This is a genomic window from Lentzea tibetensis, assembly GCF_007845675.1.
Lineage (GTDB): Bacteria > Actinomycetota > Actinomycetes > Mycobacteriales > Pseudonocardiaceae > Lentzea > Lentzea tibetensis.
The window spans coordinates 1-42,929 of record NZ_VOBR01000025.1 but is presented as its reverse complement, the minus strand read 5'-3'; the positions used below and the strand labels follow the sequence as shown (position 1 = coordinate 42,929).

Annotated in this window: 41 protein-coding genes; 14 read left to right on the top strand and 27 right to left on the bottom strand. The window is 68.7% G+C overall.

All coding sequences use genetic code 11. The annotated features are described in order from the left end of the window. Positions 1–188: 188 nt before the first annotated feature. Entirely contained in the window at positions 189–1,322 is a 1,134-nt protein-coding gene (locus FKR81_RS31665; protein ID WP_146357570.1) for a glycosyltransferase, read from the bottom strand. A 414-nt stretch (positions 1,323–1,736) separates the two neighbouring features. Here FKR81_RS31665 and FKR81_RS31660 point away from each other — a divergent pair, with 414 nt between their 5' ends. Further along, the gene (locus FKR81_RS31660) at positions 1,737–2,117 is read left to right on the top strand and encodes a hypothetical protein (protein ID WP_146357569.1); all 381 of its coding nucleotides are present in this window, start codon (positions 1,737–1,739) and stop codon (positions 2,115–2,117) included. After that, a complete protein-coding gene (locus FKR81_RS31655) occupies positions 2,110–2,499 on the top strand; it encodes a hypothetical protein (RefSeq protein WP_146357567.1) in 390 nt (129 codons plus the stop codon). The genes FKR81_RS31660 and FKR81_RS31655 overlap by 8 nt, the downstream gene beginning before the upstream one ends. 20 nt (positions 2,500–2,519) lie before the next feature. Here the strand turns inward: FKR81_RS31655 and FKR81_RS31650 are convergent, their stop codons facing one another. After that, entirely contained in the window at positions 2,520–6,029 is a 3,510-nt protein-coding gene (locus tag FKR81_RS31650) for a WD40 repeat domain-containing protein (protein WP_186763283.1), read from the bottom strand. Positions 6,030–6,240: 211 nt separating this feature from the next. Here FKR81_RS31650 and FKR81_RS43885 point away from each other — a divergent pair, with 211 nt between their 5' ends. Then, a complete protein-coding gene (locus FKR81_RS43885; RefSeq protein ID WP_186763282.1) occupies positions 6,241–6,699 on the top strand; it encodes a hypothetical protein in 459 nt (152 codons plus the stop codon). Between the two features lie 44 nt (positions 6,700–6,743). Here FKR81_RS43885 and FKR81_RS43880 read toward each other — a convergent pair whose 3' ends face one another. From FKR81_RS43880 to FKR81_RS31635, 4 genes are all read right to left on the bottom strand, one after another. Beyond that, a complete protein-coding gene (locus FKR81_RS43880; protein WP_186763281.1) occupies positions 6,744–6,881 on the bottom strand; it encodes a hypothetical protein in 138 nt (45 codons plus the stop codon). 174 nt (positions 6,882–7,055) lie between these two features. Beyond that, complete coding sequence (locus tag FKR81_RS31645) at positions 7,056–7,538, bottom strand: hypothetical protein (protein ID WP_146357563.1); 483 nt, start codon at positions 7,536–7,538, stop codon at positions 7,056–7,058. A gap of 48 nt (positions 7,539–7,586) precedes the next feature. Beyond that, the gene (locus FKR81_RS31640; protein WP_146357561.1) at positions 7,587–10,472 is read right to left on the bottom strand and encodes an alpha-L-fucosidase; all 2,886 of its coding nucleotides are present in this window, start codon (positions 10,470–10,472) and stop codon (positions 7,587–7,589) included. A 133-nt stretch (positions 10,473–10,605) separates the two neighbouring features. Then, positions 10,606–11,163: a dihydrofolate reductase family protein gene (locus FKR81_RS31635; protein ID WP_146357559.1), complete on the bottom strand. Its 558-nt coding sequence runs from the start codon at positions 11,161–11,163 to the stop codon at positions 10,606–10,608. A gap of 278 nt (positions 11,164–11,441) precedes the next feature. On the opposite strand from FKR81_RS31635, the gene FKR81_RS31630 reads away from it, so the two are divergent. Then, on the top strand, positions 11,442–11,966 hold the full coding sequence (locus FKR81_RS31630; RefSeq protein WP_146357557.1) for a DoxX family membrane protein: 525 nt from the start codon (positions 11,442–11,444) through the stop codon (positions 11,964–11,966). Between the two features lie 49 nt (positions 11,967–12,015). Here the strand turns inward: FKR81_RS31630 and FKR81_RS31625 are convergent, their stop codons facing one another. Then, positions 12,016–13,194 (bottom strand): McrC family protein, encoded by a 1,179-nt coding sequence (locus tag FKR81_RS31625; protein WP_146357555.1) that lies wholly within the window; start codon positions 13,192–13,194, stop codon positions 12,016–12,018. Beyond that, positions 13,191–15,032 (bottom strand): McrB family protein, encoded by a 1,842-nt coding sequence (locus FKR81_RS31620; protein WP_186763280.1) that lies wholly within the window; start codon positions 15,030–15,032, stop codon positions 13,191–13,193. Before FKR81_RS31620 ends, FKR81_RS31625 begins: the two co-directional genes overlap by 4 nt. Before the next feature lie 462 nt (positions 15,033–15,494). Here FKR81_RS31620 and FKR81_RS31615 point away from each other — a divergent pair, with 462 nt between their 5' ends. Further along, a complete protein-coding gene (locus tag FKR81_RS31615) occupies positions 15,495–16,703 on the top strand; it encodes a glycoside hydrolase family 27 protein (RefSeq protein WP_146357551.1) in 1,209 nt (402 codons plus the stop codon). On the opposite strand, the gene FKR81_RS31610 is transcribed toward FKR81_RS31615, so the two are convergent. The 4 genes from FKR81_RS31610 to FKR81_RS31595 are packed head-to-tail and all read right to left on the bottom strand — an operon-like array spanning position 16,679 to position 20,100. Then, on the bottom strand, positions 16,679–17,560 hold the full coding sequence (locus FKR81_RS31610; protein WP_146357549.1) for an aminoglycoside phosphotransferase family protein: 882 nt from the start codon (positions 17,558–17,560) through the stop codon (positions 16,679–16,681). The two genes, FKR81_RS31615 and FKR81_RS31610, sit on opposite strands and share 25 nt — an antisense overlap. A 3-nt stretch (positions 17,561–17,563) precedes the next feature. Then, positions 17,564–18,349 (bottom strand): ABC transporter permease, encoded by a 786-nt coding sequence (locus FKR81_RS31605; RefSeq protein WP_146357547.1) that lies wholly within the window; start codon positions 18,347–18,349, stop codon positions 17,564–17,566. 9 nt (positions 18,350–18,358) lie between these two features. Then, the gene (locus FKR81_RS31600) at positions 18,359–19,126 is read right to left on the bottom strand and encodes an ABC transporter permease (protein ID WP_146357546.1); all 768 of its coding nucleotides are present in this window, start codon (positions 19,124–19,126) and stop codon (positions 18,359–18,361) included. Next, positions 19,123–20,100, bottom strand: a complete 978-nt coding sequence (locus FKR81_RS31595; RefSeq protein WP_222598468.1) for an ABC transporter ATP-binding protein — start codon at positions 20,098–20,100, stop codon at positions 19,123–19,125. Before FKR81_RS31595 ends, FKR81_RS31600 begins: the two co-directional genes overlap by 4 nt. A 153-nt stretch (positions 20,101–20,253) precedes the next feature. On the opposite strand from FKR81_RS31595, the gene FKR81_RS31590 reads away from it, so the two are divergent. Then, positions 20,254–21,135 (top strand): helix-turn-helix domain-containing protein, encoded by an 882-nt coding sequence (locus FKR81_RS31590; protein WP_146357544.1) that lies wholly within the window; start codon positions 20,254–20,256, stop codon positions 21,133–21,135. After that, positions 21,110–21,298: a DUF397 domain-containing protein gene (locus tag FKR81_RS31585; RefSeq protein WP_146357542.1), complete on the top strand. Its 189-nt coding sequence runs from the start codon at positions 21,110–21,112 to the stop codon at positions 21,296–21,298. The genes FKR81_RS31590 and FKR81_RS31585 overlap by 26 nt, the downstream gene beginning before the upstream one ends. On the opposite strand, the gene FKR81_RS31580 is transcribed toward FKR81_RS31585, so the two are convergent. Further along, positions 21,299–21,712: a VOC family protein gene (locus FKR81_RS31580; RefSeq protein WP_146357540.1), complete on the bottom strand. Its 414-nt coding sequence runs from the start codon at positions 21,710–21,712 to the stop codon at positions 21,299–21,301. Positions 21,713–21,952: 240 nt separating this feature from the next. Between FKR81_RS31580 and FKR81_RS31575 the strand changes: the two genes are divergently transcribed. Beyond that, on the top strand, positions 21,953–24,187 hold the full coding sequence (locus FKR81_RS31575) for an ATP-binding protein (protein WP_146357538.1): 2,235 nt from the start codon (positions 21,953–21,955) through the stop codon (positions 24,185–24,187). Next, positions 24,184–25,113 (top strand): MEDS domain-containing protein, encoded by a 930-nt coding sequence (locus FKR81_RS31570; protein WP_146357536.1) that lies wholly within the window; start codon positions 24,184–24,186, stop codon positions 25,111–25,113. The genes FKR81_RS31575 and FKR81_RS31570 overlap by 4 nt, the downstream gene beginning before the upstream one ends. Before the next feature lie 16 nt (positions 25,114–25,129). Here FKR81_RS31570 and FKR81_RS31565 read toward each other — a convergent pair whose 3' ends face one another. Next, positions 25,130–25,555: a hypothetical protein gene (locus tag FKR81_RS31565; RefSeq protein ID WP_146357534.1), complete on the bottom strand. Its 426-nt coding sequence runs from the start codon at positions 25,553–25,555 to the stop codon at positions 25,130–25,132. After that, positions 25,552–26,121 carry an RNA polymerase sigma factor gene (locus FKR81_RS31560; RefSeq protein ID WP_146357532.1) on the bottom strand — a complete coding sequence of 190 codons (570 nt, stop codon included), beginning with the start codon at positions 26,119–26,121 and terminating at the stop codon, positions 25,552–25,554. Before FKR81_RS31560 ends, FKR81_RS31565 begins: the two co-directional genes overlap by 4 nt. A 43-nt stretch (positions 26,122–26,164) precedes the next feature. Here FKR81_RS31560 and FKR81_RS31555 point away from each other — a divergent pair, with 43 nt between their 5' ends. Next, a complete protein-coding gene (locus FKR81_RS31555) occupies positions 26,165–28,732 on the top strand; it encodes a CHAT domain-containing protein (protein ID WP_146357530.1) in 2,568 nt (855 codons plus the stop codon). Here the strand turns inward: FKR81_RS31555 and FKR81_RS44475 are convergent. Beyond that, a complete protein-coding gene (locus FKR81_RS44475) occupies positions 28,721–30,028 on the bottom strand; it encodes a S8 family peptidase (protein WP_222598467.1) in 1,308 nt (435 codons plus the stop codon). The two genes, FKR81_RS31555 and FKR81_RS44475, sit on opposite strands and share 12 nt — an antisense overlap. A 72-nt stretch (positions 30,029–30,100) precedes the next feature. Next, positions 30,101–30,478: a PH domain-containing protein gene (locus FKR81_RS31545; RefSeq protein ID WP_146357528.1), complete on the bottom strand. Its 378-nt coding sequence runs from the start codon at positions 30,476–30,478 to the stop codon at positions 30,101–30,103. A gap of 34 nt (positions 30,479–30,512) precedes the next feature. Here FKR81_RS31545 and FKR81_RS31540 point away from each other — a divergent pair, with 34 nt between their 5' ends. Beyond that, entirely contained in the window at positions 30,513–31,868 is a 1,356-nt protein-coding gene (locus tag FKR81_RS31540; RefSeq protein ID WP_146357526.1) for a phenylacetate--CoA ligase family protein, read from the top strand. Here FKR81_RS31540 and FKR81_RS31535 read toward each other — a convergent pair. Genes FKR81_RS31535 through FKR81_RS31510 form a run of 7 tightly spaced genes read right to left on the bottom strand, consistent with a single transcriptional unit; the run spans position 31,854 to position 37,949 of the window. Beyond that, positions 31,854–33,047, bottom strand: coding sequence for an ABC transporter permease (locus FKR81_RS31535; protein ID WP_146357524.1), 1,194 nt, complete (start codon positions 33,045–33,047; stop codon positions 31,854–31,856). The two genes, FKR81_RS31540 and FKR81_RS31535, sit on opposite strands and share 15 nt — an antisense overlap. Next, positions 33,044–33,268 (bottom strand): hypothetical protein, encoded by a 225-nt coding sequence (locus FKR81_RS31530; protein WP_146357522.1) that lies wholly within the window; start codon positions 33,266–33,268, stop codon positions 33,044–33,046. The genes FKR81_RS31535 and FKR81_RS31530 overlap by 4 nt, the downstream gene beginning before the upstream one ends. 14 nt (positions 33,269–33,282) lie before the next feature. Then, the gene (locus FKR81_RS31525; protein ID WP_146357520.1) at positions 33,283–33,957 is read right to left on the bottom strand and encodes an ABC transporter ATP-binding protein; all 675 of its coding nucleotides are present in this window, start codon (positions 33,955–33,957) and stop codon (positions 33,283–33,285) included. Continuing rightward, on the bottom strand, positions 33,954–34,985 hold the full coding sequence (locus FKR81_RS43875) for a peptidoglycan-binding protein (protein WP_186763279.1): 1,032 nt from the start codon (positions 34,983–34,985) through the stop codon (positions 33,954–33,956). Before FKR81_RS43875 ends, FKR81_RS31525 begins: the two co-directional genes overlap by 4 nt. Beyond that, positions 34,982–35,506: a hypothetical protein gene (locus FKR81_RS43870; protein ID WP_186763278.1), complete on the bottom strand. Its 525-nt coding sequence runs from the start codon at positions 35,504–35,506 to the stop codon at positions 34,982–34,984. Before FKR81_RS43870 ends, FKR81_RS43875 begins: the two co-directional genes overlap by 4 nt. A 51-nt stretch (positions 35,507–35,557) precedes the next feature. Then, entirely contained in the window at positions 35,558–37,270 is a 1,713-nt protein-coding gene (locus FKR81_RS31515) for a sensor histidine kinase (RefSeq protein WP_222598466.1), read from the bottom strand. Continuing rightward, a complete protein-coding gene (locus FKR81_RS31510; RefSeq protein ID WP_146357518.1) occupies positions 37,260–37,949 on the bottom strand; it encodes a response regulator transcription factor in 690 nt (229 codons plus the stop codon). Before FKR81_RS31510 ends, FKR81_RS31515 begins: the two co-directional genes overlap by 11 nt. Positions 37,950–38,053: 104 nt before the next feature. On the opposite strand from FKR81_RS31510, the gene FKR81_RS31505 reads away from it, so the two are divergent. Both FKR81_RS31505 and FKR81_RS31500 read left to right on the top strand, forming a co-directional pair. Continuing rightward, a complete protein-coding gene (locus tag FKR81_RS31505) occupies positions 38,054–38,449 on the top strand; it encodes an ATP-binding protein (protein WP_146357516.1) in 396 nt (131 codons plus the stop codon). A gap of 24 nt (positions 38,450–38,473) precedes the next feature. Then, a complete protein-coding gene (locus FKR81_RS31500; protein ID WP_146357514.1) occupies positions 38,474–39,643 on the top strand; it encodes a glycoside hydrolase family 3 N-terminal domain-containing protein in 1,170 nt (389 codons plus the stop codon). A gap of 284 nt (positions 39,644–39,927) precedes the next feature. Here the strand turns inward: FKR81_RS31500 and FKR81_RS31495 are convergent, their stop codons facing one another. Further along, positions 39,928–40,434 (bottom strand): DinB family protein, encoded by a 507-nt coding sequence (locus FKR81_RS31495; protein WP_146357512.1) that lies wholly within the window; start codon positions 40,432–40,434, stop codon positions 39,928–39,930. Positions 40,435–40,465: 31 nt separating this feature from the next. On the opposite strand from FKR81_RS31495, the gene FKR81_RS31490 reads away from it, so the two are divergent. Continuing rightward, positions 40,466–40,840 (top strand): DUF4345 domain-containing protein, encoded by a 375-nt coding sequence (locus FKR81_RS31490; RefSeq protein ID WP_146357510.1) that lies wholly within the window; start codon positions 40,466–40,468, stop codon positions 40,838–40,840. Here FKR81_RS31490 and ligD read toward each other — a convergent pair. Together ligD and FKR81_RS31480 are read right to left on the bottom strand one after the other, a co-directional pair. After that, positions 40,802–41,770, bottom strand: coding sequence for a non-homologous end-joining DNA ligase (gene ligD, locus FKR81_RS31485; RefSeq protein WP_146357509.1), 969 nt, complete (start codon positions 41,768–41,770; stop codon positions 40,802–40,804). The two genes, FKR81_RS31490 and ligD, sit on opposite strands and share 39 nt — an antisense overlap. Continuing rightward, entirely contained in the window at positions 41,767–42,696 is a 930-nt protein-coding gene (locus FKR81_RS31480; protein WP_146357507.1) for a DNA polymerase domain-containing protein, read from the bottom strand. The genes ligD and FKR81_RS31480 overlap by 4 nt, the downstream gene beginning before the upstream one ends. Positions 42,697–42,929: the final 233 nt, after the last annotated feature.

Genomic DNA, 42,929 nt, shown 5'->3' with positions numbered 1-42,929 from the left:
TGCACCTCGCCGTCGAGGCCAAGCGTGTCCCGCTGCCCGACACCTTGGTCGCGCACCTCGTCGTTCGCGACCGAGCCGCAGGGGTGCGGCTCGGTCGCGATGCCGTGCAGGTGCCGGAACGCGCGCTCGGTGTCGAACCTGCTCATGGCCCGACTCTGCACTCCGTTGCTGGAGTCCGCCTCGGGGCGTTACCCGACCACTTGCGCCAGTCTTCTTGCCGCGATCTCCGTGCCGTCGGTCGTGATGGTGATGGACTTGTCGGTGTGGAGTGCCTGCTCGAGCGCTGTCTTCAGGTCCTCGTGCTGGGTGCCGATGCCGAGCCGCTGGACCTGTCGCGCCCAGTGGTGCTGGTCGTACATGTGCGGCACGACGACCTGCGGCGCTCCGGCCAGCGCCGCCGCGGTCGTGGTCCCCGCACCGCCGTGGTGGACGACCGCGGCGACCCGCTTGAACAGCTTCTGCTGGTTGACCTCGCCGATGAGGATGCAGTCCGGTGCTTCCGGTCCGTCCAGCTCGGCCCAGCCGCGCAGCACGACCGAGCGTCGTCCCAGCTCACGGGCCGTGCGGACCATCTCCTCGCCCAGTTCCCTCGGGTTGTTCATGCTGCCGAAGCCGAAGTAGACGGGCGCCGGTCCGTCGTCGAGGAACTCTTCCAGCTCGGGTGCCAGCGGTCGCTCGTCGGGCAGGATCCACGCACCCGTCTGCACCACGTCCGCGGGGCCCGGCCACGGGTCGAGCACCGGGTCGGTGGCCAGCCACGGCTGGTCGGTGAAGAGGTGGCCGCGCACGTCGTCGACCGGTGCCTGGCCGGACTTCGCGCGGTGCTCGTTGAGCACTGGCCCGAACATCGCGTTGAGATGCTCCGCGTCCTTCTCCCACTGGGTGCTCGGGTCCGCGTCCTTCGGTATCCACGGCAGCCCAGGTGGCGAGTGGTGCGGGGACGGCAGCGTGTTCGAGCTGTAGCTGACGTACACGTACGGGACGCCCTGTCGCTCAGCGATGGAACGTGCCGCGATCTGCAACGCGCCGGCGCCGACGATGACGTCGCACCCCGTCGCGGCCGTCGTGATGGTCTCGAACTGGGTGGCCACCGTCCCCTCGATCTGCCGCCGGATGTGCTCCGGCGTGGGCCGTTCGGTGTGCGGTTTGCGCACTTCCGGGCCCAGCGGGGTGAAGCGGACGCCCAGCGACGTCAGCCAGTCACCGAAGTCGGGCGGCGCGCACACGCGGGCCTCGTGGCCGTCGGCAATCAGCCGGGTCGCCAGCGCCGCCACCGGCTGGACCTCGCCGCGTGACCCGATCGTGGACAGCAGTGCTCGCATCTGTGGTTCCCCCGTTGGTTCGGCTGGTGTTTCTGCTGGTGAGAGACGAATTGTGGAGGTGGACCGGGGTCTTGCGGCAAGACCCCCTGTGCGCTATACGTTGAAGTGGGAGGAAGGCCGTGTCCCCTGTGGACGCTCGGTTTTGCCGTGAACGGGCCGTTGACGACGCCGGTCAGGGGATTCGCGGAACGAACCGGGTTCGCCGATCGTTGCGACAGAGGAAGCGCGCGGGGGAGCGGAGGTCCGCAGCGCCCTGTGCCGGCGAGCTGCACGATCCCGAGACGGTGATGTGATCATCGGGGCCGTGATCACCGGCGGTGCAGGTGCTGAGGCCGCGGTGCAGGTGCTGAGGCAGGGTGAGCGTGCTGAGGCAGGGGTGAGCCGGCGTCGGTGACCAGTGGTTACCATGCCCGCGTGATCTCCGTGCTGCCGACCGTGCTGACCATCGTGGCGCTCCTCGGCACCACCTGGGCGGTCATGCTGATGGTCAGGAAGACGCCGCTGCTCCCGCCGACCGCGCTTTCGTGGGGCCTCGTGGGCTTGCTGACGCTGCTCGAGCTCGGCCTGCTCGTGCAGGCGATCATCGGGATCGTGCAGCTCGCCGGCACCGACCGCCAGCTCAGCGGCGTGACGTTCGTCGGCTACCTCGTAGCCCCTGTGCTGATCTTGCCCGTCGCGTTCGTGTGGGGCGCCTCCGACCGCAGCCGCTGGAGCGGTGGCGTGGTGCTGGTGGCGTGCATGAGCGTGCCGGTGATGATCGTCCGCATGCAGCAGATCTGGGCCGGCCATGGGTGACGCGCGGACCCGCACCGGCCCCGGCCGGCTGCTGATCGCGGTCTACGGGATCTTCGCGCTGGCGGCGACCTCGCGGTCGGCCGTGCAGATCGCGACGCGCTTCGACGAAGCCCCGGTCGCGTACCTGTTGTCCGCGCTGGCGGCCGTGGTCTACGTGCTCGCGACCGTCGCGCTGGCGTTGAGCAGCCGCACGTCGCGCAAGGTCGCGTTGGTCGCGTGCACGGTCGAGCTGGTGGGCGTGGTGACGGTCGGCGCAGTCAGTTTGCTGGTGCCGCAAGCGTTTCCGGACGCCACCGTGTGGTCGACGTTCGGCATCGGGTACGGGTTCATCCCGCTCGTGCTGCCGGTGCTCGGCCTGTGGTGGATCAAGAAGACGTCCTAGCGGTTCGTACGCCAGCAGGATCACCTTCTGCCAAGCTCTGAGAGGGTCCGCAACGCGGCGTCGGTGTCCAGCCGCCAGAGAGTGGTGCCGTGGTCGGCACCCAATGTGATCAGTTCGTTGCTGCGGGGACTCCACGCCACGTGTTCGACGGGTCCCGAGCGGCCCGCCAGCGTCGCCCATTTCTCCCAACCCCCGGTGTCCCACAAGGTAGTCGTGGTGTCCGCGCTTCCGCTCGCGAGCTTGCTTCCGTCAGGGCTGAACGCCAGCGATGTGACGGCCCCCGTGTGTCCGCTCAACTCGGTGATCTTCTGGCGACTGGCAACGTCCCACAGGATGATCACGCCCTCTTCGTTGCCGGTGGCGATCCGTGTGCCATCGGGACTGAGTGCAAGCGCGATCACTTTTCCTGCGTCTCCGAGCAGGACTCCGGTGGTGCGTCCGGTCGCCACCTCGTGAAAGATCACGTTGCTGCTGCGGGACCCGAGAACGATGTGACGCTTGTCAGGAAGGAAAACCGCAGCGGTACGCACCTCGTGGCGCTCGCGGCCGACGACCGTGGGCCGGTCGGGATGCTCCAGCGACCACACGAGATCTGGGCCGTCGGAGCCGATCGCCAGCACCGAACGGGAGTCCGCGCTGAAAACCACCGAGGTCGGTGGCTGGTGTGCCGGCGTCTGGAGATCAGTCACATGCCGGCCGCTGGATGTCTCCCACACGGAGATGGGCGCGTTGGGTGTGGTCGTGGCCACGAGTGTGCGGTCGGCGCTGAACCACCCGACGACGCCGCTCTGGTTCGAGCCGAGAGAATGGCTTTGTGCGATGCGCTGTGGGCCGGTCCCCCATTTGGTCAGCGTCCCGCTGCCCCTCACTGCGAGCAAGTCGTTGCCCGAGCCGAACTCGACGGCACGTACCTCGGACCTGTCCGCGAGGAGGAACTGGTCGGCGTTCCAGCGCAGGGCCGTGGAGCCGGTCATCGCCACGAGCGAGTTGTCGACGAAGGTGAGGCCGAACAGGCCGAGATAATCTCCAGGGCCGAAGTCCGCAGGCCCCGGCGTGAAGCGCGCCATGTTCACTCGCTGCTCGACATCCCACAGGTTGATCGAGCCGTCTGCTCCGGCCGACGCGAGCACCTTTCCGTCCCGGCGGAAGGCGACAGCGGATGCGCCGCCCTCGTGTCGTGCGGCAGTCGTGATCAACTTTCCGGTCGTCGTGTCCCACAGCGTGACGTCGCCTGCAGCGTCGGCCGCAGCGAGAAGATCACCATTCGATGCGAACACCACGTCGTGGATCTCGACCGCATGCGATGCGAGGTCGACGTTGTGCGTCAGTGTCCGCACGTCCCACAGTTCCACTTTGCCGAGTTCACCCACGACAGCGAGTGTCTTGTTGTCAGGGGCGAAAGCCACCGTGCGGTGTCGGGCAGACACGACCAAGCTGGCTACTTTTTTCTGAGTTGTGGTGTCCCACACGGTGATGGTCGGGCCAATGGTCGCCAGCATCGTGCTGTCCGGACTGAACACCACGTACCAGAACTGGTCCCGACTGGACAGAAGCTTTCGTGATCTGCGCGATGTGTCCCACAGAAACGTTTGGTCCAAACGGTTCGACACGACGAGCAGCCGGCCGTCGGGGCTGAACGTGGGAACGGTGTGGAAAGCGCCCAACGGCACGGACAGTTCAGCGGTCTTCGCCAGCGTGGCGGTGCTCAATACTTGCAGACCGCTGTTCGAGGTGACTGCCATTCGTGTGCCGTCTGGGCTGATGGAGGCGTACGGTAACCACCTGCCGGCATGGGCGGCGGCACTGAGCAGCTGGCTTCGGGCCTCGACCGTCGGGTAGGTCTGGTATGCCTGGACCGCGCTGCGGATGCATTGCTCGTCATCGCGTCCGGAGTACGCGGCCGCCAACGCGGCGAGTTGGTGGGACTGGGTCATCAGGCTTGCGGCTGCCACCGCGTCACGTTGCTGGATTGCGACACTCATGCCTGCCACCGCATGAATCAGAAGGACAGCCAGTAGTGCCGCCACCCAGCGCAGTTGGCGGGCACGTCTGCGTGAGGCCTGGCGTTCGCGGCGGTCGGCGGCGATGCTTTCGTCGAGGAAGGCGCGTTCGCGGGCTGTGAGTGAAGGGCTGTCACGGGTCGCCCATTCGACCGTGAGGGTCAAGCGGGTGCCGCGGTACAGGGTGCCGGGGTCGCGGCCCAACTCGTCCCACCCCTTGGCGGCCTCGGTGAGCTGGCGATGGGTGCGCAGGCCGTCGCGATTCTCGGACAGCCAGCTCTGAAGTTTGGGCCATGCTCGGAACAGGGCCTCGTGCGTGATCTCGACCGTGTTCTCGCCGAGTGTGATGAGGCGGGCTCCTGCGAGCAGTTGGAGGACGGTGTCGGTGCCGTTGTCGGTGTCGAGCTCGTCCCTGGTGATGCGACGTTTGGTGTCCTCAGTACCTTCACCAAGTGCGGTGAGGCGCAGGAAGAGTTGGCGGGCAAGGGATTGTTGGTCGACGGTGAGGCCGTCGAACACAGCGTCGGCGGTCTGGGCCAGCGCGCTGCTGATGCCGCCGGCGGCGTGGTAACCGGACAGCGTGAGGGTGTTGCCGCGCCGACGCCGCCATGTCTCCAACAGGGCGTGTGACACGAAGGGGAGCGCACCTGTGCGGCCTCCCGCGTCGCCAACCACAGCGGCGACCAGCGCGGTCTCGACCGCGCAGTCAGCGGCGACCGCGGGACGGATGATCGCCTGGCGCAGATCTTCGGTGGTCATCGCGCCGAGCAGGAGTTGGGCGTCGGTCAGCGCGCGGACGAGTTCCGGGTGCCGCGCGCAGTGCGGATAGAAGTCAGCCCGCACGCCCAGCACGACTCGTGCCCGGCTGGTCTCCGTCTGCGCCGCTGTGAGCAGCATGGTGACGAACGCGGATCGTTCCTCTTTGTCTTGGCAGAGGGTGAAGATCTCCTCGAATTGGTCAACGATCATCAACAGCTCGCCGTGGTCGACGGTGTGGCGGATCAAGCGGTGCAGGTTGCGTGGATCCGTGCACAGGTCGGTGTACAGGCTGCCCGGTGTGCGCTGGGTCAACGCCGCGAGTCGGATCGCGCACTCCTCGATCGGACTCGGGCCGGGAGTGAACAACACTGCTGGCTTCGGCCGGATCGCGGGCAGCAGGCCAGCCCGCAACACCGAGGATTTTCCCTCACCGGATGCGCCGAACAACGCGACGAATCGCTGGCGTTCCAATCGCGCGAGCATCGCCTCGACCACAGTGTCCCGGCCGAAGAACAGCTTGGCGTCCTCGGGCTGGAAAGCGGACAGGCCGACGTAGGGAGCGGCTCCGGAACTGTCGGCGGGCGCTGGTCGCGACCGGACCACTTCGGCAGCGACCTCATGCCAGCGGCGTCGCCACTCCTCCTCGTCACCTCTGCAACCGCGCACATAGGCCAGCGTGACGTCGAGCGTGGGGAGCTTCCGCCCGCCCGCCGCGTCCGACAGCGTCGTCGTCGAGTAGTGGCTGCGGGCGGCCAGCTCCCGATAGCTCACCTGACCAGCGCCTGCGCGCAACCGCCGCAGGTCAGCGGCGAACCTCAGTAGTGCGCTGTCCCCATATTCCAATGGACGCTCGCCACGAGGCACCGTCCCCACCTCCGAGCAAACATTGTCCGGCATTCGTTGTCCGGCAGTCCAGCCATCGACACCGGACAACGCCGAAGACGTAGAACTTGGTTTCACGAACGTGAACGAGGGAGGGATTGTGCGAACGAAAACGAAAACGTTGAGCATGTGCGGGGTCGCCGGATTCTTGGCGATTGTGGCGAGCCTTGCGCTCTGGAACAGCCCCGCCGCGATCAGCTCGCCCGCGGAGGCCAAGACCGCGGCTGTTGTGGTGTCACCGCGGGTTGTAGCCGGTCAGACGTACCCTGGTGGCGGATGGCAGACCTATACGGGTACGGATGGGCCTGGCATCTGGATTCAGGTCGACACCACATCGGCCGGATTCACGAGAACACCGACGTATGTGACCTCCGTCGGCGGAAACTTCTGGCACTGGCGGATCACCGGAGCCAGTTCTGTCTATCCTCCGGACGCGACACTCGGGGGAGATCTTCGCAGGGGCTTCCGCATTTACCTGCGTTTCTCTGATGGTCGTGCGATCGATCCTGTTCAGGCGTTGAACAGCGGCTGGTACGTCAACTGGATCGGGGCCGAGTGAACTAGTCCTTGAGTTCAAGTGGTGACTGAAAGACCGCGGCTCACCTAAGGGCAGTTGACGCGCTTGGTCTTCATCTCGGCCCGGTACTCGTAATCGACGGTCACCGCCCTGCACCGCACGAGGTCCGGCTGCGAGGTCTTGGGCAGGTACCAGCTCTTGTACCCGAACCGCAGCCGGACCACCGCGTGTGAGGGTCGAGATCCGCTCGTCGATCGCGTTCATCACGTTGGCCTCCCCGAGCAGCTCCTCGTCGGGCAGGTACGTGATGCCGAAGCGGATCGGGTCGCGGAGCACGACGTAGCAGGTCACCACCAGAGCGACCACGACAGACGCGACGACGAGGTGCCAGCGAGCGATCACGAGTTGACCGGAGGGCAGTCGACGCGCTTGCTGCTCACGTCGATGCCGGAGTCGGCGACCACGGTCACCGCGCGGCAACGCACGAGGTTCGCGTCGGACCCGCTGGCGAGGAGCAGGGGCTGGCGCCCGAACTTCAGCCGCACGACCGCGTCGACCCGGCCGCGGTGGTTCGCGCCGGGGTGGACCTGCGAGGAGACGAGCTCGGACTGCCATCGCTCACCCATGGGGCCGTGCAGCGTCATGGTCAGCGCGGGCGGGACGTCGCTCATGTCGAAATTCGGGCCGTAGTAGGGACCCGCGGTGTTCTCGACCTGCTCCGCCACCTCGTCCATCGCGCGAGCTTCGCCGAGGTCGGCCTCGTCGAGCACGAACGGCAAGCCGAGGCCGTAGCGGATCGGGTCCTGCAGCAGGACGTAGCCGATCGCGACCACGACGGCCACGACCGAAGCCGTGACGGCGTACCGACGAGTGATCACCATGGTGTGATCGTCGCCGACGTGCCGCCGTCACGGCATCGGTGGTTCTACTCAGCCGAGGCCGAGCGAGATCCGGTCGAGGTCCGGCGCACCGTCCTTGTCGTTGAACAACTTGATGGTGTTGGCACCGGCGTTCAGCGTGACGGGCAAGGTGGTGGTGTACGGCGTGTTGTTGCCGACGCCGTCCGTCTTCACCTCGACCGGCGCCCCGCCGTTGACCGACACGAAGTACGACCGCGGCCCGTTGACGGTGAAGTCGACGTACAGCGTGTACTGCCGTGCCGCATCGACGGTCACGTTCTCGAACAGCACGAACGCGTCCGGGGAACCGCCGATGTTGCGCACCTTCTCGCCACCCGAGCACGGGCCGCAGCCGGTGAGACCGGCGTTGCCGATCTTGTTCACCGAGTCCTCGGCCTCGCGCACGAACACGCGGTCAGCCGGCCGGATGCGCACCGGCACGGAGCTCGACACCTGCTTCGCGCGGCCGAGCACCTGGAACGACGCGGTCACCGGTGCGGTGACCGTGCTGATGTCGGTGCCCGCCGGTGAGGTGAGCGTCCACGAGCCGGTCAGCTCCTGGCCGATCCTCATCAGCGCCGCCGTGGCCGGGTCGCCCTGAATCGTCCAGCCCGCCGGTGCGGTGGGCACCAGCTTCACCTGGTCGAGCTGGTCCTCGGCGTCGAGGCGCAGCTTCGCCGTCACCTTCACCGACTGCTGGCCGGGCCCGACCCATTGCAGGCCATGGGGTTCCACGGTCAGCGTCGTCTTCGGCACGTACGACTCGGCGGGCAGCGGCGACACCGCGATGCGGTCGACCGCGGGTCCGCGAGCCGCCTTGCTGTACAGCTTCACGGTGTTCTTGCCGGCTTTCAGAGACGCCACGACCGCGGTGCTGGACGGCGCGTCCGGCCGGTCAGCGGCCACCGCGAAGTCGGTCGGCGCGGCGCCGTTGACGCTGACGGACAACGACGTCGCCGCGGACGACGTGTGGTCGACCTGAAGGCGGTAGGTGCCGTCAGCTGCCACGGAGACATCGCGGTACTCGACCGAGTTCCGCGCGCCACCACCGAGTCCGGTCACCTGCGCACCGCCGGAGCAGCCCTCGCACCAGCCGGTGTGCGCGCGGCCGTCGCGGTCGTTGCGCCACGACTCGGCCTCGAGCGGCAGGTCGGTGCCCCACGAGCGCTGGTAGCCGTGCGCCACCTTGATCTCGTCGATCTGGAGCTCCTTGAAGAACCGCGGGGCCTGCGGGCCGCCCCACGTGTTCAGCACCTCGAGCTTGAGGTAGCGGGAGTTCTGCTCACCGATGTCGATGAACTGCGTGCCGCGCGCACTGGCCATCGCACCGCTGCGCACCAGGTCCCAACGCCGGTTGTCGTTCGACGCGTAGACCTTGTAGTCCTTGATGCGCGTCGAGTCCTCCGGCCGTCCGAACGACACGCGCGCGTGCGTCGGCGACGACTCGCGCTGGTTGATCGCGAGGTACGTGGACTCCTTGCGGCGGCCGAGGTCGAGCGTGATCGACACGGGCTGCTGGGCGTTGGAGTCCCAGTACTTCTCGAAGCTGCCGTCGGTGAGGTTGCTCGCCGGGAAGCCGTCGCGCGACGACGACGCGGTCGCCTTCACGCCGCTGTGGAAGAACTGCTGCCCCGAAGTGTCCACTTTGAACACCGTGTCGTAGGTGTCCCAGTTCTTGACGCCCAGGATCGTCAGGTAGCCACCGGACTGCGTGAACCTCATCCGCTCACCGGTCCGCAGGTCGCTGACCGAGTTGACGCGATAACCGTTGTCCCGCAAGCGAACGTAGTCCGTGCGCGGCCGCGTGACGACGTGCACGTACTGCTTCTTCGTCTTCGGGTTGATCGTGATCACGCCGTGCGCGCCGTCGTTCCAGAAGCCGGGCTGCATGCCGCCGTACAGGTAGCCGCCGCCTTCGGTGCCGGTCAGCGACTCCTTGATCGGCGGAACCCAGCTGGCCATCAGGTTGTTGAAGGCCTCCTGCTGCGGCGGCATCTTGCCGTTGAGCATGGGGGTTTCGGCCATCAACGACTTCATCGACGAGCCCGCGTTGGTGATGTACCGGCCGGTGTTGAGCCGGGTGTCGACCTCGTGGGTGCCGCCGGTGTACCACCAGTCGCCGGTGTTCGGCAGCTTGTAGCACGCCTCGGTCAGCCGCGGCATGGGCGTGAACGCGGCCTGCGGGTAGTCGTACGACGGGATCATGCCGGTCTTCTGCTCGTTGCTGACCGTGTCCATGATCGGCGTGTCCTCGTTGTTGTTGCTCAACAACCAGGTCGGCCGCTTCTCCCGGATCTGCTCGTACAGCCGGTTCTGCTCCCAGTAGGCGTTGTCGTTGTCGATCCAGAACCCGGACAGGTCGGCGTAGTTCTCCATGACCTCGAAGAAGAGGTCGTAGCTGTACCTGCCGAACCCGTCGCGCGTGGTCAGGTCGACCTGCTGACCCTTGTAGTCCGAGTAAGCCTTCGAGTTGAGCGTCTGCACGCCCTGCTCGCTGTGCCACTGCGGGTCGTCCGTCATGTACAGGATGATCTGGACGCCCTTGGCTTTGCCCGCCTTGACGAGCTCACCGAGCAGGTCGCGCTTCGTGGCGCAGCTGCCGGGGATCTTCGACGGCCACGGCCGGGCGTAGCCGAGCCTGCTGTGGAACGTGGCGAGCACGATGTACGAGGCACCGAGCTTGCGCGCCTCGTCGACCCAGTAGTCGGGGGTCCAGCCGCCCCCGGTGACGTCGCGCTCCCACTCCTCGCAGTTGAGGTGCTTCGGCGCGGTGAACATGCCCCAGTGCAGGAAGAGTCCGGCCGTGGACGCGCGCATCCACTCCTGACGCGGGTGCTGCACCTCCGCTCCGGCTGGAACGCTGATCAAACTCGCCATCAGTGCGATGACGATGGCAATGCAGAGTCGAAGTCGCATGACCGTCGCTCTCTGGTACGGGCTGGCTGGGCGGCGAAGCCAACGAGCGCGTGTAAGAGGTCCGATGATTACAACCGGACTGTCTGCGGTCAAGACTGCGTTACTTCTGCTCCTGCAGGATCCATCGGATGATTCAGCGCGTGTAGCGCAGCAGGACGACACCGTTGCTGAACGTCCTGGTCTCGGCGAGGGTCAGCTGCTGCAGCGACCCGTGCTTGAACAGCGGGTTGCCCGCGCCGATCAGGACCGGGGTCACGTACAGGTGGTACTCGTCGATCAGATCCAGATCCCGGAAAGCGCTTGCCAGGTCCGCGCCGCCGACGACCATGTCGCCGCCGGGTTGCCGCTTCAGCTCGTTGATCTCGTCCGGGTCCACCTCGCGCTTGACGGTCGTGTTCCAGTCCGCGGTGTCGTCGAGCGTCTTGGAGTACACGTGCTTCGGCATGTCGCGCCAGATGCCGGCGAAGTCCTTCGTCCAACGGCCGGCCTCCGGGTCCTGGTCGGCGGTGGGCCAGTAGGCGGCCATCAGCTCGTGCGTCACGCGACCCTGGTGGAACATGCTCATGGCTCGCAGCACGTTGTTGATGTACTCGTGGTACTCGTCGTTGACCATGTGCCAGTCGATCTCCCGGTTCGGGCCTTCGATGAAGCCGTCGAGCGAGATCGAGATCGAGAGGATCAGCTTCCGCATGGGGTCAGTGTGCACCCAAGAGTCTTGTTGGTGCAGACCGGGAAATCGCTCTCACAATCGAATCTGTCATAGTTCGAATTCGAACAGGCCGACTCTGTAGATATGTTTGCTACGTGAAGCATTTGTCGCTCCGGAGTGACTCTTCGACCCGTCGAGCCTGGTCAGTACGCTGTACGTAAAAATGCTGTGGAAACGCAGCGATACTGTCAGCCGCGAGTGCGGGACTGTTTCGTCGGCCACGCCACCGGCATCCCAGACAGATTCCCCAGGAGTTGGAAATGTCCTTTCCCGACTTATCGCGCCTGCATCGAGTCGACGAGCAAGCCATCCGCTTCGCAGGCCGGGCGGGCGTCCCGCTGCTGCGACTGGGCCTCGGCGTCGTCTACCTGTGGTTCGGTGCCCTGAAGCTGATCCCTTCGGGCAGCCCCGTCGTCGACCTCGTCGAACGCACGGTCTCCGCACTCACGTTCGGCCTGATCACCGGCACGTTCGCGGTGGTGGTCGCGGGCGTCAGCGAGGTGCTGATCGCACTCGTGCTGCTGTCGAACCGCCTGCCGCGCATCACCGCGATCCTGTTGCTGTCCCACGTGGTCCTCGTGTCGGCGCCGCTCGCGTTGTTCCCCGCCGAGATGTGGAACGCGCCCATGCAGGCCACCCTCGAAGCCCAGTACATCCTCAAGAACGTGGTCACCGTGGCGGCGGCCGTCGTCATCGCCGCCAGCGCCTCGGCCCGCGCCACGCTGGTGTCGCTGCCCGTGCCGCGGCGGGAGCGGGACGACGTCCGCACTCCGGTGGCCAGCTGAACCTCGTCCGACGTGCGCCGCGACGCGTGACCCTCGCGCGTCGCGGTTGCTAGTTCCCGGCGGTGAGTTCCCAAGCCTTGTTCGCCAGTCGGTCGATCTGACCGAGGAGTTCCTTCGGCGGAACGTCGAGGTCCAACGGGTACTCGTGGAGCGTGATCTGAGTACATCGGATGTTGCGAGTCACCTCGCCTTGCGTTCCACGTGCGTAGACCAGCCAGGCGTGGTGGACGTTGAGGGCCGTGCAGTAGGCGAGCATCTGGTACTGGTCAGAGTTCGGATACCTGCCGCTCGCGCTTTCCAACTTGTACTTCGCGTCAACGACTATGCGCGTCTTTGTGCCCTCCCTGTGCACGACGTCGGGTTTCATCGAGAGCTGTTTCCCCTCGTCCAGCGTGGTCGAGAACTGACCTTCGGTCGTGCCGGGACGCGACTTCCACGCTTCCTTGAGTGCGACGGTCACGAAGTTCTCGAACACTTTCTCCATGTTGATCACGAACGACGCCGTTGGCAGCCCGCCCGCACCTGCCTCGAACGAGAGGTTCCGCAGGACGAGTTCGGCGATGCGGAGAGCCGGCTCGTACCTGGCGTTCAACCGATGCGACTGCCAGGTGGGCAGGGGAGCGCCCCGCGACAGACTGGACACGCCGGTCAACTGGTTGCCGATGTGGCGCAGGCGATCGCACATCTTCGGTGAAACGCCGGGGACCGCGAGCATCTTGCGGACGGCGGCGCGAAGCAGCCGGTTCTCGACTGTGTCGATCGAGTATTCGTCGTAGGTGATCTCCATGGGCATCATGCGGCCAGGTCGCCGGGCGATCTGGTCACCAACCCGAACGCGTCCGCGAAGCACGGTGCTGCCCGTGTGCTCGGTGGCATAGCCCTGGAGCACCCCGCCCTCGAGCGCTCGTGTTGCGTGGCGGCACAACGTTTCCGCGACTGCGGGCCACAGGTCGGCAGCTTCGACTCCGGCGACCTCGCCTTCCGGGAATCCGGGCTTGGTCGCGTACCCGAGCATGAACAGCACCCGTGCGATTTTGATCTTGGGCTGCACGACCACGGCCACGCCATCACCGAGGTGCACGGCGCCGACCGTTCGCTTGGGCTTCAGCTCGAACTTCTCGAGGCCTCGGACGGAGATATTGACCAGATCGGTCTTCCGCAGCCGTTCGATCTGTCTGTCGGTGAGGTTCACGGTCTTGCCGGCCCCAGCCTCGTCAAGAACGATCATTGGCCGGTCTCTTGCTGAGGCGCGCGGATGGCTTTCAAGCCGAACCTCTCGCGCACGGCTTCGCGAGTCATGCGGTCGTAGTAGTGCTCCTCGAGCAGCGGCAGGATCGAGTGCTCCCAGATGAGGTCCAGCCCGTCGGCGTGGTCCGCGTCCGGCTTCATCAGGTACGACGGGCCGATCTTGAAGTCCCTGTCGGCTGCTTCGATCTTCGCGTTCAGCCTGTCCAGCAGGGTTGCCCGGTCGTCGTTCTTCTTGTGCGTCGAGGACCAGCGAGCAAGCATGCCTCGCACCGGAGGCTGATCCGGGTGGAGCTCTAGGAATGCGAACCGGCGCCGCATCGCCGCGTCCACGCCGGCGACCGAGCGGTCAGCGGTGTTCATCGTGCCGATGAAGAAGATGTTCGACGGCAGTTTGAAGCGGTCGCCGGGCGAGTACTGGAGGTCGATCTTCTCGTCCCGGTACTCGAGCAGGAAGTAGAGCTCACCGAACACCTTCGCCAGGTTCGCCCGGTTGATCTCATCGATGATGAGCACGTACGGCCGTCCCTTGTCGGCCTCGGCGCGGGCGGCCAGCTGGCGCAGCGGCCCCGGTACCAGCTCGAACCCGGCAGCGTCGCCCTTGGCGCGTGGGCGGAACCCCTCGAAGAAGTCCTCGTAGGAGTACGACGGATGGAACTGCACGAGCCGCACGGCATCCTGATCGGTGATGTGGCGTGAGATCCTTCTTGCGAGATAAGTCTTTCCCGTTCCTGGAGGTCCGTAGAGCACCACCTGTTTGCGGTCCTGCAGCACAGTCGTCAGCTTCTGCAGCCAGTTCTGATCGAAGTGCAGGTCGTCAGCGAGTTGCTTTGTAGCCGCAGGAAGCTGCACCGGACCGGTCGGCTGTGATGCCGCAGTTGTGTCGCTCGCTCCGGTGAGGTCCTTCAGGTACTCGATCGTGCCGGTGATGTCGACGACTGTTCCGTCCTGGCCGAGTTCGTCACGCAGCGGTCCGCCGTGAACGTGGGTAGTCATCGTCCAGGAGACAGGCCGTCGCAGCACCGACACGTCGTCGTTGGAGTACTCGGGGTCCCCGGTGACGACACCGATGTGCAGGTCGCCGCCAATCTCCGTGGTGACGAGGTCGTCGGCTTTCATGGTGAAGAGGAAGTTGTAGTAGTCGTTGGCGATCGCAAGGCGCTGGGCGTAGTCGAGGTGCTTGTATCCGTTCTCCACCGCGGCGTTGAGCTCATCACGCGACATGTCGGGGTTGAACCCGGTGAAGTGTTCGGCCGCAAGTGCCACGAACCCGGTATTCGGGTTCGTAGCCTTGTCGCGAATCAGCCAGGCCCGAGCCGCTTTGTCAGAGGTCTTGCCCTTGTCCCAGACCGAACGCCAGGGTGGTTGGTAGTAGTCGACCCGCTTGTTGCCTGCTTGCTCGCGGTGGGCGGCATGGATCTTGAACAGATCGCGGTCGATGGTCACCGGGTCGTCGCCGGTTGTGCCACCGATCGCCTCGGCGAACGCATTGCGGATCGCGACCTTGTCGGGCTGCCGGACAATGGGTAGGAAGACGTCCGGAAAGGCCAAGTACAGCAGCGAGTTGCGGATGGCGACCTGGCCGGTGTCCAGGTTGTGCACCAGCTCGCGGAACGTCCATGGCTCCTTGAGCGCTGCGTTGCGGCCTGCCTCGTCGAGGGTGTGCCACCGCTCGACGAAGGTGAGCAGCCAGGCCAGCTGGTTCCAGATCTGGACGTTGAAACCGACACCGCCGTTGAGCACCCCAGGCCCATCGAGTGCTTCACACAGGTCGGCAGGCAGTACGGCCGGTGGTTGCATCCAGGACAGCACCGCGTCCACGCGTCCGACCTTCTTCGGTCCGCGCACGTTGCTCAGCGGGAGCACGTGCAAGGCGAGGAGTTCGGCGGTGAGCAGGTACGTCGCGCGCGGCGCACCCTGCAGTTCCGCGCGGAGCTTGTCCATGAAGGGGATGCCACTGGAGTCCGCGCTGCTGACGACCCGAGCGCGAAGGTCAGCGGTGGTCTCGCTGCTCCAGGCCGGCACGTCGGGTTCGATCACCGAGCGGCCCTCGCCGAGGCCAGCGTCGATGATCCGGCGTGCAGGGCGTTCGATCCTGGCCAGGCCCCATCGGTCGTCATCGAATTCGTAGGTCATCCCCACGGCCTCCTCTGGTCGACACTTCACCATCGCCGGTGGCCGCATCTGGGTTACGTCGGACTCCTGCGCATTTGGGTGTTTCGGGTACGCTGCGAAACATCGGAGGACCGCCGCCCCCGCTCAACGAGGAGGGTGTCGGTTCACATGATGCGAGCCTTGGCGGTACTGGTGTTGCTGGCTGGAGGCATGTCGGTGGCCTCGCCGGCGTCCGCGCTGGAGAACGGGCTGGCGCGCACACCTCCGATGGGCTTCAACAACTGGAACGCGGTCCGGTGCAACGTCAACGAGGCGTTCATGAAGAAGACCGCGGACTTCATCCACACCCGCAAGATCAACGGCAAGACGTTGCAGGAGCTGGGGTACAGCTACATCAACATCGACGACTGCTGGGCGTTGCCGAAGCGGGCCGCCGACGGCAACCTCGTCGTCAACAAGGAGAAGTTCCCCAGCGGTATCGACGGCATGGCGAGCTACGTGCACGCGCAGGGGTTGAAGCTCGGCGTCTACGCGGACTCGGGCAGTCGCACCTGCGACAAGGCCGGGTTCCCCGGCTCGTTCGGGTTCGAGAAGATCGACGCCTTGCAGTGGGCGAAGTGGAAAGTCGATCTGATGAAGTACGACAACTGCAACCAGCCCGCCGACGACAACTTCGACCGGACGGTCGCGCGGTACAAGGCGATGGGTGACGCGTTGCTGGCCGCGGAGAAGCAGACCGGGCAGAAGATCCTCTACAGCATCTGCCAGAAGGGCGACCGGGGGATCTCGCCGTTCCCGTGGTCGCCCGAGGTCGGCAACATCTGGCGCACCACCAGCGACATCCGGCCCAACTGGGCGCGGGTCAAGCAGCTCACGGCGAAGAACATCCCGCTGCACAAGTACGCCAAGCCCGGCGCGTTCAACGACCCGGACATGCTCGAGATCGGCAACGGCGAGCTGACGCAGACCGAAGAGCAGACGCAGATGAGCATGTGGTCGATCATGGCGTCGCCGCTGCTGATCGGCACGGACCTGACCAAGGCCAGTGAGGCGGACCTGCAGATCCTCGCGAACCCCGACGCCATCGCGGTCAACCAGGACCCGCTCGGCAAGCAGGGTGAGCAGGTCAGCAACAAGGGCGGGCTGCGGGTGCTCTCCAAGCCGTTGAAGAACGGTGACACGGCCATCGCGCTCTACAACGAGACCGACGCCGCGGCCACGATCTCCACCAACGCCGCGCAGGCCGGGCTCCTGTCCGTGGCGCGGTACGAGGTGACGGACCTGTGGACCAAGAAGGTCACCACGACCTCGGGCACGATCAGCGCCAAGGTGCCCGCGCACGGCACGGTGCTCTACCGGGTGCGCGCGGTCGGGTAGAGCACCTGCTCGATCGTCCGTGCAGCGATCCCGGCCAGCACCGGGTTCGTGAACCGGTAGTAGGGCAACGCGATCAGGGCCATCGACAGGGCCCAGCCGCGGCCGCGCTCCCAGGCGGCGTCGTCGAACGGGAGCGCGGCGCGGAACGCGTCACGACCCGCGCTGTCCAGGAACGTCCACGCCACCATCAGGTCGCACGCCGGGTCTCCGACGCACAGGCAGCCGAAGTCGATCACGGCGCTCAACCGGCCGTGCGAGGTCAGCAGGTTCGCGCCGTGCAGGTCGCCGTGCAGCCAGAGCGGCGGGCCGTCCCACGCTGGGGCGGCCAGAGCCGACTCCCACGCGGCTGCCGCCGCATCCACGTCGATCGTGCCGGACAGTGCGACCAGAGCGGCTCGCACGTGGGGATCGCGCGGAGCGAGCGGGCCACCTCGGCCTCGGGCCGGCATGGCGTCGGTGGTGTCGATCCCCTGCAGTGCCAGCAGGAACGACGCCAGCGACGATGCCGCATCCGGTGTCAGGACGTCGGCTGAGCCGTCCAGCCAGCGGTACACCGACCACGTGAACGGGTAGCCGAACGACGGCGAGCCCAGAGCCAGCGGACGCGGGATCGTCAGCGGTAGGTGCGGCGCCAGCACAGGGAGCCAGCGCATCTCCATCTCGGACTGGCCGACCGCGCTGGAGATGCGCGGCAGGCGCACCACCATGTCCGCGCCCAGGCGGTACAGCGCGTTGTCCGTTCCGCCGGAAGCGACCGGGGACAGCGGCAGATCGGTCCACTGTGGAAACTGCGCGGAAACGAGACGGGACACCAGCGAAAGGGAGATTTCCACCTCGTCGGCGTGCATCTTCGTCATGAATCAGTCTCCGAACTCGATCGTGCCGTCGCGCCTGCCTCGTTCCGCCAACCTTCGCAGCAGCCATCCCGCCACGACAAGCCAAATAGCGGCGGTCAGCACCGCGTACCCCAGGTGCGGCAGCACGTCGAAGCCACCGGAGGCCAGCTCCCGCACCGCGCGCAGGCCGTGGGTGACCGGAAGAGCGTTGACCGCCCAGCCGATCCACGACGGCCAGAACGACACGGGCACGACGGCGCCGCAGAACGCGGTGATCAGCGCGCCGATGACGTTCGCGACGATGTTGCGCAGGTCCATCGCGTTCAGCACCGCAGCGCCTGGCACCAAAGCGAAGCAGTAGGTCGTCGCGGCGGTCACGAAGAGCACGACGACCAACAGCAACGCACTCGGAACAGACCACGTCACACCGAACAGCGGCCCCACGCACAGCAGGCACACCGACGACGTCGCCAGCGAACTCGGCACCCACTGGATGCTGCGGCCCGCGAACACCGCCAGCAGCGAGCCCGGCGAGGCCACCAGCAGCGGCAACGTGCCCGCGCGGCGTTCCCACGTGCTGGACGCGCACGCGAACAGCACCTCGCCGACGATCGCCATCACGGCCGCGCCGACCAGCAGGAAGCGTTGCTGTTCAGGCGATCCGAGCAGCGTGCCGATCAGGGTGAAGAACACGACCTGCGCGATGATCCTGCCCAGCCACGCGAACGTCCACGTGCGCACGGTGTACGTCGCGGCGAAGTCGGCGAAGGCGTTCAGGGTGCCCGCCTGGAAGACCCGGATGAAGTGCATGCCGGCCTCTCAGGCGTAGGTGAGGGTGCCGAGCGAGCGAACCCGCCTGAGCACGGCCGACAACAGGTAGGCGCCCAGCCCGCCACCGGCCAACGCCAGCAGGAGCAACACGAGCAGCCGGAACCCGAAGTCCTGGACAGGAGCGGGATTCAGCGCGTCGCGCAACAGATCCGAGCTCCACGACAGGAACACCACGTTCGTCAGCGGGCGCAGCCAGTCCGGCAGGTACGACACCGGCACGATCACGCCACCCAACACGAAGAACGGGAACCCCAGCGCGTTCTGGAAGATCCGCGCCGACCGCGCCAGCACGAACACCGACGCCATCACACCCGCCCAGCACGCCATCGCGAGACCGGTCGCGAGCATCGACACCACGAACACACCGAGGTGCGGCACTGAGATCGACACGTCGAAGAACACCAGCGCCACGAAGTAGGACTCGACGAACGCGAACAGGCTCGCCGTCACCACCACGACGATCCGGCCCGTCAGCAGCGGCAGCATCCGCGCGGGCACGGCGACCAGTGCCTCCAGCGTGCCGCCCCAGCGTTCGGCGTCGATCAGCTCGCCGCACGTGACCAGCGAGATCGCCCACAACGCCATCAGGCCCGGCGCGAGCACCGCGTGGCCTGCCAGGTCGGGGCGGTCGGCGTGCTGCATGATCGCGAGGAACACGGTTGTGTTGACCGGCACCACGAACAGCGCCATCAGGTCGGCGGGGGAGCGGCGGAGCACCAGCAGCTGGTACCAGCACCCGATGAGCAGCGTCCTCATCGGCGCACCGCCATGCCGTTCCCGCCGAACACGTGCAGGTAGACCTCTTCCAGCGACGGCTTCGACGTCGTCACCGTCGTGACTCCGGCCTCGACCAGTGAGCGGACCAGTTGTGCCGCAACGCCTTCCTCGGTCGTCTCGAACCTCGTGCGCCCGTCGTCCGAAGTGGACACCGAGCCCACGCCGGGCAGGGTGCGCAGCCGCGAGACCAACTCGGGTGGCACCAGAGCGTCCACGCGCTCGAAGCGGGTGATCCACTCGCTGAGCGCGTTCGGCGACTCGGTGGCCAGGATGCGGCCCGAGTCGATGAGCGACACGCGGTCGCACACCTGCTCGGCCTCGACCATGTCGTGCGTGGTGATCAGCACGGTCCGCCGCTCGGCGCGCAGCTCGCCCACCAACGCGCGGAAGTCCTTGGCCGCCACGGGATCCATGCCCGTCGTCGGCTCGTCCAGCAGCAACAGCGCCGGGTCGCCGACCATGCCGCGCGCCAGGTGCACCCGCTGCTTCATACCGCGCGAGAACGCCTCCACCCGGTCATCGGCGCGGTCGCGCAGACCCACGCGGTCCAGGAGCGCGTCCACTCGCGTGCGCAACTGCTTGCCGTGCAACCCGTGCAGCGCGCCCCAGAACTTCAGGTTCTGCCGCGCGGTGAGCCTGCCGTACAGGCCGCGCTCGCCACCGAACACGATGCCCATCGACGTGCGCACCTGCGCGGTGTGCGTGACGACGTCGTGGCCCAGCACCTTCGCCATGCCGCCGGACGGCAGCAGCACCGTCGACAGGATCTTGCAGAGCGTCGTCTTGCCCGCCCCGTTCGGGCCGAGCAGGCCGTGCACTTCGCCCGCGTCGACGACCAGGTCGACGCCGTCGAGAGCGACGTGCTCCGGGCCTCGTTTCCGCAGTCCCTTGCCTCCGGCGAACACCCGCCGCAACGCGGTCACCTCGACCGCAGGCGCAACTTGTTTGATCAAAACGAACCTCCCCAGGTGATCTCGAACCTAGGGTGTTCGTGGGGCCGGCGCAACTATGTCCTGGGGACATACAGGCCGCTGACCTGCTACTTTCGGGCGGACTTTTGGCGCCGTACGTCTATTTTGGGCACGGCTGGTAATAGCGTGCAAGCCATGACGTCACGCCGATCGACGGCGCGCAGCCGCGACATCGGGCAGGAGCTCCTGGCCATTCGGGAGAAGGCCGGTTTCGACGGGGTTGGGCTCGCGGACCGGCTCGGGTGGGACCAGAGCAAGGTGTCGCGGATCGAGGGCGGCAAGCAGGCGATCGACGAGGTGGACCTGATCCACTGGCTCAGCTCATGTGGAGTGAAGGGTGCCCGGCTGCGCAAGCTCGTCGACCACAACCGCGAGGCGACCAAGGAGACCTGGGTTCTCCCGTACGGGCCTGGATCGGCCGACTCGCGCAACGTCGTCGCCGAGGAGCGAGAAGCGAAGGCGATCACGACCTACAACTGCGTGCTGATCCCAGGCCTGTTGCAGACGCCCGAGTACGCACGGGCGATAGCGAGGGTGTTCCACGACGACGAGGAGGTGGTGGAGAAGCTGGTCGCATTGCGGACGAAGCGGCAGGAGGTGCTCAGAGGGGAGAAGGCACCCAAGGTGACCTTCTTCGTCGAGGAGGCGGTGCTGCGCAAGTGCATCGGGAGTCCGCAGGTGATGCACGACCAGTTGATGCACCTGATGTTCATGGCTGATTGGAAGAACGTGTGCCTCCGCGTCATCCCTGAGGATGCTGGTGCGCACATGGCGGGTGATGGCGCTTTCGTGCTGATCGAGCGGCGGGACAAGCGGTGGGTCGCCTACGTGAACACGCGCGCGACCACGGTCATTCTGGAGGCAGATGATCACATCGCCTCGTACGAGGAGACGATCAAGGGGCTGGAGCGCCTGGCACTGGATGCGGGAGAATCGCGTCGGTTCATCGCCGAGCTGGCTGGTGGCCAGGACCGACGGAGAGAGGCCCCCGATGACCGACCAGGCGACCTGGCGTAAGAGCTCTCGCAGCAATGGCCAGGACGAAACCAGCGACTGCGTCGAGCTGGCGCCGGGGAAGGTGCGGGACTCCAAGAACCAGAGCGGCCCGGTCCTCGACTTCGAACCGGGCGCACTGGGGTCGTTCCTCGCCGGCCTGAAGGCCGGGCGCTTCGCGCGTTGATCAGCCCTGCTGCGCGACGACGTTGACCATCCACGGCACACCGAACTGGTCGACGCACATGCCGAACTCGTCGCCCCACATCTGCTTCTCCATCGGGACCTGCACGGTGCCGCCCTTGCCGGACAGCTGCTCCCAGTAGCCGCGCAGCTCGTCGGCGTCGTCGCCGGAGAGGCTGACGGCCGAGTTGGGGACCGCGGCCCCCTGGTCCGGTGCCATGTCTGACGCCATCAGGGTGTAGCCGCTCGGCGTCTCGAGCTGGCTGTGCATGACGTTGTTCGCGATCTCGCCCTCGGTGTTGCCGAAGTCGGCGAAGGTGTTGACGTTCAACTCGCCACCGAAGACTTCCTTGTAGAACTCCATCGCCTGCCGCGCGTTGCCGGCGAAGCTGAGGTAGGGGTTGAGGCGAGAGGCCACCGGGATCCTCCTAATTTGGCGTTGGAGCCGCAGTCTTGCACTCCGATCGCCCGCTCGCACTCGGTGACGAGAGACCCGGCCGGCTGGAGGACGCGTACGCCCATCCGAGGTAGGCGCTGCGTGACGCGTAGTTCACTGACGCGCTGTCAGCGAACAGGCACCCAAACGAGTGCATGTTCATCGACTATCGCGAAAGAGCGCTTAACCTGCCACCGGATGAGCCGGGGGGCGTAGCTGAGCATGGTCGGATCACTGCCCGCCGAGGGCACGAGTTTCGTCGACAGGCGAGAGGAGCTGGCGGTTGCCAAACAGGTGTTGTCGACGACTCGCCTGCTGACGCTGACGGGACCCGGCGGGGTCGGCAAGTCGCGGCTCGCGCTGCGGCTCGCCAACCAGGTGAAACGGGCGTTCGCCGACGGCGTGTGGATGGTGCCGCTCGCGGCCATCGAGGACGAGGCGCTGGTCGCCGTCGCGGTGGCGCACGCGTTGCGGATCGACGACTTCGCTGACCTCCCACCGGAGAAGGTGCTCGTCGAACGGCTCCGCGACCGCAGGCTGCTGGTGGTGCTGGACAACGCCGAGCACGTGATCGACGCGTGCGGGCGGCTGGTCGCGACGCTGCTGCGGCACGTGCCCGCGATGAGGTTCGTGGTGACGAGCAGGCACCGCCTCGGGCTCACCGAGGAACACCTGCTGGAGGTGGGACCGCTGAAGACGAACCGCGACGAGGACTCGGCGCTCAGCCTGTTCGTCGAACGCGCCGCCGCGGTCGCCCCCGGATTCCGGCTCACCACCGAGAACCGGAACGCCGTCGCCGGCCTGTGCCGGACGCTCGACGGGCTGCCGCTCGCGATCGAGCTGGCCGCCGTCGGCATGCGCGAACAGGGGATCGAGCAGCTCGCCGAGCGGCTGGCCGACGGCACCGGCGGGCTCACCCGGCACGAGGCGCTGCGGTCGACCGTCGAGTGGAGCTACGGGCTGTGCACGCCGGCCGAGCAGCTGGTGTGGGCGCGGGCCTCGGTGTTCGCGGGCGGGTTCGAGCTCGAAGCCGCGGAGGCCGTCTGCGAAGGACCGGACGTACCGGTCGAGGACGTGCTCGACGCGGTGGCCGGGCTCGTCGACAAGTCCGTTCTGGTGCGGGAGCGCAACAGCGACCGGTTGCGGTACCGGATGCTCGAGACGATCCGGCACTACGGCAGGGAGAAGCTCGGCGCCGACGAGCCGGTGATCCGGCGCAGGCACCGCGACTGGTTCCTCGAGCTGGCGCTGAACTGCGAGCGGACGTGGTTCGGGCCGGGCCAGCGGGACACGGTGCACCTGCTGCGCGCCGAGCAGGACAACATCCGCGGCGCGCTCGACTACTGCCTCACGACAGAAGGTGAGGCGCGCAAAGGACTCGAGCTCGCCGGGTGCCTCTGGTTCTACTGGCACGGCTGCACCGCGCGCATGGAAGGCCGGTACTGGCTCGACCTGACGCTGGAGGCGAACCCCGCGCCGACCCGTGAACGCGCGCGCGGGCTGTGGGTCGCCGGGCTGCTCGCGAACTGCGTCGAGGACCTGACCAGGGGCACCGGGCTGGCGCTCGAGTCGAAGGAGCTGGCACTCCAGCTCGGCGACGCGGCCGAGGCGGCGCACGCGGAGCACGTGGTGGGGCTCATGACGTTGTTCCGCGACAACCTCGCCGAGGCGCGCACGCTGTTCGAGGAAGCCGTCGCAAGACCGCGCGTGCCCGGTCAGCTGCCGAGCCTGGCCGCGCTGGACCTGGTCGAGCTGGCCGCGGCGCTCGCGTTCGACGGCAATCCCGACTGGGCGATCGTGGTGTGCGACAAGGCGCGTCTGACATGCGAGGCACACCACGAGGAATGGGTGCTGTCCTACGTCCTGCGGGTGCGCGCCCTGGCGCACACTGTGAAGGACGAATGGGAGACCGCGGAGGCGTACGCGCGGGAAGCCCTCGCGCTCAAGCACGCGCTGCACGACATGGTGGGCACCGGACTCACACTCGACCTGCTGGCGGTGATCGCGTCGAACCGGCAGCGCGACGAACGCGCGGCCGTGCTGCTCGGCGTGGCCGACGGCGTGTGGCGCGACATCGACATCAACCGCTTCGGCTCCAAGCACTACAACGCGTCCCAGCGGCTCCGCGCGGGCGACCGGGCGTTCGAGCTGGCCTACCGACGCGGCCGCACGCGCGGGCTGGACGCGGGCGTCGCGTACGCGCTGGAGCAGCAGACCGAGGAGCACGCGGAACACACCGACAGGGAGTCCGCGCTCACCAGGCGCGAGTCCGAGGTCGCGTCGCTGGTCGCCGAAGGGCTCAGCAACCAGGAGATCGCCGACCGGCTGGTGATCGCCAGGCGCACGGCCGAAGGCCACGTGGAACGCATCCTCGGCAAGCTCGGGTTCAGCTCGCGCAGCCAGATAGCCACGTGGGTCGCGGGTCAGCGCTTCGGCGACAGAGAGGAGTACACATGAGTGCGAAACCGGACGGGGCCTTCGACCACCGGATCGCGGTGCACGGTTCCGACGAGGAGTTCGTCGCGACGTCCGTGCCGTTCCTGCTGGAGGGCTTGGCGGCCGACGGCGAACCACCGCCGCTGGTGGTGACCACGCCCGCCAAGATCGACATGGTGCGCGACGCGTTGGGCCGTGATCACCGGCTGGTCGAGTTCGTCTCGTCCGCCGACTGGTACGACGGCTCCGCGCCGAACACGCTCGCCAAGGCAGCCGGGTACATCGCCGCGAACGCCGGGCCGCGCGGGCAGATCCACGCGATCGCCGAACCGGACTGGTCGGGGCGCGCGGGGAGCTCCTCGCGCGAGTCCGCCGAGTGGGTGCGGTACGAGGCGATGCTGAACGTGTTGCTGGCGCCGTTCGAGGTGACCGCGATGTGCCCGTACGACACGCGGGTCGCGTCGCCGTCGATCGTGGAGGCGGCGCTGCGCACGCACCCCACGTCGATGCACGGGGTGGAGCGGCGGGTCAGCACGTGGTACGAGAACCCGATGGCGTTGATCGCACGGCTGGACTCCACGCCGTTGCCGCCGCGCCCGTCGGACGCCGCGGTGGTGTCCTCGGACGGCGACGTGGACGGGTTCGTGGTGGCGCAGGCGACGGCGCACGGGCTGTCGTCCGTCGACGCGGGCGTGTTCTCGTCCGCCGTCGCCGAGGTCGTGGCCCTCGCTCGGGCCGGGCTCGTCTACGCGTGGCCGGTGGCGGGTGCCTCCGTGTGCGAGGTGGTCTCGGCCGCCGGGGACATGGACGACCTGCTGATCGGGTTCCGGCCGCCCGCCGCGGCGGAGCCCGCGCCCGGCCAGGGACTGTGGTTCACCCGGCAGGTCTGCTCCTACGTGGACGTCCGGCCGTCGGATCCGGGGTGGGTCGTCCGCGTGCAGTCGTGAGGTGTCACGGGCTCGTTCACCTGGTGAACCAGCTCGTGACCACCCCGGTGCCGTCGTCCGCGGTGATCTTGAGCCGGACCGTCGCCGCTTCCGGGATGTCGGCGGTGAACCAGCCGCGCTCGTCGAGCTCGGCCTCGGTGGTGCCGCCGGGTGTCTCGATCGTGACGGTGCCTCGCGCGCCGGTGACGAGGCCGCGGAGCCGGTCGTCGATCTCGATCTCGATCCCCACGGCACCCGCGCGGAACGACAGCATCCGGATGTCGCTCGCGTCGCGGACGAGTTGAGGTGTGTGCTCGGCGGAGTCGGCGATGAGCTCGGCGAGCTCCTCGTCGAGCCGGCGCGTGCCCAGTGCCGCTTCGGCGGCCAGGTTCACGTGGTCGGGCACACCATCCACTTCGGACGCGACGGCCCGGAGTCGCTGCAGCAGCTCGTCTTCGTTCACGGCAGCTTCTCCACTTGCTTGCGCAGCTTGTCGAGGCAGCGGATCCGGTTCGGACCGATGCTGCCCACCGGCATGCCGAGCATCTCGGCGACGTCGGCGTAGCTCGGCGGCGGGTCGGCCATGAGCACGCGGATCAGCTGGTAGCACTTGTCCGACAAGCGCTGCACCGCTTGCCACAGCGCGTGGTCGCGTTCGTCGACGAGGAGGGAGGTGTCCACTTCGGGCGCTGGGTCCCTCAGCTCGGGGAGCTCCTCGACGGTGGTGGTCTTCGTGTTGCGCTTGAGCAGCTGGAGGCATTCTCTTCGCGCGCTGGTGCCGAGCCACGCCGCGAGCCGGTCGGGCTGGTTGATGCGGTCGAGGTTCTCGACGAGCCGCAGCCACGTGTTCTGCACGACGTCCGACGCGTCCTCGGTGCTCAGCCGGAAGCCGCGGGCGATCGACCAGAGCAGGGCGTTGTACTTGCGGACGAGTTCGTTCCACGAAGCCTGGTCACCGCGCGCGGCGGCGGCCAGCAGCACTCCGTTGTCGTCGGACACGAGTCCGAATTGTGCCGCAATCATGGTCATGTCAACCAGAGAACTCACTCGACCGCCGTGATGCACTGTCTTGGTGAGCGCTTCCGAGGCCTTGGCACTGGTGGGGACCTCGCCCCGCCTCGCACTCGCACGCGCCGACGCGGCCGCCGTCTCGTCACCCGATGAGGCGTCGGCGGCTCATCGTGCCGCTTCCCTGGCGTTGCGCGAGCTGGGTGACCTGGCGTCGGCGCAGCGTCGCGGGCGACTGGCCGTGCGGGTGGCGTCGGCGGGGAGCGTGGCGGAGGCCGAGGCGCGAATGTCACTCGCGTTCGTGTTGCTGGAACGCGGACAGGTCGCCGCGGCGTTGCGTTCGGCCGATGCGGCGGCCGTCGGGTTGCGCGGGGCGCAGGCGGCGCGGCTGCAGTCGCAGCGGGCGTTGATCCTGCAGCGCGCCGGTCGGCTGGACGAGGCGCTGTCGGCTTTCGGTGTCGCGGTGCGGGCGTTGCGGCGCAGCGGGGACGCGTTGTGGGAGGCGCGGGCGTTGAACAACCGCGGGTTGCTGCACGCCTACCGCGGGTCGCTGTCGCTGGCTTCCGCCGACCTGGAACGGGCGCGTTCGCTCCACCTGGGACTCGGGTACGGGAAGTTCGCGGCGGACGTGTCGTGGAACCTCGGGTTCGTGGCGGCCCGGCGTGGCGACGCGCCCGCCGCCCTGTCGTTGTTCGGATCGGCCGAGGCCGAGTTGCGGGCTCACGGGGCCGTGCATCCCGCGTTGCTCGTGGACCACGCCGAGGTGTTGCTGTCCGTCGGGTTGGTGGGGGAGGCGCGGGAGTTGGTGTCCCGTGCCGTGGCGGACATGCGGGCTTCCGGTGCTCGGGCTGATCTCGCCGAGGGGCAGGTGCTCCTGGCACGGGTGGCCTTGGCTTCGTCGGACTTCGCCCTGGCTCAGGCTTCCGCGCAGGCGGCTCGGGCCTCGTTCCGGCGGCAGGGGAGACAGGGGTGGGCGCTGCACGCCCGGTTCCTGGGGCTTCGGGCTTCGTCGGAGTCGGTCCTGGCATCGGGACTCGGCGGCTCGGAGGGCGGGCGCACGACTCGTGCGATCTACCAGCGGGCGGTCGGGTGTGCCGAGGAGCTGGCTCGGGCCGGGTGGCGGAGCACCGAGCTGGATGCTCGGCTCACGGCCGCCAACGCGGCGTTGATCAGCGGGCGGGTCGGGGCTGCTCGGGAGCAGTTGAGGCTGGCGGCTGGGGCTCGGCGGGCCGCTTCGGCCGGGCTCAGGGTGCGGGCGTGGCACGCGGAGGCGTTGCTGCGGTCCGTCGACGGCGACCGCCGGGGTGCGTTGGCCGCATTGCGGGCCGGGTTGAGCGTGGTCGACCAGCGGCAGGCGGCGCTCGGGGCGACCGAGTTCCGGGTGCACGTCGCGGCGCACGGTCGCCGGCTCGCCGCGATGGGGCTGGAGATGGCCCTCGACGGGGGTGACCCGAGAGCCGTGCTGGCGTGGGCCGAACGGTTCCGCGCGCGGTCGTTGCGGTTGCCGCCCGCGCAGCCACCCGACGAGCCCGAGCTGGCTCTCGGTCTGGCGGACGTGCGCCGGTTGTCTCTCGAGCTCCAGGATGCGTTGCTCGCCGGTCGTTCGGTCGTCCGGACACGGCGTGAGCTCAGAGCGGCCGAGGCCAGGGTGCTCAAGGCGAGCCGGAGCGCGCGCAGCACGTTGCACCGGCCGGTGACCCGGCCACCCTCGGTCGCGGAGCTCGGCGTCGCACTCGGCGCGGGGGCCTTGGTCGAGTACGTCGACCACGCCGGGTCGCTGCTCGCGGTGACGGTGAGCAGCGGGCGGTGCCGGCTGCACCGCCTCGGGTCCGTCGCCGAGGTCGCCGAACGCGTCGAGGCCGCCCACTTCGGACTGCGCAGGCTCGCCGCCGGGTTCGGTGACCTGGCGCGGATGCGTGAGGTGGTGCGGGAGACCGGTGCCGCGCTCGACGCTCTGCTGATCACGCCGCTCGGGCTCGACGGGCCGCTGGTCGTCGTGCCGACCGGCGTGTTGCACCCGGCGCCGTGGGGGCTGCTGCCGAGCCTGCGCGGACGCGCGGTGCGGGTCGCGCCGTCGGCCGCCGGCTGGCTGCACGCCCGTTCGCGAGACGCTCGCGGTGGTGGCGTCGTCCTCGTCGCCGGGCCCGGACTGCCCGGTGCGGCGGCGGAGGTCGACGCGTTGGGCGACGCCTATCCCGGCGGCGTCGTCCTGACCGGGGAGCAGGCGACCGGCAAGGCCGTGCTGCACGCGGTGGACGGTGCCGGGATCGCGCACATCGCCGCGCACGGCGACCTGCGCACCGACAACCCGCTGTTCTCGTCGCTGCGGCTCGCCGACGGGCCGCTCACCGTCTACGACCTCGAACGGCTCGCCCGCCCGCCGGAGCTGGTGGTGCTGTCGGCGTGCCAGTCCGGGCGGACGGCCGTGCGCGCGGGCGACGAGCTGATGGGGCTCTCGTCGGCGTTGCTCGCGCTGGGCACGCGCACGGTGATCGCCGCGGTGACGCCCGTGCCCGATGCCGAGACCGCCCGGTTCGTCGGCGACCTGCACGCCCACCTGCGCGCGGGTTCCAGCCCCGCCGAAGCGCTGGCCGAGGCTGCCGAGCCCCGGTTCATCTGCCTAGGTGCTTGAGGGCAGTCCGCCGCGCGGCACGGTCAGGTCGACCTGCGGCTGGTAGATGAGGCCCAGCTCGTCCGGCCACGGCGACTCTTCGAGCGACGCCAGGAACTCGTAGGCGACCTGACGAGGTGAGCGGCTGGAGTCGCGCACGCGGCGGGCGATCTCGGCGGCCACGAGAGGCGCGGCGAACGACGTGCCGCTCCACCCGGCCCCGTCGCCCAGCTCGAGCGGAAGCCCGTTCACCGGCGGCCAGTTGCCGGGGAAGAACGTGCTCCCCAGATCTTGACCGGGCGCGCACACGTCGACCCACGTCCCGTGGTTGGAGAACGACGTCTTCGCCACGCCGCCGCCGCGCGAGTCGTACGCGGCCACCGCGATGACGCCCTTCAAGGCCGCCGGCCAGAACGGGCGCGGCGAGTTGTTGTTGCCCGCCGCGGCGACCACGACGCGGTCGTGCCCGAGCCGGGCGAGCGCCCGTGCGAGTGCCTGCGGCGGGCGGTTGCGATACGTGTAGCCGCCCAGCGACAGGTTGATGACCTTGGCCTGCGTCTCCAGCAGCTCAGCGGTGATGGTCGCGTCGTCGCCGACGCCGGTCGTGTCGATCACCTTGCCCGGATCGATCACCAGGCCGGGTGCCACCCGCTGCACGAGGCCGCAGATGAACAGGCCGTGGCCCGAGTGGGTCGCGAGGAACCCGCCGATGCCGGGGAGCCGGTGGTCGTCTTCATCCGGCAGCAGCACCCGGTCCAGCTCCTCGTGCACCGACGCCCAGGTGAAGGGCAGGCCCGTGTCGAGCACGGCGAGGTCCGGGGTACCGGTGATCATCGACGGACCCAGCGTGAGCGCCGGGCGAGTCGCCGGGAACGGCGGCCCACCCGGTCCGCCCTGGTAGATCGGCTCACCGAAGAACACCTGGTTGGCGCCCACCCCGGACGGGTCGTCGTCCTCGCCGCCGAAGCGCGTGCGCAGCAGGGCGTCCAGGCTGCCGACCACGTCCAGCACGTCGTTCGTCCGCAGGGTCAGCAGCGTCGTGTCCACAGTGGTCAGCGTCGAGTTCAGGTCGCGCGACTCACGGGCCAGCTTGCTCGTCTCCCGCCAGTGGGCCGGGTCGGAGCCGCTCGCGTACGGCGCCGCCTGGTACTTGGCCAGCTCGTCCGACAGCCGCTGGAACGCGAGACCAGTGGTCAGCAGCTCGTTCGGACGGAAGTACGACCCCTGGCTCTCCACGACCGGCGACCAGTTGAAGGCGTCGGCCCGCGCCGCCATGTCCTCCGCTCGGCGCTGCCTGATCTGCTCTCGCTCGTCCACGTCCGGCTCCCCTCGGAAACGACGGCCCCGATGATGATGTCCACATCGGGGACCGAAACGTTTCCTCGGAGGTCAGCGCGCGACGAACGTGGCGAGCAGCGCCTGCACCTCGTAGACGTCGACGCCCTTGCCGAACTGCTTCTGGATCGGTGTGGACGAGCCGGACAGGTAGATCTTCAGCTCGGCGTCCAGGTCGAACGTGCCCGCCGTCTCCACGCTGAAGTGCGTGATCGCCCGGTACGGGATCGTGTGGTACTCGACCTTGCGGCCGGTCATCCCCTGCTTGTCGACCAGGATCAGCCGCCGGTCGGTGAACAGGAACGAGTCGCGCACCAGCTGATAGGCGGCGTGCACCTGCTCCCCCTGAGCCAGCAGCCTGCCGAACTCCTTCACGGCCGCGGCCGGGTCGATGCGCGACGCGTTGCCCATGATTCCGTCGAGTAGCCCCATACTGCACGGTACCCGGTTCACTAGGGTCGGCCGCATGCTCGAGCTCTTCCGGCAGGTGGCGTCGACCGTTCCCGCGTACCGCTCGCTGCTGCGCGAGCACGGCATCGACCCGGCGTCGATCCGGACCCTCGACGACTTCCAGCGCCTGCCCGTGCTCACCAAGGACAACTACCACCGCCGCCACCCGTTGCCCGACCTGTGCCGCGACGGACGGCTGGGCGACATGATCGCGGTGTCGTCCGGGTCGTCGGGCTCGCCGACCATCTGGCCGCGTTCGCTGGCCGACGAGGTCGCCGTGACCGCCAGGTTCGCGCAGGTGCTGGTGGACGGGTTTCGCGCGGACGTCCGCCGCACACTGGCCGTCGTGTGCTTCCCGCTCGGCACGTGGGTCGGCGGCCTGTACACGCTGGCGTGCCTGCGGCAGCTGTCCGCCGCGGGGCATCCGATCACCAGCGTCGCGCCCGGCAACAACAAGGCCGAGATCCTGCGCGTGCTGCCGCTGCTGGCGCCGCACGTCGACCAGGTCGTGCTGCTCGGCTACCCGCCGTTCATCAAGGACGTGATCGACACCGCCGATTTCGACTGGGGCGCCTACGACATCAAGCTCGTGCTCGCCGGCGAGGTGTTCAGCGAGGAGTGGCGCACGCTCGTCGGCGCACGCGCCGGGATGGGCGATCCCCTGCGCTCGTCCGCGTCGCTGTACGGCACGGCGGACGCCGGTGTGCTCGGCAACGAGACGCCCACCAGCGTGTCGATCCGGCGGTTCCTCGCTTCGAATCCTGGTGTGGCGCAGTCACTCTTCGGCTCGCCACGGCTGCCGACGCTCGTGCAGTACGACCCCGCGCACCGGTACTTCGAGGCGCACGAAGGCACGCTGATGTTCAGCGGGGACAACGGGATCCCGCTCATCCGCTACGACATCGCCGACGAGGGCGGTGTGGTTCCTCACGCGGAGATGATGGAGTTCTGCGCTCGTCACGGTTTCACGCCGGAGCCCGGTCCTGAGCAGCCGTTCGTGTACGTGTTCGGGCGGTCGTTGTTCACCGTGTCGTTCTTCGGTGCCAACATCTACCCGGAGAACGTGACCGTCGGGCTGGAGCAGTCACCCGTCAGCGCGTGGGTGACGGGGAAGTTCGTGCTGGAGACCGTCGAGGACGCCGACCGCGACACGTCGTTGCGCGTCACGGTCGAGCTGGCGCCCGGTCAGACCGGCGACGCGGCCGTGATCGCTTCGTCCATCCGCACGCAGCTCCTCCGGTTGAACAGCGAGTTCGCCCACTACGTGCCTCCGGATCGCCAGCTGCCGCACGTCGCGCTGCGGCCTGCTGGCGACCCGGAGTACTTCCCGGTCGGCGTGAAGCACCGCTACACCAGGTCAGGGAGCCGCTAGCGCCTCGGTCGGGGTGAGCCGCGAGGCGCGGACCGCCGGGTAGACGCCGGCCAGGACGCCCGTCGCGATGGAGGCACCGAGTCCGATGAGGACGGTGTCCAGCGGGATCACGGTCGGCCAGCCGTGCCCGGCCGCGTAGCCGGACGTGCCGAGCAGGCCCAGCAGCACACCCGCGAGACCGCCCAGCACGCACAGCACGACGGACTCGGTGAGGAACTGCGCCCGCACCTGCCCGCGGTTCGCGCCCAGCGCGCGCCGCAACCCGATCTCGCGCTTGCGCTCCAGCACGGAGATCACCATCGTGTTCGCGACCCCGATGCCGCCGACCAGCAGTGCGACGCCGGCCAGTCCGAGCATCAACGCGGAGAAGGTGTTCTGCGTCAGCCGTTTCGCGATCAGCGCGTCGGACGGGCGGCTCACCCGCACCTGCGACGGCCGTTGCGGGTGCAGCGTCGCGGGCAGCACCGCGCGCACGTCGTCGATCGCGGACTCGGTGGCGCGCAGGTAGATCACGGTCGGCCGCTCGTCGAAGCCCAGCTCGTCGCGCGCGGCCTGCCAGCCGACGAGCACGGCGCGCTCCACCTCCGGCGCCAGCGGCATCGGGGCCAGCACACCGATCACGGTGAACCACCGGTCGTTGATCCGCACCTGCGGCGCGCCGGTCACGTCGGTGACACCGAGCCGCGTGGCGGCGACGTTGCCGAGCACGACCGTCGGGAACCGCTCGGTGGCCTCGGTGAGGAACGTGCCGGTGTGCACCTGGCCGTTGAGCGTGTCGAGCAGGTTCAACGACGACGCGAGGACGGTCAGCCCGGACGTCTCCGAGTCCGCGATCTGGTCGGAGCGCCGCACGATCGCATGCGTGTTCGCGACCGCGCCGACCTGCTCCGCCGGGCCGATCCGCTTCGCCATCGCGACCGAGTCCGACGGCATCGACGCGTCTGCGCCGGACGTCTGGCCGGGGGTGGCCTCGGCGCGCAGCAGGTTCGTGCCGAGCGCGGCGAACTCGTCCATCAGCGCCTGTCTGCTGGACGCCGGGATGCCGGTCACCACGACCAGCGTCGCGATGCCGATCGAGATGCCGAGTGCTGAGAGCACCGCGCGCAGCGGTCTGGTGCGCAACGGGAAGAGGCCGAGCAGGAGGAGGTCGGTCGGGCTCACGCGGGGTGGTGTGGTCATGTGCGTGTGTCCGATCGGATTTTGCCGTCGCGGATCTCGACGCGGCGCGGTAGTCGGGCGGCGACCTCGCGGTGGTGTGTGTTCGCGGCGTGGGTGGTGTGGTTGTTGTGCAGGTCGAGCACGGTGTTGCCGGTTGACATGCCGCGTGCTGAGAGCACGGCGCGCAGTGGCCTGGTGCGCAAGGGGAAGAGGCCGAGTTGGAGGAGGTCGGTCGGGCTCACGCGGGGTGGTGTGGTCATGTGCGTGTGTCCGATCGGATTTTGCCGTCGCGGATCTCGACGCGGCGCGGTAGCCGGGCGGCGACCTCGCGGTCGTGCGTGATCACGGCCAGCGTGGTGCCGTCGCCGTGCAGGTCGACGAGCAGGTCCAGCACGGCGTCACCGGTCGCGGTGTCCAGCGCGCCGGTCGGCTCGTCGGCCAGCACCAGCCGAGGCCGGTTGACGAGGGCGCGGGCGATCGCGACGCGCTGCTTCTCGCCGCCGGACAGCTCGTGCGGGCGGTGCTCGACGCGGTGCCCGAGGCCGACCCTGGTCAGCGCCTCGACGGCCATCGCCTTGCGCCACTTGCGCTTCACGCCCGCGTACATCAGTCCAGTGGCGACGTTGTCGACCGCGCTGAGCCCGTCCGTGAGGTGGAACTGCTGGAACACGAACCCGATCTGGCGGCCGCGCAACGCCGACAGCCTGCGGTCCGGCAGCGACGACACGTCCACGCCGTTCAGCTCGACCGTGCCGCTGGACGGCCGGTCGAGCGTGCCGAGCAGGTTGAGCAGCGTCGACTTCCCCGAACCGGACGGGCCGACGATCGCGACCGCCTCGCCGGACGACAGCGTCAGCGAGACGTCGTCGAGTGCGCGGACACCGCCGGCGTACTCCTTGACGGCGTTGGTGATCCGCAGGACCGGTGTCATGACGTCGTCACCACCTTCAGGCCCTCGCGCAGGCCGCCGCCGCTGATCTCCACCAGGCCACCGGCGAACAGGCCGGTCTTCACCGCGAGCATCGACCCGTCCTCGGCCTGCACGGCGTAGCCGCCCTCGCGCAGCGCCAGCAGCGCCGTCACGGGCACCGCGAGCACGCCCTGCTTCGCGGCGCGGGAGATCTTGATCCGCACCGGTCCGGAGTCGAGCCCGCTGACCGCCGCGAGGTCGTCGAGGCCGATGTCGACGGCCGTCTTCGCGGTCGACTTCTCGCCGTTCTTCTCCTCGACGACGTTCGAGCTCACCGAGCGGACCGTGCCGGGCGTTTCGGTGCCGCTGGGCAGAATGATCGTCACCTTGGCGTCCTTCGCGAACACCTCGACCTGCGACGTCTCGACCGACGCGGACACCGCCTTGCCCGGCGCGGTCACCGACATCAGCTCGCCGTCACCCGGCGACGACAGCCGCGCCGTGACGGTCTGCACGCGCACCTTGCCGGGCAGCACCACCACGTCACCGGCGTCGACCACGCCGGTCTCCTCGGCCTTCGCCGCTTTCTGCCACCGCTTGACCGCGTCGATCGCGCCCTGCGTCCACTCGTCACCCGCGCCGCCGCTCTTGTACCCGAGCGCGGCCAGGTTGTCCCGGACGAGCTTCACGTCCGGGCCCTTGATGCCCACCTTGTCCAGCTTGCGCCACAAGGGGGTGTCACCGAGGAACAGCGGCACCGCCCCGTTGTCCACTTTGTACAGCGGCTGACCGCGGTCGATCTCCGCGCCGGGCGCGGGCAGCCAGGTGACCGTGCCGGGCCTGCGTCCCCTGACCGGCTGCGCGGCACCGAAACCCAGTTCCCCCTTGAACTCCTGGCTGTCGGCGAGGTCGGTCTTGACCACCGCGACCGTCTTCGGTGTGGCGGGTGGCTGGACAGGTGGTGGTTCGGCGCGGGTGGTCAGGGTGAACGCGAGCGCACCGCCCGCGGCCAGCACCGCGACGGCGGTGATGGGGACCCACTTCCTCACTTGCGGCCCCCGAAGACCTCTTGCTGGCACTCGTTCTCGATCTTGGTGCGTTCCTCGGCGCTCAGCGTCTGCTCGCCGTCGTAGGTCCAGCTGCCCGGTTCGGTCTCGATGACCTTCATGCCCCTGCTGTTGAGGCACTGCACGTTCTTGTGCCAGTTGTCCGCGAACGTCGGGTTCTTGGAGTCCATCTCCCACGGCGGCAGCGGCCACTTCGAGGCGCACGCCTTCCACGCCTCTTCGTTGTACTGGCGCTGGCCCGCAGGACCGGGACCGTTGCCGGTGCCCTTCGGGTCCTTCTCCTTCAGGCACGCGGTGTGCGCCTCGAACAGCCGGTTCTTCTCCTCGTCGGACATGTCCATCCGCAGCCGGGGCTGCTCGGTGCTGCCGCTGGTGGCAGTGGCGCTCGACGGTGCCGACGCGCCGGAGCTGTTCAGTGAGGCCACGTTCGCCGTGGACGCGGCGGGCTGAGAGCACGCCGCCAGCAGCAACAGGGAGGCGGCGGCGACCAGTTTGGGGATCATGCCGGGGATCGTGCCGAGCAGTTGTGAGGAAAATGTGCGGACGGTGTTCGCTCAGCTTGCCGGTAGCTCGATGGTGAACTTCGTCCCATGACCAACGGTGCTCGCGACGCTGATCGTGCCGTCGTGCGCCCGCACGAGACCGTGCACGATCGCCAGCCCGAGCCCGCTGCCACCGGTTTCCCTGGTGCGCGACCGGTCGGCGCGCCAGAACCGGTCGAACACGTGCGGCAGGTCGTCGGCGGCGATGCCGATGCCGGTGTCGGCGACCTCGATCCGCACCCGGTCGCCGATCCGTTGCGCGGACAGCCGGACCGTGCCGCCGGGTGGCGTGTAGCGCAGCGCGTTGGTGACCAGGTTCGCGAGGATCTGCCGCAGCCGCACCGGATCCGCTCGCACGCGTCCGCCGCCGGACGCGGTGACCGCGGGGTGCGCGGCGACCAGCTGCTCGAACACGTCGCGCAGCTCGACCGGTTCGGGGTGCAGGCGCAGCTCGCCCGCGTCCACCATCGCCAGGTCCTGCAGGTCGTCGACCAGGTGCTGGAGCACGAGCGCCTCGTTCAGCAGCGCGTCCAGCTGGGCCCGGTCCAGCTCGACGACACCGTCGCGCGCGCCCTCCAGCCAGCTGCGGATGGTGCCGAGCGGGTTGCGCAGTTCGTGCGAGACGTCGCTGGTCATGGCCTTGCGCTGGGCCTCGGTGCGGGCGCGGTGCTCGGCCATGTCGTTGAACGCCCGCGCCAGCTGCCCGATCTCGCCGCGCGAGCGGATCTCGACCGGCTCGTTCTCGCCGCTCCGCATGCGTTCGGCGGCAGCGGTGAGCGTGCCGAGCGGACGGATCAGCCGCAGCCCGACCAGCACGCTCACGCCCACGGTCAGCAGCAGCACCACGGCCGCGACCAGCACGGTCCGGCTGACGTCGATCGAGAACACGGTGGACTGCGTGGTCCTGCCCGCCGGGTCGGTGACGAACAGGAGCGCGGTCGGCGCCACGAACGGCTTGAGCTGCGTGCGACGGGCCTCGCCGAGACAGTCGGTGTCGTCCGACGACGGCTCCCACGATCCGGTGAGGCCGAGCTCGGCCGGTGGCCTGCCGCGTTGCGTGCGGCAGGCGTTGAACAGGTCCTCGAGCTGCGCGAACGCCGCCGACTCCCCGGCGGTCGTCGTGGTCAGCCTGGTCGCCGCCTCGATGCAGGCCGGGGTCAGCTCGGCGGAGACCGTTCGGTCGATCTCGACGATCGGGCGGCCGTTCGCCGCGTGCGGCAGCGGCCCGGCCGCCCGCGGCCCGACGCAGCGGGAGAGGTACAGCTGGGCGTCCTCGTTCAGCGCCGCCTGCTGCTCGGTGGTCAGCGCGAAGGGGCCCACCACCCTGGGATCGACGCGATCGGCCGGCACCTCGGGGCCGAGCTTGGCGTCGACCGCGAGCGGCGTGATCACCGCGGACGGCGTCTGCGGCAGCTCGGCGGTGTTCGCGCGGCCACCGGAGTCCGCGATGAGCCGCCGGTCCTCGGTGGTGAGGACGATCCGGGCCTCGGCGAGGCCCGTGACCGGCACGCCGTCCCACGTCCGGTGCTCGACCGCCCAGGTCAGCAGCGACTGGTAGGTGCGGGAGTCGCTCGCCACCGCGTTGCCGAGCTCCTGGCGGATGGCCGTCGACGTGCTCTGCGCGACGAGCCACGCGGTCGCCGTGACCGAGCAGATCGCGACCAGCACCGACGCGGCCAGCATCCGGCCGAGCAGGCTGTGCCGCAGCGGGGCCCTACCGGCCACTGCCGTCGACGAGCTTGTAGCCGACACCGTGCACGGTCAGCAGGTAGACCGGCTGGCGCGGGGTCGTCTCGATCTTCTTGCGCAGGTTCATGACGTGCGCGTCGATGGTGCGCTCGGTGATGAACCCGTCCAGCCCGTGCACCGCGGAGAGCAGCTGGGCGCGGCTGAACACGCGGCCCGGCGCCTCGGCCATGGTCTGCAGGATCCGGAACTCCGACGCCGTGCACTCGAGGAGCTGCCCGGCCATTCGCACCTCGTGGCCGTACAGGTCGACGACCAGCTCACCGACCGTGAGCGCGGTGGACGCGGCGTGCCGCTGGACGCGCCGCAGCAGCGTGCGCACCCTGGCCATGAGCTCCCGCGGGCTGTAGGGCTTGGTGACGTAGTCGTCCGCGCCGAGGTCGAGCCCGTGCAGCAGGTCGTCCTCTGTGGACTTCGCGGTGAGCATGAGCATCGGGATCCCGGTCTCCGCGCGCAGCACGCGCACGACGTCGAGCCCGTCCACCTTCGGCATCATCACGTCCAGTATCAACAGGTCCGGCGCGTTCCTGCGCACCTCGTCGATCGCTGAACGTCCATCGTGGACGATGCGGACCTGGTAGCCCTCCTGGCGCAGGTAGCGGCCGAGCATGTCGGCCTGCATCACGTTGTCCTCCGCGACGAGGACGGAGTTGCCCATGATCCGGACTCTAACAGCGGGGCTGATCGGTGCTCGGCAGGTTTAACGCCTCCGTACGGCGGGTAATCCTTCCCCCGACCGGTGGAACCTGCGGCGAAGGGGTGATGGTGCGGCGCGAAGCAGCAGCCCGCGTTGAACAAGAGCTGTCGCTCGGTCGCCACCGGCCGTCTCTGTCGGAGGTGCGCCGGTGGGCACGAGTGCAGCTCGCTGCCGAGCCGCCCGAGTGCGTCGACGACGTGCTGCTCGTGGTGAACGAGCTGGTCAGCAACGCATACCGGTACACGGCTGACCCGTCGCGCCTGCGGCTGGCCAGCACCCGCGACGGCATCAGGGTCGAGGTCGTGCACGATGCCCGCACCCGCCAGGTCGCTCGCCACTCGACCGCCAGCCCGCGCAAGGGCGGCGGGTTGATGCTGGTCGCACGCTTGGCGGACCGCTGGGGCGTCGACCGCAGGCACGGCGGCACCACGGTGTGGGCGGACATCCCCAGAGCCAGCTGAGCCGAACGGGTTACGGTGGGACATGTGAACGCGCGCAGGCTCAGCACTCCGGCACTGCTAGTAGTGCTGGCCACCGGCGCGCTGGTCGCGGCACTGCTCTACACGCCGACCGTCGTGTCCGGTCGAGGTGGTGCTGCGCCAGGTGTGTCGCTGCCCACGTCTTCTTCGTCTTCTCCTAGCGCGACGGCCGCGGCGCCTCCGGTGGACAAGTGCGCGGCCCCGATCGCCGCGTTGACGCCCCGTGCCCGCCTCGCGCAGCTCGTGATGGTCGGCGTGAACCCCACCGGACCCGCCGACTCGCTGGCGCTGGTGACGGGGGAGCAGATCGGCGGCATCTTCATCGGCGGCGACGACCCCGGCCTGCTGTCCAACGGCGCTCTGCAGGCCGTGCACGCCGCGGCCAAGGTGCCGCTGACCGTCGCGGTCGACGACGAGGGCGGCCGCGTGCAGCGCATCGAGATGCTCGACGGCCAGATCCCCAGCGCCCGGCGGATGACCGCCACCATGGCGCCGCCCGCCGTGCAGGAACTGGCCCGCAAGCGCGGCGAGGCGCTGAAGGCCCGCGGTGTCACCATGGACCTCGCGCCCGTGCTCGACACCAGCCCGCAGCCCGACAACACGGTGATCGGCGACCGCTCGTTCTCCGCGGACCCGGCCGTGGTGCGCACCTACGCCTCGGCGTTCGCCGCCGGGTTGCGCGCGTCCGGCGTCGCGCCCGTGCTCAAGCACTTCCCCGGACACGGCAACGCCAGCGGTGACTCGCACCAGGGAACGGTCACCACGCCGCCGCTGGAGCAGTTGCGCGGCAACGACCTCGTGCCCTACCGCGACATCGCGGCCTACGGGCCCGCCGCGGTGATGGTCGGGCACCTGGTGGTGCCGGGGCTGACCGGTGACCTGCCCGCCACGCTGAGTCAGTCGACCTACGAGTTGCTGCGCAAGGAGTTCGCCTTCTCCGGGCTCGTGATGACCGACGACCTCGGTGCCATGAAGGCCGTCAGCGCGCGGTTCCCGTTGCCCGAGGCCGTGTTGCGGGCCTTGACGTCCGGGGCGGACATCGCTTTGTGGTCGTCCGGTGGGCACGTGACCGAGGTGCTCACCCGGCTCGAGCAGGCGCTCGCATCGGGTGAGCTGCCCGCGGCCCGGATGGATCAGGCCCTGCGGCACGTGCTGACGTCGAAGGGCGTGTGCTGACGCGCGTCCTCGGTGAGCTGAGCCGCGAAAGGTGAGCGGCGGATCGGACCACCGCACTGCCGCGGCAGATGGCTCGGTACGAGGCGCCCCGACGGAGGAGGGACGCCTCGTGTCGGGCGGAGCCCGGAACAAGGTGGCCCAGACGGGAGGTTCCCAGGCCGCGGACGTCAAGGTGAGATGCGATCGAACGGTCTGCTCCGCCAAGCCTCATGTGCCCAGGTCGGCAGCTGCTCAGTTCACGACGGCTATCCGCCGATCGCGGTGGTGGCAGAAGAACTCCACGCTCACGCTCCCGTGACGCCGTCGATGCCCTCGCGCAGGAAGTCGGCGTGCCCGTTGTGCCGCGCGTACTCGTGGATCAGGTGCAGCATCACCAGCCGCAGGGACACATCGGCCTCCCACCGGGGGAAATACCCGGTCACGTCCAGCGAAGGCGCCTCGAGCTCGATCCGCCGCGACCGCTCGACCTCGGCCTCCCAGGCCGCGAACGCCTCGGACCGCGTGGCGCCTTCGGCGTTGTAAGCCTCCTGGAAGTCGCCCACGGCGGACCAGACGAACGGCACGTCCTCGGCGTTGATGACGCGGCGGAACCAGGTGCGCTCGACCTCGGCCATGTGCCGCACGAGTCCCAGCAGCGACAGGGTCGACGGTGGCATGGACTGCCGCCGAAGGTCCTCATCGGACAGACCGTCGCACTTCATGGCCAGCGTGGCGCGGTGGAAGTCGAGGAACTTGCGCAGCATCTCGCGTTCGTCGGCGATCAGCGGTGGCGGGATTCGTTCAGTGGTCACGCGAGTATTCTGACCGTGATTGGGGGATCAGATGAAGGCATTCAAGGTAGTCATCATCGCGGCGGGGTTGTTCATCGTGGCCACCGGACTGCTGGAAGTCGTACTGGGGCCGGCCGCGTTGCCGGGGAACGAGAGCGCGACACCCAGTGCGGACAGCAACTACCGGTTCTTCGCCGTGTCGTGGCTGGCGCTGGGGCTGGTGCTGCTGAGCGCGGTGCCGAAGGTGCGCGAGGCGAAGCTGGTGGTGCGCGGCGTGTCGGCTGTGGTGTTCGCGGGCGGGATCGCGCGGCTCATCTCGCTGGTCGCGGCCGGAACGCCGCACCCCATGATCTTCGGGTTGCTCGGCGTCGAGCTGGTCGTGCCGCCGCTACTCGTCGGGTGGCACAACCGGCTCATCAGGGACTGACCCGTCGCGGTCGGCCCACTCCAGCAAAGGCTCCAGCGAGAACACGGCCTCGTCGATGCCCGCGTGGAGGTCGCCCAGAGCCGCGTACCGGGCGGGCACGGTCGCGATCGTGAAGTCGTCGGGCTCGACGTCGTCGATCTCGTCCCAGCGGATCGGCGTCGAGACGGTGCCCATCGGGTTGCCGCGCACCGAGTACGCGGCGGCGATGGTGTGGTCGCGGGCGTTCTGGTTGTAGTCGACGAACAGAGCGCTCGGATCGCGGTCGCGGCGCCACCACTCGGTGGTCACCAGGTCGGGCGCGCGGCGTTCCACCTCGCGGGCGAACGCCAGCGCGGCGCGCCGCACGTCCTGGAACCCCCACGAAGGCTCGATGCGCACGTAGATGTGCATGCCGCGGCCACCGGAGGTCTTCGGCCAGCCGACCGCACCGAGATCCGACAACACCTCGTGCGCCACGTGCGCGACGCGTTGCACCGTCGACCACGGGCAGTCGGGCATCGGGTCCAGGTCGATGCGCCACTCGTCGGGTTTCTCGGTGTCCGCGCGGCGCGAGTTCCACGGGTGGAACTCCACTGTGGACATCTGCACGGCCCAGATCACGTCGGCGGGGTGCGTGACGGTCAGCTCGTCGGCGTGCCGGTTGTACCGGGGAAAGTGCACGCGCACGGTCTGCACCCACGGCGGTGCGCCGTGCGGCAGGCGCTTCTGGTGCACCTTCTCGCCGGTGACGCCGGTGGGGAAGCGGTGCAGCATGCACGGCCGTTCGCGCAACGCGTTCACGATGCCGTCCGCGACGGACAGGTAGTAGTTCGCGAGGTCGAGCTTCGTCTCGCCGCGCTTCGGGAAGTACACCCGGTCCGGGTTGGAGATCCGCACCGTGCGGTCCTCCACCTCCAGCTCGATGGCGGGACTCTTCGAACCAGGGCTCATGACTCCGCCTCACGGGCGCGCTTGCGGCGTTTGCCCTCGTGCATCGCGACGACCCGTGCGACGGGAATGGTGTGGCCTTCCTCGACGAGGTCGGCCGGCAGCTTCTGGTTGGCGGGCATCAGGTCCGCCCACGAAGGCGCCGAGTCCAGTGGTGCCGTGCGCAGCGTGAAGTCGGCGGGCGTCACGTCGTCGAGCGACTCCCACGGCACCGGGAACGACACCGGCACACCGGGGCGCAACCGGGGGCTGTACGCGGCGACGACCGTCGCGCCGTACGCGCGGGTGGAGTCGAGGAAGACCTTTCCTTCGCGTTCTTCCTTGATGTACGCGGTGGTCGCGATCGACGGGTCGAGCCGTTCCGCGCGAACGGCGATCGCGCGCGTGGCGGCGGCGACGTCGTCCGGTGCCTGCGGCTCGAGCGGCACGAAGATGTGGACTCCCTTGGAGCCGCTGGTCTTCACCGCGCTGTCCAGCCCGTCGGCGGTCAACGCCTGACGGACCAGGTGCGCCGCGCGCACGACCGCGGAGAAGTCCGAGCCCTCCGGCGGGTCGAGGTCCATGATCAGGTGGGTCTGGTAGTCCATCCGGTCCACCCGGAACAGCTGCGGGTGGTACTCGACCGCGCGCTGGTTGCCGAACCACAGCAACGTGCGCCGGTCGTCGCACAGCGCGTACTTCACCTCGCGATGGGACGACTCGGCCCACATCGCGACGGTCCGCACGAAGTCCGGCGTGTACTTGGGGACGTTCTTCTGCATGAACGGCCCCTGCCCGCGCAGCACCCGCATGACCGACAGCGGGCGGTCGCGCAGCTCGGGCAGGAACAGCGCGCTGACCTTGTCGAGGTAGTCGACCAGGTCGCGCTTCGTCGCCCCCTCGAAGAGAGGTTGGTCGAGGTTGGTCAGCGGCACCCCGTCCAGTTCCATGTGATCACCCTCACCCGGAATCCGGCCGGGGTCAACTCGATGTCGGGCTTCAGGTGATGGTTGACGTTCTGGCTACACCTGATCCTCGACTTCGAGCCTCGGGGATCTAGTTGTGATGTCCAGGGACGTTGTCCCGGTTTGGGCGGGTGACGGCCTGTCGTGAAGACAGGTGAAGGCCTCTGGTTGTGAAGTGGAGCTGTCGAGGAACCGCTTCACATGTCCGGAGGCCTTCG

Bases quoted from the DNA above. Each gene is read 5' to 3' on its own strand.
- FKR81_RS31655 (WP_146357567.1), top strand. From the start codon at position 2,110: ATGGGTGACGCGCGGACCCGCACCGGCCCCGGCCGGCTGCTGATCGCG.
- FKR81_RS31590 (WP_146357544.1), top strand. From the start codon at position 20,254: ATGACGTCACGCCGATCGACGGCGCGCAGCCGCGACATCGGGCAGGAG.
- FKR81_RS31575 (WP_146357538.1), top strand. From the start codon at position 21,953: ATGGTCGGATCACTGCCCGCCGAGGGCACGAGTTTCGTCGACAGGCGA.
- FKR81_RS31585 (WP_146357542.1), top strand. From the start codon at position 21,110: ATGACCGACCAGGCGACCTGGCGTAAGAGCTCTCGCAGCAATGGCCAG.
- FKR81_RS31665 (WP_146357570.1), bottom strand. From the start codon at position 1,322: ATGCGAGCACTGCTGTCCACGATCGGGTCACGCGGCGAGGTCCAGCCG.
- FKR81_RS31640 (WP_146357561.1), bottom strand. From the start codon at position 10,472: ATGCGACTTCGACTCTGCATTGCCATCGTCATCGCACTGATGGCGAGT.
- FKR81_RS31570 (WP_146357536.1), top strand. From the start codon at position 24,184: ATGAGTGCGAAACCGGACGGGGCCTTCGACCACCGGATCGCGGTGCAC.
- FKR81_RS31610 (WP_146357549.1), bottom strand. From the start codon at position 17,560: ATGACGAAGATGCACGCCGACGAGGTGGAAATCTCCCTTTCGCTGGTG.
- ligD (WP_146357509.1), bottom strand. From the start codon at position 41,770: ATGAGCCCTGGTTCGAAGAGTCCCGCCATCGAGCTGGAGGTGGAGGAC.
- FKR81_RS31600 (WP_146357546.1), bottom strand. From the start codon at position 19,126: ATGAGGACGCTGCTCATCGGGTGCTGGTACCAGCTGCTGGTGCTCCGC.
- FKR81_RS31635 (WP_146357559.1), bottom strand. From the start codon at position 11,163: ATGCGGAAGCTGATCCTCTCGATCTCGATCTCGCTCGACGGCTTCATC.
- FKR81_RS31615 (WP_146357551.1), top strand. From the start codon at position 15,495: ATGATGCGAGCCTTGGCGGTACTGGTGTTGCTGGCTGGAGGCATGTCG.
- FKR81_RS31605 (WP_146357547.1), bottom strand. From the start codon at position 18,349: ATGCACTTCATCCGGGTCTTCCAGGCGGGCACCCTGAACGCCTTCGCC.
- FKR81_RS31480 (WP_146357507.1), bottom strand. From the start codon at position 42,696: ATGGAACTGGACGGGGTGCCGCTGACCAACCTCGACCAACCTCTCTTC.
- FKR81_RS31625 (WP_146357555.1), bottom strand. From the start codon at position 13,194: ATGATCGTTCTTGACGAGGCTGGGGCCGGCAAGACCGTGAACCTCACC.
- FKR81_RS31505 (WP_146357516.1), top strand. From the start codon at position 38,054: ATGGTGCGGCGCGAAGCAGCAGCCCGCGTTGAACAAGAGCTGTCGCTC.
- FKR81_RS31535 (WP_146357524.1), bottom strand. From the start codon at position 33,047: ATGACCACACCACCCCGCGTGAGCCCGACCGACCTCCTCCTGCTCGGC.
- FKR81_RS31510 (WP_146357518.1), bottom strand. From the start codon at position 37,949: ATGGGCAACTCCGTCCTCGTCGCGGAGGACAACGTGATGCAGGCCGAC.
- FKR81_RS31630 (WP_146357557.1), top strand. From the start codon at position 11,442: ATGTCCTTTCCCGACTTATCGCGCCTGCATCGAGTCGACGAGCAAGCC.
- FKR81_RS31490 (WP_146357510.1), top strand. From the start codon at position 40,466: ATGAAGGCATTCAAGGTAGTCATCATCGCGGCGGGGTTGTTCATCGTG.
- FKR81_RS43870 (WP_186763278.1), bottom strand. From the start codon at position 35,506: ATGATCCCCAAACTGGTCGCCGCCGCCTCCCTGTTGCTGCTGGCGGCG.
- FKR81_RS31525 (WP_146357520.1), bottom strand. From the start codon at position 33,957: ATGACACCGGTCCTGCGGATCACCAACGCCGTCAAGGAGTACGCCGGC.
- FKR81_RS31560 (WP_146357532.1), bottom strand. From the start codon at position 26,121: ATGACCATGATTGCGGCACAATTCGGACTCGTGTCCGACGACAACGGA.
- FKR81_RS31645 (WP_146357563.1), bottom strand. From the start codon at position 7,538: ATGGTGATCACTCGTCGGTACGCCGTCACGGCTTCGGTCGTGGCCGTC.
- FKR81_RS31545 (WP_146357528.1), bottom strand. From the start codon at position 30,478: ATGGGGCTACTCGACGGAATCATGGGCAACGCGTCGCGCATCGACCCG.
- FKR81_RS31540 (WP_146357526.1), top strand. From the start codon at position 30,513: ATGCTCGAGCTCTTCCGGCAGGTGGCGTCGACCGTTCCCGCGTACCGC.